Origin of the sequence: Pseudomonas sp. OV546 (assembly GCF_900116845.1) — a bacterium.
Classification (GTDB): Bacteria; Pseudomonadota; Gammaproteobacteria; order Pseudomonadales; family Pseudomonadaceae; genus Aquipseudomonas; species Aquipseudomonas petroselini.
Window position 1 is genome coordinate 1 of the sequence record NZ_FPCE01000024.1, and the last position, 57377, is coordinate 57377.

The following is a 57377-nucleotide window of genomic DNA, read 5'->3' on the forward strand; positions in this document are numbered from 1 at the left end:
AGAAGTCTCGAAACCATGCTCCACGCCGGGGATATCGAGCAGCAACGAAGACAGGTAGGTCATAAAGCAGGTCCTATCGATGGCAATCCCGGGTACTGGCATATCATCCGTAATAGGGATGGGTCAAGCTCGCAGGAGCCCTGCTGGACGTTTACGCTCACAGCCTAAGCTGCTTGATATGACCGTCCGCTCCTGGCCGTTAGCCGCCACTCTAGTGAGTCCCCTCAAACGAGGCTACGCACAGGGGGTAAGTTGTAGCAAGCGCCCCCCATGCACGCTTGGCAAAATGCTTAAGTCCTGCAAGCGGCGTCGCGGATAACCCCGGAAACGCGAGCCAGCGTCGTATTCAGGGTGGCGGGCCACCCTGGCCGTGCAGGGTCCTGCTTAAAATAGTGGCTGTATTCCTTCAAGAAAGACTGAAACACCGAGCCCTTGACGTGGCGGCTGAAGGCGGATTCATCTTTGTAGATTTCCACGAAGGTCACCTCCGTTTGCTGCGCCAATGGAATTGCTGGTAACGGTGGTTCGATAGGATTGTTGTCAGCGTCCAAGGGGGCGGGGGCTTGCAAGTGAACCATGTACATCCAGGTGTCGGGCTCTTTTTCCCTGACTCTCTCGGCCAAGCCGTCCAGCGCTTTTTTCAGGTCGAGTGGGCATCCATCCAGCAGTTCCCAGCGAGATATCAATGTGATCATCATTGCGTCCTTTTCAGTCATGCCAAAGGTTGAATCCATTCAAAGGAAGGTGCGCCATTTCTTCCCTGGGGATCGTTTGCGATAGGCGTTGCTACCATGGTCAGCGCGGTAGCAGTCATGTCGTGCATGCTGTTCAAAATGGCGGTGTACATTGCGCCCGCGGCGCCATTCAACGCTTCAGCAATTTGATAGAGCATGAGTGAGTAAAGGCGATTGAATTGCTCATTAAGTGCCGACATTGCTGGATCGAGCGCATAATCTGTTGACTTCGGATTGCTCAGGATCGGATAGACCTCGTTGTAGTCCACTTCGAAGGCTTGGCCGGTGGGTGCCTGATGAGGATTGTCGCCAGCCTGGTAGTGGCGACCGAACTGAATTTCCCGAAACCGGAAGAAGTGGGATACCTCATTTGGCTGGCTAAAATACTGTTGGTCATCGTCATATACGTTATGGCGGCTGCCTTCACCTTGAGTGACGATCACTTGAATGGCGCGCCGAGCCGATGCCAAGTCGGTGATGACGATGGGGCTTCCGCCTCCGCCCCAATAGTAGTCGAGTCCCAATTGGTGCTCGACGTTGCCACTGAACACAGCCGTCGGCCCATAGGTCTTGCACAGCGTCTCAAGCTTGTTGGAGAGCGCCTCGTAAAATTCACCGATCGTGTAGCCGGGCACATCGATCTGCTGGACGGCCGTGAGCTCGGGATGTTCGCCCCAGCCTTCAGGCAGCTCGATCTGGGTAAAGGTTTCGATGTTGGCCGGGCTGAAAGGGCCGAGGTTGGCCTCGAACTCCCTGTCCTTGAAACGCTTGCCGTTGAACGCCAGTGCCAATGGAAATGACGGGACATTGTCAGCCGTGAAACATGCTCTGCCACCGATAGCAGAGAGCAGATTGCCGGCCAGAGACAAATGCAGCATTTCCTCCATCATCACACCGCGCAGGATGTTAGCGGGCACTCGATTCTTCCCAGGCTTGATACTGATCAGGGGGGTCATATAAAGCGGGATGGTGGATAGTTCCAAGGTCATGGCGGTATGCAGCCACTTGCTCAGCTCTTGTTTTTCCTGTTCCAACGTACTCATGTGATGTGCCCTCGCATTGTCATGGGTGTGCCGGAGCTGCCAGGTGTTCGCCCAACCGTAGCGCCAGTGCCGTAAGCGTCAATGTCGGGTTGATTGCGCCAGTATTTGGGAAGGCTGCGTTGGAGCAGATATAAACGTTGTCGACACCGAAAACCTTGAGGTCTTTATCGATGACACCCTCTTGCTCTGTCCCTGCCATCCGGCAGGTGCAGGCGGAATGATCGGCTCGCCAGGAAATGGAGGGCGGCCCGGCGAGGGTTGCGCCCATCGACTCAAAGATGTTTCCCACATGGGCGCTTATTTGCTGCATCCGTGTGTTGAAGTCCGCGGACTGCGAGTAGTCCACGATGGTTTCCTGCAGGCCCATGCGGTTGCGGATATCCAGATTCGAGACTCTGTTGCTGTATTCACTCGGGATCTCGACCATGCCGTGAATCTGCACTTGGGTTGGACCTTGAACTGCTTTCTCAATGTCCTGGCGCAGCATGCCGTTCTGCATCATTTGGGTGACACTCGACGGCTTGTTGTTGACCAGCGTGGCGAACGAACTCGGCGGGTTTATCAGTATAAATTTACCCGCGGCCTGCTCCTGCGGGCTATCGAAATAACGGCTGCACAATGTTGGGAAGTCCATCTCGGGCTGCAACCGGTTGGGATTGTCTTTGAGAGTGCCGGTGAACACGAAGTAGGGGTGGGTCACGAAATATCGGCCTACCAGGTCATGATCGTTGCCGATACCCAGGGGCCAATATGTCGAGCATGAACGCAGCAGCAGCTTCGGCGACTCGATCGCGCCGCCGGCCACAATTACCGTGTTGGCTTCAACCGTAAGGAACTCGCCGCTCATTTTATTCAGGTAGATGACACCGCTGGCATGCTGTCGAGACGACATGGTGATTTGCTCCACCACGCAGTTGTCCATGATGCACAGGTTCGGAAAATTTCCCCATGCCGTCATGTCGCCCAAGAAGTTGGGCGCTGCGTAACGCGCACCGAAAGGACAATACTTGCAGGTGCCTGTGGTTTTGCAGGGCGCGTGGCGGGACGTGGTGTTGGTGATGCCATGGCGGGCAATCGGCACATTGGCGCTGCTCATTCCCAAGGCGGTCATGGCCTGGTAGACGGGCTGGTCCTCAAGCGTGTAAGGAAAGGCAGGGAACGGGTAGGGGGCCGAGCGGGGCGGGTCTTGGTCGGTTGAGTCTCCTGAAACGCCAATGTAGCACTCTGCCTGGTTGTAGAAGGGCTCAAGGTCGGTGTAGGTAATCGGCCAGTCGGCACCTTGGCCGGTGTTGCTCTTTAGTCGGAAATCTTCTGCTTTGAGCCGGAAGGACCAGCCTCCCCAATGGATGGTAGAACCTCCATAAGTCATGACCCTGGCTCCCGCCAGTGGGACGACGGTCGCGCCAACACTTAGGTTCTCGCCTGGAGCGTCACGCTGCGGGTAATCCAGGTCATTGTATTTGTAATAGGGCAGCTTCGTGTAAGAGCTGCCCGAAACCATGAAGTCATCCCACAGGGCCTGGTCTTGCATCTTCACCCGGGTGCCAGCTTCAAGGATTAGGATTTCCCGGTTGGGATCGGCTTCCAGCATTCGGTTGGCTATCGCTGCGGCCGCTACGCCAGAGCCTATGATCAAGACGTCGGTATTCATTGTGCGCCCTCCTGCCCGGTCCGGTAGGGGACAGGCTCACCCGGGATGAAGGCGCCGGCAATGTAGCCGGGGTAATTGATAGCCCCTGTGAATGCCTTGAATCCGCCCTGCGAGACTTGGAAAGCAATGAACTCGTTAGATACCTTCTGCCGTACCAGGCTCAACGGCGTCTGTGGCGGCGCTTGGTTGGCTGCTGTGTCGGTGAATAGCATCTTGTAAGCCGCCGCCTCGCCCAAACGTTCGACTAACTCATCCAGCGTCTGGTTGGCTTGAATATAAAAGCTTCTGTACTCGGGGTGCAGTCGCATACGGTTGTCCATGAATACGAACAGCCGTGATTTAAAGTTCTGCGGGTTATCCAGATTGTCCCAGAAATGGCAAATATGTTCGAAGAGGTCGAACATCGCCTCGTATACCTCTGGGGGTAGCGGCTCGGCGCTCAGGTTGGCCGGATGGTTGATCTGTTGCTGGTACATACGTCACTTCCTCCATGGAAAATCGTCGCATAGCCCGCAGCAAGCCATCAGTTGCCTCTCTAACGCCGACGGGCCCCAGTCAGATGGTCGCAGCTTGTCAGGCAGCAGGTTGTGTTACGGTCAGCGTGTAGTTGTAATTATTTTCGCCGACTTGCTGCGGGCTGCTGATTTGGCAAGCCAATCCAGATTCGCGACCTAACGTGATGTACGGCACCCACGAGCCCGGCTCAGAGCCGGAATTGATGACGCAGTTGACCTCGGGATTTTCAGTCAGGTAAAGCGTAAAAAACACGTTGCCGTCGTTGTCCCATAAGCCTGTGCTCACGGGCCCGGCAGTGGCGGGAGTGAATACGGTAATTTGCCCGCCGTAGCTGGCGCCACCGTCATCACTGGCAAAGGACACACCCAACGCAAGGCTGCTGGATAGAGTGAAATTACAGGTGAGGTTTGAGGTGCTGGTCATGATTCGCTCCTTGAATTCAATACGTGGCGTGACCCGATGAAACAGGTGGGTTGGTCCAGTATAGTGGCAATTCGCCAAGCGCCAGTCGAAGTCCAGAATTAATTGGATCCTGTTAAATTACTTGGCTCCGACCCTGTCCGGGTGACGGCGATATCAGTCCCCGCAGGCGGAGCACGCGCGCGCAACGCGCCCTCCGAACCGCAGTGTTCCATTTTGATCAAGTTACGTAGCAGCGTCGCTGAACGCTCTATCTGCTGGGCGTTGTGCTACTTATTACGTGGTCGAGAAGCTATACATGTCGTTCTGATGGATTGGGTTGCGGTGATCTGTAAAAATAATTCTGAGCGTGAATCAATCGAGCGCTCCTCACTCCGCAGACGCAATCTTAATAAGCTCATCAAACCGTAAACTTACCTATTTGCCGCTGTAGCACGGCTCCGAGTTCTGCCAAGTCATTACTTGAACTGGCAGTTCTCTCGCACGACAAAGCTGAATCATCCGCAATATTACGAACTGAAGTAACACTGCGGTTAATTTCTTCTGCCACGCAACTTTGTTCCTCACCGGCGGTTGCGATTTGCCTGACCATCTGCTGGATGTTGTCAATCATCCCCACGATGGTTTCAACCGAACTCCCGGTGTTTGAAACTTGTATGACGGTTTCATCAGTCAAACCGCGACAGACTTCCATCATCCCAGCAGCTTCTTCGGCTATTTTTTGCAGATTGGCGGTCAGAGCTCCAATTTCCAGGGTTGCGCCCTGAGTCCGTTTGGCAAGCGTTCTCACCTCATCTGCTACCACCGCAAACCCTCGACCCGCATCGCCCGCCCTCGCAGCTTCGATGGCCGCATTCAGCGCCAATAAGTTGGTTTGATCTGCGACTGAAGTTATAACTTGCAATACCCCACCTATATTTAGGCTCTCTATTTTGAGTTGTGCCATAGCGGCTGCAGATTTCGACACCTCAGAGGCCAGACGTTTGATTTGGGCTATTGCGTCTTTTGCCATGGTGCCGCCGGTCTGCGCGTGAAGGTTAGCGTTGAGTGCCGCATGGGCTGCTTCTTCGGAGTTGCGCGCAACTTCAAGGGTGGTTGCTACCATTTCGTGGATCGCGGTGGCGACTTGGTCGATTTCAATTCTCTGATTTCCTACGCCGATGCGGGTTTGCTCTGTCGCAGCGGAAAGGTCAACGGCGGCATCAGAAATAACGGCCGATGACGTATTAACTTGACTAATAAGCAGGCTCAGGCGTGACTGCATTTCACCTAAGGAGGACAGCACACTACCGGCCACTGACATTTTCGCTTCAAGAATCGGGCGCAAGTCACCACTGGCGACGCGCTGAGCGATGGTGGACAAGACAGTCGGCTCTGCACCAAGAGCACGTGATAAACCACGAACTATCAGAGTGGTCAGTACGACCCCTATGGTAATTGCCAGTGCACAGAAGAACATCAGGAAGTTACGGGTGTTTTTATATTCGTTTTGCGAGTCACTGATGCTAGCCTGCGCGAGGCTTGAGTTAAAGCTCTTGTAATTAATAACGCTGGTTACAAGTTTCTTTAAAAGTGGCAAGCATTCACTGTTCATCATATCAATAGCCGCTTTATCATTGCCACTCATGGCTAACCGCGTGATCTCTAAAGCGACAGGGCCATAAATTTTCTCAATTTTCTCGATCTCAGCCACTAAACTCCGAGCGTTGTTACCCTCGGCGGATGGAGGTAACACATTGACGCCCGCTACCAGTTCCGACAAAAGCTTTTTAACTTTTTGATGTTCGGTATTTATGGCATCCGCCTCAGCCTGTCGTTCCACTGCAGAGGTGATCAGTACAAGGTTGCGTGCTGAAATAGCACGTTGTTGCGCAGCGAGCAATAAATCGTTCATCAGCCCCATGCGCTTATCCAAACCATCAACATAATTTGAGAAGCGTAGATTTGATTCATTCAAACTAATGACAGAAAATGTAGAGATCATAAACGTAATCACTACCATTAAGCCAAAGCCCAACAGCAATCTTGTCCGCACCGACCATGAATTTAACATGCTGAGTCTCCAAGAGATTTTTAGTATTCTTATGGTGCAGCCAAGAATATGGCGCATTGGGACTATGGGCTGCTGGATGGCAATAGTTCAAGTGTTAAATGGCGTTGTGATACTAAAGTGCTAAATCGCAACTCTAGCAGCCCAATCGAATTGCCTGCACTGTCTGTGCATATCTATTTGAGTGGCTTTTTATTTCTGGCTGGATATTTACTTCAAAGTCATACGCAAAACAAGAAGTGCTCTATACTTAACTCACTTTAATTTTGTCGAGCCCTATAATGAGCTTTATGCTCAAGTTCATGACAGATCGCTTTTGGCCGAAAGCAGTCCATCAGAAAAACTCATATTGATCATCATCGGGCTTGCCCGCCGCTCCTATCACTACGGGCCTGAAACTATCGCGAAGTGCGCACCCGATATCCTCAGGGCCGCCATTCCAAAGGCTGAGTCGTTCTGGAACGCAGCGCGTTCGATCACCGACCTGCCTGGCGCTTTCGAGCTTGTCAGGCAGCATCTGTCGACAGGCGGGCTGGGTTTCTACAACTACACGCAGCATCCGCTTGCCTACGCCTTTGTATTGGCCATGAACGGCAAGCCCGACGCGGCTGAAGAGGAGCTCCGACGCTATCATGCGCGTCTTTCAGAGGCCGCCCAGAGGAAGCTTCGTAAGCTGTTCGTGGAGGCCGGCGGTTATCCTGGTCAGTGATGAGCACGGCCAGGTTCGAGGGTGTCGATGTAAAACAACCGGCCCCGCGCTAGTCGTCGATTAACGCTTCAGGGCCTCACACTGGTTACGTAAGTCGCTGTCTCGAATATTCCCGCAGCTTTGACCGTTGATCGTGGCATTGCAGTAAGCGCGTTGATTGTCGTCACTGATGTTGCCGCAACTTTGCCCGTTCATTTCAGCATTGCAGGTGGCCCGCAGGTTATCGTCGCGGATGTTGCCGCAGCTTTGTCCGTTGATTTTGGCATTGCAATAGGCGCGTTGATTGTCGTCACTAATGTTGCCGCAACTTTGCCCGTTCATTTCAGCATTGCAGGTGGCCCGCAGGTTATCGTCGCGAATGTTGCTGCAGCTTTGTCCGTTGATTTTGGCATTGCAATAGGCGCGTTGATTGTCGTCACTGATGTTGCCGCAACCGGCGTAGGCGTACCCACTCAACATCAATAGCAACGCAAATATGACTCTCATCGTTCTCTCCATAGCGGGCAGGAAATAGCTTGGCCGCTGACTGATCCAAAAAAGATCGTGATGCATCAGTGAGCCGGTCAGGTTTTCAACTGGTTGAATAGCTGTTGCAGAAACACATCACCTGCCGCTGATTCTGAAAGTAAATAGTGCCCAAACCAAATATCCCAGCCAGCGGCGAGGCTAAACTCAGCGCAATGGAAACTTGGGTGAATTGTCGTGTCAAGGCCGACGACGGGCGATCCCACCTGTCGGAACCCATGGTGTTTGACTAAGGTGTCGACCAGCGAAAGCCAATAAGCGTCAGGCAATTCGTTGAGGCCCAGGGTTAGATGACCATTGGCTGCGGTGTGAAGAGCTGGGTGCATGGCGGACCCTTCAATCTGCTGTCGATATTGATCACGCGTTCCCAAGCCTACTGCTGCACCGTCCAGACCGCCAATTCATACCCATCCAGGTCCGTAAAGTGAAACCGACTTCCACCCGGGAACGTAAACGTCTCGCGTGTGATAACGGCACCCAGGGCTTTGAGTCTCTGTTGCGTATCATCGAGATCATCCGCATACAAAATCACCAGCGGTCCCCCCGGTCTAACGGGCTCCCCGGTGGTGAAGCCTCCGCTCAGGCGGCCGTCGCTGAATTCGGTGTAACTGGGGCCATAGTCGACGAATGTCCAGCCGAATGCGCCGCCGTAGAAGGCTTTGCTACGGGCAATATCGCCCACGTTGAATTCGATGTTGTCGATTTGTCGGTCTTTGCCGCGAATACTCATGCCTGTCTCCTTGGCTGATGTTCGGAGTCGCGAGTGTAACGTAAGCAAACGCCGTCATGAACGTGAGCGTCCGGGTGCGCCCAAAATGCCTATGATGCAGTCGGAAACAGAATCAAGGGAGGAAATACAGTGGCGTTTGATGAGGTGCTTGACCGGCTGCGCAGTGGTTCATAGCCGGCCTTTCAGAAAGCGCTGATCATGATCCGGATGTGGCAACAGGCAGCTGTCGTACTTCCCAAAAAGTCGATAGCGATTGCGCGCCACGCGGTCGTAAGCCCAATCCCGCAGCCCGCGCGGGATAAAGCGCAACAGCAGCAATGCACGCCACGTGGCAGGCAGTTGCGCAATGATTTCGAACACCGCGTCTGAACGCACCCAATAGTGACGGTCGCGAATGACCGCCAGGGTGTCGAACTGATCCAGGGGCAAACCCGCCCAGGCCAGCAACGCCTGGCCCTCGGGAGATTGCACTGCCGCCAACCGTACGCGCCGCGGGTGGTCATGGCGAATCAGGAACCTTGCCCAACCGTTGCACAGCTTGCACACGCCGTCGAACAACACCACGGTCTCGCCGGGGTTGAGCAAAGGCGCCGGGGCAGGGCGGGTTTGGCAGACTGGCATCGGCGTGGGTCCAGACGGGTCGGATGGCTGTCGATCATACCTGTCTTGGGGAACTGCTGTGCGGCGGCACTGCTGGCATTTTCTGCGCCTGACCCACCGCTATCGCCGCCTCGCGCCTATAGGTATGAACCTAACGCGACAGCGACAGTGCCGCACCTTTCTCCTCCGTGCCTACGTCGTGCAGGGAAATCCTCGACGTTTCCGGCAACGCCAAACCACCCGCCAGTGCGAGCAACGCCACCGCTATCAGATAAAACGCCGGTGACAGGTTGCTGCCCGTGGTGCTGATCAGCCACGTCGCTATCAGCGGCGCGGTACCGCCGAAGATCGTGTACGCCATGTTGTAAGTGATTGCCGAGGCGGTGTACCGCGTGCGTGTCGGGAAGGTCTCCGACAGCAGCGCTGCCGTGACCACGCCACACAACACGGCGCCCACCGCCAGCAACATGACGCCGACAATGGACGCTGCAAACGAGCCGGAACTGGCCATCAAGAACGATGGGTACACCACCACCATCAACAACACGCACGCGGTCATCACCGTGACCCGACGCCCCACCCGGTCCGAATACAACCCCGCCAGCGGGCAAATCGCCGCAGCGAAGATCAGCGCGATCAGCGACACCAGCAACGCCATCGCCCGACTCAGCCCGCCTGCCACTTGCAGATAGGTCGCGAAGTAGGTGGTGAACATATAAAACGACAGCGCCGTCAGTGACACAAAAGCGCCCAGGCAGCAGATCGCCGCACCATGGTTGCGCAAGGTTTCCTTGAGTGGCGAGTGGGCGACCGCATGCTCCTGCTTCACAGCCTGGAAGGCCGGCGTCTCATCCAGCTTCCAGCGCAGATAAAGCCCTACCAGCCCGAGCGGTGCGGCGATCAGGAACGGCAGGCGCCAGCCCCAGTTGCCCATCGCCTCGGCCGATAACGATGCTTCAAGGGCGTACGCCACCACGGCGGCGGCGGCGAAGGCGGAAAATGTCGACAAGGGCACGAAGCTGCCGTACCAGGCGCGCTTGTCACTGGGTGCGTGTTCCATCAGGTACGCACAGGCCCCGGCATATTCGCCCCCGGCGGAGAAGCCTTGGGCGCAACGGATCAGCGACAACAGAATCGGCGCCGCGACACCGATGGCGGCGTAGGTGGGGAGCAGGCCGATCAAGGTGGTGGCGCCGGCCATCAGCAGGATCGTCATGGCCAGGGTACGTTTGCGCCCGATGCGGTCGCCGAGCATGCCGAAGAAAATCCCGCCCAAGGGCCGGAAGGCGAAGGCGACGGCGAACACCGCGAAGGTTTTGAGCAACGCCGCACTGGCGTCGCCGCTGGGGAAGAATTGTTGGGCGATAGTGGTGGCGAGGAAACCGTAGACGGCGAAGTCAAACCACTCGACGAAGTTACCGATGCCGGCGGCGATGATGACCTTGCGCAGGGTTTGGGGGCTTACCTGTTCGGTGGAGGGGCTCGTCATGGGGAAGGCCTCGGAAGGGGTCGGGGATGCTGGATTATCCGGGGAAGGCGGGTGGGCGGCCGGGCTCAAAAGAGTCGTCCGCATAGCCAGTAGCGACTGGGTGGGAGTGAAGGAGCAGGAATTGGGCCAGGTCAGGCGGGGATTTATCGCTAGCGGGCAGATTTGCGGTAAGTCAGCAGCACAATCCCGGTCACCACGATGACGCCGCCGAGCATCTGCCCGGCGTTGAGCATTTGATCGAGCACGATCCAGCCCATCAACAACGTCGCCAGCGGCTCAATGTTCATGACCGGCGCATTGCGCGGCATGTCCAGGCGTGGGACCGACATGAACAGCACGATAAAACCGGTGCCATACAGCACCACTAACGTCGCGAGCGCCAGCCAGCCGGTACTGCTTGCCGGTGGGTTCAGGCCGCCCGGAAGGGCACCGCTGAGGCCCGCGAGGTTGACGCTGCTGAACACGATGAAGATCGTCAGCAGGCTGCGCACTGAGCCGCGAACCTGGGACAACTTGTGATCGGTGATCCACAGCGCGCAGGCGAACACGAAGGCGGCGCAGAATGCCAGGCTGACGCCGATCAGCCATTGCGGGCCGATCTCGGCACTGCTTGAGAGGCGGCCGGGTACGTCCAGGACAAACACCAGGCCGATCAGAATCAAGCCCATCAGCAAGGCGGTGCGCGCCGTCGGGCGTGGGCCGCCGAATGCCCAGGTGAGCAGGGCGAGCAAGATCGGGAACACGTTGCCCACCAGCAACGCCAGCGCCACCGGCACGCGGGCGACGGCGGAGTAGAGGCACAGGCTTTGGGTGGCGATAAGCAGTCCCAGCAGCACTTGCCAGCACCATGCCCCGGCCGGCAGGCGCAGGTTTTGGCGTTGCCACAGCACCAGCACGGCCAGCACCAGCAAGGTGCCGCCCGAACGCATCAGAATAGCCAGCAACACACCGGCGCCATCATCGAAGGCTACGCGCGCCGCAATGTGGTTGCCGGCGAAGGCACAGCCCATGCACAGCAGAATCAACACGGCGATGGGGCGGGAGAAGGGGGCGGGTGTGGTTTGCGTGGTGGCAGCGGCAGTCATGATGAGGCTCGAGCATTGGGCACCATCGTCGAGGATGGCGATTTATTTTTAGGTTGTCGTACAACTTGAGAGTGGGATTTGTAGCGCGTTTGAGACGAAGGAGCAAGGGCATGCGTTTATATAACGGCTACCACTCTGAGTTTTTTCGGTTCGCCGAGCGTTTTCATTGAAGGATGATTTTCGGCCCATGGCGAGCATTCACCCTGCTTTCGTCGGTGGTTGTCGTATGTCTACGGGCCAGACCACCCACCCTCGGCGATTAATCAGTCCTAACCCCTCAGAACAAGCGACATGTCGGAATAGTGATCACACATGAAGTCGACGAATGCGCGAACCTTCGGCGCCGCAAGCCGCCTGGAGGTGTGTAAGACCCAAAGCGCCGGCTCTACACCCGATACCGTTCCCCACTGAACCAATTCACCGCGGGCAAGCTGATTCCAGGCGATGGACTGTGGGATGAGCGCCGCACCGCCACCGGCGACAGCGGCATCGCGGACCATCAACAGCGAAGAGAACTGCATGGTCGGCACCGGCTCCAAGACCAACTGCCCGCCGTCAAGACGCCAGTGGGTGGGCTGGAAAGTCGACGTCACGATCGCGGGCACGGATCGGATCGCGCCGGGCATCGGCTTGAGCAGTTCAGGCGCCGCCACCACGATCAGCCGGTCCTTGGCGAAGCACCGTCCGACCAGGCTGCTGTCCGGGCTGGGGTTGATTCGAATGGCGACATCAAATTGTTCCTCCACCAAGTCCACCCGTCGATCTTCCGACACCACCTCGATAAACACCTCCGGATAGGCCGCACAGAACTCGGCGCCGATACGCCCCATCGCCAGCTGCGAGAACAGAATCGGGGCCGCGACCCGTAGACGTCCGCGCGGTGTTGAAACGCCTTCGCGTGCGGCGGTCATGGCGTCGGTCACTTCACTCAGCGGGCCTTCAGTTCGAGACATCAGCGCCTCACCGGCTTCGGTGAGTTTCAGGCCACGTGCGCTGCGCTCGATCAGCCTCACGCCCAGTTGTTCTTCAAGGTCGCTGATTCGGCGCGACAAGGTGGCTTTGGAAATACCGCTCGCGCGGCTGGCCTTGCCCAGCCCCGAATGGGTGGCGACGAGGGTGAAATCAATCAGCGCGTTCAGGTTCATGGGTGTTCCATATGTGAAACGAGGTGTCTGGATTTTGTGGTCTTCGTTTTGGAAGTGCAACGAATTACTGTCTCGTCATCGGGACACGCCATGAGGCATTTCCAATGAGCAGTCTCCAACGGTGTTGGCGCAGGACGACGTCGTCGGCTTCTCCGATATCCCGATGCACTCGCACGCAATCGCACCGTTTCACGGACGGGCAAGGTTGTTGCGGATTTCACTCGCTGATCCACTCTAAACCCACTGCAGGAGTTACAAACATGAGCATTCTGGTTATTGGCGCCACGGGCACCCTTGGTTCACTGATCACTCAAGGTCTGGCTGGCGCGGGCGCCGAGGTCAAAGCCCTTGTGCGCCAAGCGGGCAAGCGGGAGTTTCCGGCCGGCGTCACTGACGTTGTCGCAGACCTCACTGACGTCGTGTCGATGCGCATTGCGCTCGCGTCGGTGCGTACCCTGTTCCTGCTCAATGCCGTGACGCCCGACGAGGTCACTCAAGCCCTGATCACGCTGAACCTGGCGCGTGAGGCGGGTATCGAACGCATCGTTTATTTGTCGGTGATTCATGCCGACACATTCACCAACGTCCCGCACTTCACCGGCAAGCATACGGTTGAGCGCATGATCGAGCGCTTTGACATGCCTGTAACGGTCTTGCGTCCGGCTTACTTCATGCAAAACGACCGCCTGGTGCAACAGGCTATTCAGGCCTACTCGGTATACCCGATGCCGATCGGCTCGGCGGGCGTGTCGATGATTGACGCGCGCGATATCGCTGATGTCGCGGTCGCAGAGCTGTTGCGGCGCGACACAGCGCCCTCGGCGCTGGCTCGTGTAACGCTGGAGTTGGTTGGGCCGCAGGCGCTCACCGGTGCCTCCGTGGCGAAGACCTGGAGTGCGGCGCTAGGCCGCGAGATCGCCTACGGCGGGGATGACTTGGCCGCGTTCGAAGCACAGCTGGCTTCTTACGGCCCCAGCTGGCTGGCGTATGACATGCGCCTGATGATGGCGGGTATCCAGACCTTTGGCATGCACGCCGTTGAAGGCACGGTCGAAATGCTTGAGGCCCTCATTGGGCACCCGTTGCGCACCTACGAAGACTTCGTGCGCGAGGTCGTTGCCGAGGGTTGAGCCGCGCTAAAAATCATGGATGAAACCGTCGCCCAAGCGCATCCAACCGCACCGCAATCGGCGGCAACCGCTCACTGCTTCTGGCCAGGGTTTCGACATCGTCGGCGGTGTTTTGCGCAATGCTTTGCACCGACTGCAGCCGGCCGACAATCTCCAGGTTTGCCGAGGTTTGCTCGCGTGTGGTGGTCACGATCCGGCCATTCAGGTCGTCGATGTGCGCGATGTCATTGCCCACCGCGCGCAACATTTCGACCGCTACCTGGCTGTCTTCCACGCACCGCTCCACGCCTTGGCGGCTGTCGTGCATGGCTTCGACGGCTTGGCGGCTGCCGTGCTGCAAACCCTCGATGATGGTTTTGATTTCCTGGGTGGACACCGCTGTGCGTTGCGCCAGGCTGCGGACTTCGTCGGCGACCACCGCAAAACCACGGCCTTGCTCGCCGGCACGGGCGGCCTCGATGGCAGCGTTGAGGGCGAGCAGGTTGGTTTGGTTGGCGATGCTGCTGATGACTTCGAGCACAGTGCCGATCTGCTCGGCCTGCACGGCCAGGCCTTGTACCGTCTCATGCGTGCCGTTGAGGCGTGAGGCCAACTGGGTGATTTCCTGCTGGGCACGGCCCACGCTTTCCTGGCCGCGCAGGATCTGTTGGCTGGCCTTGCCGGCGTGATCCACCGCTTGCTCCACGTGCACGGCGATGTGGCCCATGGCGTCTTCCATGCGCTGCATCGAGCCGGTCATCTGGGTGATTTCCGCCAATTGGTGCCGTGCGCCTTTTTCCAGGGTGCCGCTGGCGCTGGCCAGTTCCTGGCCGAGTTGGCCGAGGCCATGGGAGTCACGGGCGACGCCGTCGATCAGGCCGGTAAGCTGCTGCAGGAAGTGGTCGAAACGCTTGGCGAGGGAGACGTGCACCTTGCCCGCGTCACCTTCGGCGGTTTCGACCGTCAGCTGGGAAGTAACCGCCAGCATTTTTTCCAGCATCTCCTGGCTCTCGACCGCTTCAGCCTGGCTGTGCACGGCCAGGTAGAGAAGGGCGACGGTTTCCATCACGACATAGAACGCATGGACAAACACCATGGCCCAACCGCCGTGATGATCCATCACAAATACCGGGAAGCCTTGATGTTGCAGCGCATGGAACACCACGTGGTGCACGGCGATCGTGGCCGCTGCGACCAGGATCGGCAGCCAGTCGCGATAAAACGTCAGCACGGCCAACAGTGCGAAGATCCCGAAGTGCGCTTCGATCACGCCCTGCGCCTGGTTGATGTGCAGCGCCGCCATGACCATCAAGCCCGCGCCGAGGGCGCAACGCATCACACGGGTGCCACCGATGGCGCGGTAGAGCGCGGTCAGCACCACGCTGGTGCCGCCGCCGACGATGGCCGCTTGAATCAACGTGTCATGCCAGAACGCCAGGCCCAGTGAGAACAGGAACATCAGCCAGATCAGCGCCAGCATGATGCGGTCGGCCTTGCGGTAGTGCTCGAAAAAACGCGTGCGGATGGGCATTCACACTTACTCCATGTGGTCTGGCCGAAACAAAACGAGGGGCAGGGTGGCGCGAATTGGGTGTGCTTGGTTTTTATTGGATTGAGCGATGCAAAACGGTTATCGGCAACAGGAGCAGGGACTTGAGGAGGGAGTTGAGGAGCGGCTACCCGGGTGGGTAGCCGTTTATCGGGCTGTGATCAGAAGCTGTATTTGGCGGTCAGCATCATGTTGCGCGGGTTGCCGTATGCGTCACCGCCATAGCTCACGGAGTTGGCGATGGTCGAGTAGTAACGGCGATCAAAGATATTGTTGGCGTTGACCTGCAGGTCGAGGTGGTCGTTGACCCTGTAGCCGGCCATCAGGTCGGTGACGGCGTAGGCGCCTTGCTTGAGACGGTAGCTGCCGCCATTGGCCAACTCGAGGTCGTTGTACATCCGGCTTTGCCAAGAGAGGTTACCGCCTACGCGGAGTTTTTCCAGGGGACCCTGGAAGCGATAGCTGGTGGTCAGTTTGAACAGGTGCTCGGGGGTGTCGGTGTCGAACTGCTTGTTGACGTTCTGGGGGTTCGCTTCGTCCTTGATGGTGTGTGTACGGGCGTAGGTGTAGCCACCGCCGACCTGCCAATTCTCGGTGAGCGCGCCTTGCAGTTCGAAGTCGATACCCTGGCTGCGGATCTCGCCCGAGGCGTTACTGCAGGAGGCTTGTGGGCAGTTTGCAACGACTACCTCCACGGCACGGTTTTCCTGGTCGACGCGGAACAGCGCGACACTCGCATTCAGCGCGCCACCGAGGTATTCGCCCTTGATGCCAACCTCATAGTTCTTGCCGACGATCGGCTTGACCGGGGTACCGGACGTGTCCTTTGCACTCTGCGGCGTGAAGATGTCGCTGTAGCTGACATACACCGAGTGGTGGTCGTCCAGCTCGTAGATCAGGCCTGCGTAGCGGGTGAGGTTGCGGGTGACCTTATAGTCGCCATCGTTGCTGCCATGGGCGTCGTAGTCATACCAATCCAGACGTCCGCCGAGGATCAGCTTCAACGGGTCGGCCAGGCTCAGGCGTGTGGTCAGGTAGACCCCGTCCTGGGTGGTGACGTCGCGGTCGTTGGTGGTATGGACGAAGTCCGGTTTGCCGGCGGTGAGCGGCCAGTTGAGGTTGTACGGGCTGTAGTTGTGGGTGGTCATGTCGTAGATGCGCCGGCTGGCGCCCACCACCAGTTCGTGAGTACGTCCAAACGCTTGGAAGGGGCCGCTGGCAAAGGCGTCGACGCCGGCCTGGTTTTCGTCGTAGGACGCTTGGTAGACCGTGCGAGCCAGGGTGTTGCTGACCCAGCGTGACTGGTAGGAACCCGAGAACAACGCGTTCTGCTCAGCGTAGTTGGCGTTGACCTGCAGGCTCCAGTCGTTGGCCAGGCGTTGACGCAGTTCGGCGAATACCGTGTTGATTTCCTGGTCCTTGTTTTCCCAAGGGGTGCCGGGGTTGTAGGACCGCGAATAGTTCAGGTGATGGCCATCCTGGCCGACCATCGACGCGCCCCAGAAGTAATTGGTTTTGTCTTTCTGATTGGAGAAACCGAGGGTCAGGGTGGTGTCCTCGCTCAGGTCAGCTTCGGTGACGGCATAGAACAGGCCGTGATATTCCTCGGCGTTGTCGATGAAACTGTTGGCGTCCCGGTAAGAGGTGACGACGCGGCCGCGCCATGTGCTGCTGTCATTAAGCGGGCTGGAGGCGTCGAGCTCGCCACGGTAGTCGTCCCAGCTGCCGGCGGCGCCGGTCAGGGTGACTTTCTGCTCGTCCAGCGGGCGCTTGCGGACCAGGTTGATGGCGGCGGAAGGGTTACCCGCGCCGGTCACCAGGCCGGTGGCGCCGCGTACCACTTCGACGCGATCGAACATCGCCAGGTTCGGCTGGGCGCCCACCGAAACGCCGTTATAGCCGGTCGGGATGCCGTCGTACATCAGGTTGTCGATGTCAAAACCGCGTGCAGTGTAGGACTGCCGGCCAGGGCCGTTGGAGAAGTTCAGGAACAACCCCGGCGTGGCCTTGACCACGTCGTTGATGCTGGTCATCGCCTGGTCGTCCATACGCTGGCGCGTAATCACGGTGACGGCCTGCGGGGTTTCACGCATGGTTAATGGCAGTTTGGTCGCGGTTTTCATTGCGCCGGTGGTGTAGGACTGCGTGCCTTCGGTGGTTTGGCCCAGTTGCTCTTCGCCGGAGATTTGCGTTGCACCCAGTTCAAGGGTGGTGGCCGGCGCTTCGGTCTCGGCCGCGAAGGCCGCGTGTGAAGCAGCAAGACAGACTGCCAACGCCATCAAACTGGGTGAAAAACCTTTGCCGCCGTGTTGTTGCACAGACATGGAACTGACTCTCCCCGAATGCCGTCCCTGGCGAATAATAAAGATGTTGATAATTATTCGCATCAGTTTGTCAGATTGAGTCTGTAGGAAAAAGCCTTAGGGGAGAATTAGTTAACGAATTTTTCACATCTGGGTGGCGGCATTTAGCCACACCGCACCCCCTGTATGACCCTCATTCACGCTTTGAAATGGCCACGCGACTCGTCGCCTTGACCTCCCTCAGCGCCAGGCTCGACTGAATTGACGCAATCCCTAACTGGCGCCGCAACACGCTCTCGACAAACTCGCTGTAGCTGTCCAGATCCTCCGCCAGCACCTGCAACAGGTAATCGGCATCGCCGGTGATCTTATGGCACGACAACACCTGCGGCAGCTCCCTCATCACCGCCTCGAAGGCGTCGGGCGCATGGTCGGTATGGATCGCGAAACGCACATGCACGAAAGCCAGGATATCCAGCCCGAGCATCTTGCGATCCAGGTTGGCCTGGTAGTCCTTGATCACGCCTTCTTCTTCCAGGCGTTTGCGGCGGCGCCAGCAGGGTGTGAGGCTCAGGGATAGCCGCTCACTCAATTGCGCGTTGGAAATACTGGCGTCTGCTTGCAGCAGGGCGAGGATGGCGAGATCGGTGTCATCAAGAACGACCTGTTTGGTTTTATTTTTCATATAGGGCAATCACAAGGGTAAAAACACCCGATAAAACTACCAGTGGCAGAAGTAAAAGCAAAGAAAGCCCGGCGTCGCCAGAACAAAATAGACCCTGTCTTTTACTGGCGGATGCCCACACATGTTGACTGTATTTAGTGAAGACCACCGTTTGCACCATGGCACCGAACTGAAGGACGGCGTGCTCAAGCCCTCGTTCGAGCAACCAAGCCGTGCCGACACCGTGCGTGACCGCGTCAGGCAGGTTGGCCTCGGCGATATCATCACGCCACGCCGCTTTGACCGGGGCTGTTACGTCGCCGCCCACAGCGAACGCTACGTCACGTTCCTTGAAACCGCCTGGGATGAATGGACCGCCACCGGCCGCAGTCATGACGCATTGCCCCTGGTGTGGCCAGTACGCGACCTGGCCAACGAACGGGTGCCGGACTTCATTGACGGCAAGCTGGGGTTCTTCGCCATGGACGCCGGTTCCCCGATCACCAGCACCACCTGGGAGGCGGTCAAGACCAGCGCGGACATCGCCCTGACCGGCCTGGCGCTGCTTGATGAGGGCCACTACAGCGCCTTCGCCCTGTGTCGCCCACCGGGCCATCACGCGGCCCGCGAATACATGGGCGGTTACTGCTACCTCAACAACGCCGCCATTGCCGCGCAGCACGCCATCACCCAAGGCGCCAAGCGCGTGGCCGTGTTGGATGTGGATTTTCACCATGGCAACGGCACGCAGAATATTTTCTACGACCGTCCGGACGTGATGTTCATCTCCCTGCACGGCGAACCGGCAGTGTCCTACCCGTATTTTTCCGGTGCCCGTGATGAGCGCGGCGCAGGTGCGGGGGAGGGCTTCAACCTGAATTACCCGTTGCCGAAAAACACCACCTGGGCCCACTACCAAACCGCCCTGATCGACGCTTGCCAGCAACTGCGCCGTTTTGCGCCCGAAGTGCTGGTGATCTCCCTTGGCGTCGACACCTTCAAGGACGACCCCATCAGCCATTTCCTTCTCGACAGCCAGGACTTCCTCGGCATGGGCGAAATCATCGCCAGCGTCGGCGTGCCCACGCTGTTCGTGATGGAAGGCGGCTACATGGTCGATGAGATCGGCATCAATGCCGTCAACGTGCTGCACGGTTTCGAAAGCAAATCCCAATAACAACACCCTGTCGTCTTTTCTTCTGCCAAAACTCAAAAACATAACAAGAGGTTTTGTGATGAAAACATCCACGTCCGGGCTTTATGAAAAGCCTGCGTTGCAACGCACCCTGAACAACCGCCATATCCAGTTGATGGCCATGGGCGGTGCGATCGGCACCGGCCTGTTCATGGGCTCCGGCAAGATCATCGCGCTGTCCGGCACCTCGATCATCCTGATCTACATGATCATCGGGCTGTTCGTGTATTTCGTGATGCGCGCCATGGGCGAGCTGCTGCTCTCCAACCTCAACTTCAAGAGCTTCGCCGACTTTGCCGGTGCGTACCTGGGGCCGCGTGCGGCGTTCTTTCTGGGCTGGTCGTACTGGCTGAGCTGGAGCGTGGCCGTGGTGGGGGATGCGGTGGTCGTGGGCGGGTTCTTCCAGTACTGGTTTCCCCATGTGCCGGCCTGGATGCCCGCCGTGGGCATGCTGCTCACGCTGTTCGCGTTGAACGTATTGACGGTCAAGCTGTTTGGCGAAGTGGAGTTCTGGTTCGCGATCATCAAGATCATCGCCGTGGTGACCTTGATCGGCGTCAGTGTGGTGCTGATTGCCAGCTCGTTTGTCTCGCCCACCGGCGTTACCGCGTCGCTGACCCATTTGCTGGATAAACAGGCGGCGTTTCCCAATGGCCTGTTCGGCTTTTTTGCCGGGTTCCAGATGGCGATCTTTTCCTTCGCCGGCACCGAGCTGATCGGCACCGCCGCCGCCGAAACCCGTGCACCGGAGCGCACCTTACCGAAGGCGATCAACTCGATCCCGTTGCGTATCATCCTGTTCTACGTGCTGGCCCTGGCGTGCATCATCGCGGTGACTTCATGGCAGCAGGTCTCGCCAAGCAAGAGTCCGTTTGTGGAGTTGTTCCTGGTGGCAGGCTTCCCCGCCGCCGCGGGCATCGTCAATTTCGTGGTACTCACCTCGGCGGCATCCTCGGCCAACAGCGGGGTGTTTTCCGCCAGCCGCATGTTGTTCGGGTTGGCCGACCTGGGCGACGCACCGGGGATCTTCCGGCGCCTGTCGAGCAGCAGCGTGCCGTTTATCAGCCTGGCATTTACCACCTTGCTGATGCTCTTGGGGCTGGTGTTGCTGTTTGTGGTGCCGGAGGTGATGACCGCTTTCACCATCGTGTCGACGGTGTCGGCGATCCTGGTGATCTTTACCTGGTCGACCATCCTCGCGTCCTACATCGCCTACCGCAAAAAACGCCCGGACCTGCACGCCAAATCCCTCTACAAGATGCCCGGTGGTGTGCCGATGGCCTGGTTTTCCCTGGCGTTTCTGCTGTTTGTACTCGGCCTGCTGGCGTTGCGGCCGGACACACGCCTGGCGCTGTATGTAATGCCGGCCTGGTTCATCTGGCTGGGAATTGCCTACCAGCTCTCGCGCTATCGGGGCGCCCATTGGATGAAGGCTGCCGACTCGGTCACAGGTGACCCGCGCCAATGATCGCCTTGGCAAGCACCTCGGGCCTTTGCGCGTGGGCCGATACACTCCAGCGTGGGGCAGGGCGCTACTGCCAGGACTGAACGGTGTAGACGAGTGGGGAGCCTACGTAAGCACGATCTCATACGGCTCGCGCATTCTTTCCAGCAACACCTGAGCCAGCATCGGTGGCAGGCCGATCTCCGGATCACCGGCCAATTGGCTGGCGTAGGCATGGGCGGCATGGAGTTTGCGCGCCACGCTCCAGGTGTCCAGGCGCACCTTGCGCGCGCGCTGCCAGGGGATGATCGCCCCTTCGCGGGCAGGCCAGTGCCAGGCCCAGATCGGCAGTTCGTACAGCTGCGCGCCGACCAGGCTGCAGGCCTTGGCGCTGGCACGGCCGACGGCGTCGTGGTCCTCATTGCCGTCATTGCGCCAGGTGCTGAACACCACATCACCCGGTTGCAGGTAGCGCGCAATGAAAGGGCTCAGTTGCGGTTCGCGGGCGGCGAGGGCGTTATCGCAAAAGCCGCCGCGTATCCACTTCAGGCTGTGCAGCGGCATGCCCAGGCGGCGCAGGGCCTCGACACTTTCCTGGGGGCGGATCACGCTGAGGCGGCTGGCTGGCCACACGTTGGAACCTGGATGACTGGCGCTGCCGTCGGTGATGGAGATCAGTTGCAGCGGATGTTCCCGCATGCTGAGTAACTGCAGCAGGCCGCCGCAGGCCAATACTTCGTCGCCGGGATGAGGGGCGATAATCACCACGCGTGCGCCGCGCGGCACCAAAGCGGAAGGGGTAATGGGCGGGATTTGCGCCAGCTGTGGGGCGCTGTTCCAGATTTGAGCAGGGCCGCTACGGCCGTCGCTTAAGGAAGCAAGCTTCATGGGTGTCACATCCTTGTCGGTTGATGCTGGGTCGTGCCCCGTTGACGGGACGACGCTCTTTTATTCACCGCAGACTCCGCCGCGGTGATGGCATGGCACTCCACTCCAGGAATGCCAGCAAGGCGTCCTCAGCATAGACAAGGATTGCCGGGTTTCACATTTTGTAACGTCGTTTTTTTAAGTGGCGTGCATCAGGGTCTTCAAATAGTCGCCGAAACCGCCTTGTGCACGGGCGTCCAGGCGCGCACTGGTGATCACTTGCGGGGTGTGGCTCCACGCGATAGAGGCGCCGCACAACTCAAGGTTGCGCACCAATTGGACATCCTCATGGCACGGCAGGGGGTCGAAACCACCGGCGCGAATATAAGCGCCGGCGCTTACCCCCAGGTTGGCACCGTGGATGTGCCGGTGACCGTCCCGCGCCTCATAGCCTTGGTGATAGCGAATCTGCGCCGCCGGGTCGAAATCTTCACTCCAGGCATCCACCGTCACGGTGCCGCACACCGCGTCCACTCCCAGTGCCAGTTGGGCCACCAGCCAATCGGGCGCCACCCGGCTGTCGGCATCGGTGCAGGAGATCCAGCGCGCACCTTGATTGAGCAGATGACGTGCGCCCACACCCCGCACATGGCCCACATTGCGCGCCTGGGCTTCCAGGCACTGCACCGGGTAGGCCTGTGCAATCGCGGCACTGCCATCGCTGCAACTGTCGAGCACGACCAGGATAGTCACCGCTTCGCCCAACAGGCCAGGGTGGGCGGCGGCGATCAGTGCCGCTTTCAGGCAGTCGCCCAGCAACGCCTCTTCGTTATGTACCGGGATCAGAATGCCGATCATCGCAGGCCCTCAAGGGTAGCGACCGAGGTGCCATCGCAGCTCCACAGGTCGAGCAGAAAGTCATGTTCGTGATAGCTGGCCACCTGCGGCATCGCCAATCGTTGCTGCAGCAAGGCATGCACCTCTTCGGCGGTTTGCGGGCAGCCTGCGATAGGTGGACGCCAATGGCAGGCCAGTAACTGGCCGTCGGCGGTCAACGACGCGCGGGCGCGATCGATCAACCGGCAGAGGTCTTCGGCATCCAGGTAGTAGCACAACTCGCTCAGCACGATCAGCTCGAACCGGCCGGTGGGCCACTGCTCGGGCAAACGGCTCTGCTGCACCTCGGCATGGGGGAAGCCGAGCAAGCGACTGCGCGCAAGGGCCACGGCCGCCGAGGCAGTGTCGCAACACAACAGGCGATCACAGCGGGCGGCCAGCTCGAAACTCAGTTCGCCATTGGCGCAACCCGGTTCAAACACCGAGGCATAGCGAGGCCGCGTGAGCATGGCCAAGGTCATCGCGCGTTTGCGTCGTTCGTACCAGCGCTGGCGAAAGGCCCAGGGGTCGTCGTTTTCGGCGAACAGTTGGTCGAAGTAAGGCGTAGCCACACTCATACGAATACCACTTCAAAGGGTTGCAACAGGCGCTCCACCACATAGGGCGCGAGCACGGGCGCCAGGCCGATCTGCGGGTCGCCTTCCAGTTGGCTGGCGAACGCATGGATGGCGTGGCGCTTACGGGCCACGGCTTCGCAGGTCAGCGGGATCTTGCGCGCGCGGTGCCAGGGCACCAGGCTGTTTTCCGGGGTTGCCCAGTGCCAGGTCCACACCGGCAACTCATACAGGGTGGCGCCTACCGCCTGGGCAGCCTTGGCACTGGCACGGCCGACGGCCTCATGGTCGCAATGGCCGTCTTCGCGCCAGGTGGTGAACACCACATCGGTGGGCTTGAGGTAGCGCTGGATAAACGCGGCGAGTTCCGCTTCGCGAGCGGCCACCTGGCTGTCGGCAAACCCTGCGCGCAGCCATTTCAGGCTGTGCAGTGGCAAGCCGAGGCGATGCAGGGCCTGGGCAGACTCTTGAGGGCGCACCACGCTCAGGCGTTCCACCGACCAGCGGTGCGAACCGGGGTGACTGGCGCTGCCATCGGTCACCGAAATCAGCTGGATCGGCCGGCCCAGCGCCGCCAAACCCTGCATCAACCCGCCGCACCCCAGCACTTCATCATCCGGATGGGGCGCGATGATCACGGCACGATGCCCTTCGGGAACCAATTGTTCGACGCTGATGTGGGGCAGCTCGGCCATTTTCGCTGAGGCCTGCCAGTGATGCAGCGGCGTGCCCTGGCCCACAATCGGGTTGGGTTTCATAACTGCCACCTCCCTGTGGAGTCGCCTGCGACCAATGCTCCGAGGCCTGCCAAGTCGCGCTCGGCATGGCTCTGGCGCATGTACACCGGCAGGTCCGCCATCAATTGGGCAAAATGCGGGTCCTTGCAGAAAGGCCCCGCGCCGACCGCGCGGCCGACGTGGTGTGTCACTTGCTCAACAGTGTCTTCGATGCAGGCACGGGCCTGCTGGGCCAGTTCCCTGGCGTCGGCCTTGGGTGCGCGGTCGATCTGTTCGGCGCTGGCGCGCAGTACGCACGCAGCGCTGTTCAATACGCTGTCGACGGCGCCGAGGTGCGCGAGGGCGTGCGGCTCGGGACGCTTGCTGCAGTGTTCGCGCAAGACTTCCGCCAGCCGTTGCGCCGCGCCGTACCAACAGGCGGCGATACCGATGCCGCCTTGCCAGAAACCGGGGCGGGCGAGGTAGTCACCCGGACCACCAACGGCCAGCCCCCACGCCCCGTCAAACACAATCTCCACACTGCCGGTGGCGGCCATGCCCACCGCGTTCCAGCCCTCGTCAGTGACGGTGATGCCGGGTTGATCCATGTGCACCGCTACCAACTGCTGCCGATCTTCTTCATCCCAGGCGGTCATCAACCCATGGCTCACCACCGCCGCGCCGGAGCACCAGGCTTTACGCCCTTGCACCCTGAGGCGATGACCCTCTTGCAGCACACGCACCTTGGCCGTTGGCGGCTCGGCCGCCCACATGCCCCATGTGCTGCCCAAGGGCGGCAAGGGGCTGTTGAGCTCGGCAATAATCGCCAAGGCATCGGTGTGGCCTTCGAACAGCTTGCACAGGCGCAGGTCATGGCCTGCCACCTGCGCCAAGCGGCTGAACCGCGCCAGTGTCTGGCCGCTGCCCGGCAAGGGCAGTTGGTCCAGGCCTTCCTCCTGAAGCGCCTTCAGGGCCGCGCCCAGGGCTTGCGTGTCCGCATAGCCCCGGTAGCCCTGAAGGAATCCATGCAAAGCCATCTCACACCTCGTCGTCACGCTGCAGTTCGAACAGCAGCAGCGAGCGGCCGGTCACCGCGTACTCGTGATCAAAGTCAAAGCGTTCCTGGCCGCGCACGGCCGGCTCGTTGGTGTCGAGCATGCAGGTCCAGAATTCACCTTGGGGCACCGACGGCAGGCGGAAATTGACCATGTCGTGGTGCGCGTTGACCACCAGCAACAAGGTGGCATCGGCGCCAGGGCGGCGAATGCCGGTCTCTTGGGCGCGGCCATCCATCAGCATGCCCAGGCAGCGGCCGTTGCTGTCTTGCCACTGTTCGGTGGTCATCTCGTTGCCATCCGGCGCCAGCCAGGTGACGTCCTTCACGCCGATGTCTTCGTTGTAGTCGCCCACCAGGAAGCGCCCGCGACGCAGGATCGGGTAGGCCAGGCGCAGCTTGATCAGGCGCTTGACGAACTTGAGCAGCGCCTTGCCGTCTTCGTCCAGGTCCCAGTTGATCCAACCGATCTCGCTGTCCTGGCAGTAGGCGTTGTTATTGCCGTGCTGAGTACGCGCAAATTCGTCACCGGCCACCAGCATCGGCGTGCCTTGGGACAGCAGCAGCGTGGCGAAGAAGTTACGCATCTGACGCAGGCGCAGCGCGTTGATTTCCGGGTCGTCTGTCGGGCCTTCGACACCGTGGTTCCACGACAGGTTGTTGTTGCTACCGTCCTGGTTGTTCTCGTCGTTGGCTTCGTTGTGCTTGTCGTTGTACGACACGAGGTCGTGCAGGGTGAACCCGTCATGGGCGGTGATGAAGTTCACCGAGCTGTAAGGGCGGCGCCCACGGTGGTTGAACATCTCGCCGGAAGCGGTCATGCGGGCGGCAAAGTCGGCCAACTGGCTGTCGTCGCCTTTCCAGAATGCACGCACGGTGTCGCGGAAACGGTCGTTCCATTCCACCCAGCCCGGCGGGAAGTTGCCCACTTGGTATCCGCCGGGGCCGCAGTCCCAGGGCTCGGCAATCATCTTCAACTGGCGCAGTACCGGGTCCTGGCGGCAGGCCACGAGGAAACTGTGGCGCTCGTCAAACCCATCGCGGTAGCGGCCAAGGATGGTCGCCAGGTCGAAGCGGAAACCGTCGACGTGCATCTCGGTCGCCCAGTAACGCAGTGAGTCGGTGACCATTTGCAACACGCACGGGTGGCTCAGGTCCAGGGTGTTACCGGTACCGGAATCATTGATGTAGAAACGCTTGTCATCCGGCATCAGGCGGTAGTACGAAGCGTTGTCGATACCGCGCATCGACAGGGTCGGACCGCGCTCGTTGCCCTCGGCGGTGTGGTTGTAGACCACGTCCAGGATCACTTCGAGCTTGGCTTCGTGCAGGTGCGCGACCATCTCCTTGAACTCAGCAATCTTGCCGCTGGCCAGGTAGCGTGGGTCGGGGGCAAAAAACGCGATGCTGTTGTAACCCCAGTAGTTGGTCATGCCTTTTTCCAGCAGGTGCTGGTCGTTGACAAAGGCGTGCACCGGCAGCAGTTCTACCGACGAAATACCCAGCTGGCGGATGTGCTTGAGCACGTCATCTTCCATCAGCCCGGCGCAGGTGCCGCGCACGGACTCGCCGACGGAAGGGTGACGCATACTGATGCCGCGCAGGTGGGTTTCGTAGATGATCGTACGGTCCCACGGCACCCGTACCGGCTGATCGTTGCCCCAGGTGTGGGCCGGGTCGATCACCTTGCACTTAGGCACGAAGGGCGCGCTGTCGCGTTCGTCGAAGCTCAGGTCGTCATCCGGGTGGCCGATGGTGTAGCCGAACAGCGCCTCGGACCATTTGAGTTCGCCCACCAGCTGTTTGGCATAGGGGTCGATCAGCAATTTGTTGTGGTTGAAACGGTGGCCGTTGGCCGGGTCATACGCACCGTACACGCGGTAGCCGTAAATCAGCCCGGGGTGGGCGTCGGGCAGATAGCCGTGGAAGGTTTCGTCGGTGTATTCCGGTAGTTCGATGCGTTCCAGCTCGACTTCGCCGGAATCATCGAACAGGCACAACTCCACTTTGGTGGCGTTGGCCGAAAACAGTGCAAAGTTGACGCCCAGGCCATCCCAGGTCGCGCCAAGCGGGAAGGGCAAACCTTCACGGATCCGCGACGGCTCGTTGTCCGGCGTCGGTGGGGTTTTGTCGGGTTTGCTCATGGTGTTGCTCCTGCAAAGGTCTTTTTTCAGGCCGAGTGCGGCCGTGCTGACGAAATTTCAGCTGACAATATGGAAAATGAAATCACCCCTTGCCGACGGCACCGGCAAGAGGCTCGGGTTCAAGGCTTAGGCTTTTTCGGCGCTGGTGGTTTCTTCGCCGCCGGTGGTGCTGGCTTACTGGCGGCCGGTGCGGCCGGCTTGGCTTTTGGCGGGGGCTTGGGTGCGCTTGCCTTGGGCTTGGCTGTGGGCTTGGGCTTGCTCGGCGTCAGCGCTTCGGCTTCCGCCAGTTTGCGCGCCATCTCCCAGTGTCGCGCGTCCTCGCCGTGAGGTTTGCCCTCAGACTCCCAGATCTGATGTGCCAGTTCGCGTATGCGTTTGTCTTCAGTACTCATCACAATGCTCCTCGCAGAAAATTTCAGCTTTCTTGATCATCAGGATTGATAAAGACATTGACCGGGAAATCCCCCAGGGCAGTGCTGATCAACAGCTCCTTGTCTGGTGTGACTGCGCCTGTATGAAAAAGTCCCTTCCAGTTTTGAGTTGTCGCGGCGAACGGTAATTTCACCCGTGTATCGCCCCAAACCCGCGCATTGACCTGAGGGTGCACACCGTTTTCAAGCAGCGCGTGCGACCAGCGTGGCACCACCACCAGCACGTATTTGCCCTGATACTCGCGGGCGAAAGCGACCACCCGTTCGGCGTGCGTGCCGACCACTTCCAGCGGTGTATATGCGCCGCTGCGGAACAGTTCGGGATGGGCTTTACGCAAGCCCAGCACCTGAGCAATCAACGCCTGTTTGATGCGCCCGTCGCGCCAGTTGAACAACAGTTCACCGAGGTCCGGCGGAGTATCCAGCGCCTGTTGCCGTGCGTTGAAATCCACCGGGCGGCGGTTGTCCGGGTCCACGAGGCTGAAGTCCCAGAACTCATCGCCCTGGTACAGGTCCGGCACACCCGGTACGGTGATGCGAAGCAAGGATTGCGCCAGGCCATTGAGCGCACCGGCCGGGGCGATCACCTGGGCGGCGTTGCCAATGGCGGTGCGCAGTTCGCGCCCCTCATCAGTGAGCAGCAGCCGCGAGAGGAAGGCTTCGACGCCTTGCTCATACGCTTCGTTGGGCGCGCTCCAGCTGCTTTGCAACTTGGCTTCGCGCAGGGCTTTTTGCTGCCATTGCCACAGGCGTTGCTGGTAACCCTCGAAGTCGGCGTCCTGGTCCAGCGGCCAACTGCCCAGCAGTGCCTGATAGAGGATCAATTCATCGCCGGCCGACGGCGTATTCGCGTCAACCCGCAGCGGCGCGGCGAGGCTGCGCCAATGCTCGACCTGTTCGACGTACCACGGCGCGCACTCACTCAGCACGGCCAGGCGCGCGCGGGTATCTTCGCCGCGCTTGTGGTCGTGGGTGGCGGTGGCCAGCAGGTTGTCGGGGAAGGTCTGCAAACGGTGCTGGTTGACCGCATGGAAGTCGGCCAAGGGCGCACTGAACTGTTCGGTGCTGAAGCCCACGTCGTTGCGCGACAGCAGCACCGCCGAACGATAGAACGCGGTGTCTTCCACCGCTTTCGCGGCGGCGGGCGAGGTCAGTTGCTGGAAGCGCACGCAGGCATGCTTGAGGATCTTGCGCTCACGGCCCACCGGGCGATTGCGCCAGGGCTGGCCGCCGAGCCAATTTTCCAGGTGCTCAAGTACCGGCCAGTCGCCTTCACCCAAGGTCGTGCGCGCGCCGTCCATGGCCTGCTGGAACACCTTGTCGTCGGCGGCGCTACGGCCACGGGCGCTGATGTAGGTGCGGTACACCGGGAAGTGCACGATCAGTTCCTGCAAGGCCCGGCGGATGGCCCCGAGGGTCAGGTCGCGGGTCATCACGTCGTCGCGGGCCACTTGCAGCAGGGCCTGGGCCACGCTTTCAAAGTCACCGCCGAGGGAGCCATTGAGGATCTGCTGGCGTGCCAGCCGCGCTTCCTCGATAAACGCCGCAGGCCGTTCGCTGTGGCGTGTCCACAGCTCGGCCAACGGTTCGAAGCCGTCCGGCTGGTGTTGCAGCAGCGACAACTGGTTCATGAATTCGTAGCCGGTGGTGCCGTCCACTTGCCAGTCTTCACGCAGGGTTTCGCCCTCGCCGAGGATCTTCTCGACGAAGATCGGCAAGTGCCGCTCCGGCACCAGCGAATCCACGCGACGGCGCAGCTTGCGGCAATACCCGCGCGGGTCGGCCAGGCCGTCGATATGGTCGATGCGCAGGCCATCCACCAAGCCTTCGCTGATCAGTTCGAAGATCTTGCCATGGGTGGCTTCGAACACCGCGGTACGCTCCACGCGCAGGCCGCCGAGTTCGTTGACATCGAAGAAGCGCCGCCAGTTGATGTCATCCGCCGCCGTGCGCCAGCTGGCCAGGCGGTAGGCCTGTTGTTCCAGCAGTTGATGCAGGCGCTTGAAGCCTTCGGGCTGGCGCCCGTCGAAGGTGGTCAGCCGCTGCTCGATGGCCGGCAGCACCTCGGTGGCGCGTTCGGCCAGGGCCTGTTTGAGCCACGCCGCCTCGTGGTAGGCGTCTTCCTGATGGGCGAGGGCGGTGAAGCGCTCGGCCAGGGGCTTGAGCGGCGCCTCGGTGCCCAGGATCGCCGCGTAGTCTTTTGGACAGATCGGGAAGCGGTGTTCGTAGTGCTCAACGTAGAACGCGCCGTGGGGGGCGTCGAACTGCAACGTCAGGGTGCCGGCCTGCAGGGCTTCGCCGTAGTCGCTGCCGAGGAACGGCATCAGCAATTGGCCCTTGAGCAGGGGGTCGGGTGAGTGCCATTGAATATCGAAGAACTCGCTGTAGGGGCTCAGTCGCCCCCATTCCAGCAGGTCCAGCCACCAAGGGTTGTCGGCGCCGCCCACGGCCATGTGGTTGGAAACGATATCGAGGATCAGGCCCATCTTGTGTTCACGCAGCGCCGCGACCAGGCGGCGCAGGGCCGGTTCGCCGCCCAGCTCCGGGTTGACGCTGGTGGGGTCTACCACATCGTAGCCGTGCATGGACCCTGCACGGGCGCTGAGCAGAGGCGAGGCATACAGGTGACTGATGCCCAACTGGGCGAAATACGGCACCAGGGGCACCGCATCATCGAGGGTAAAACCTTTATGGAATTGCAGGCGCTGGGTCGCGCGCAGGGGCAGTGCGTTCATCGGTCACGCTCATAGGCTTGGTTGCGCGCGACGGCCAACAGCTCGAGGCGGCGGGCGGCACCGGCATTGTCGAGCAGGCTGGACGCCTCGCCCGGCAGGCGGCGACGCCAATTGGGATGGGTGTCGGTGGTGCCGGGCAGGTTGGCTTGTTCCTCCACCCCGAGGGCGTCCTCCAACGGCAACAGCACCAGGGGCGCGCGGGTGTGGCCGAGGTAGCGCGCACTGGCGTCGATCATATGGTCGGTTTCATTGCGGATTTCTTCGACGAAGTTCTGCGGGTCCTGGCTCAAGGCCTGGCGCAGTGCCTGGCGTTCGCGCAGGCGGTGTTCACTCCATTGCTCCACCGTGGGCGCGTCGATCAGGCCAAGCCGGATGTTCCAGTCGATATCGCGGCTGTGCCACCAACCGTTCAGGGTCGGCAAATCATGGGTGCTGGTGGTGGCCAGGGCGTTGTCCGGCCAGTCGAGGATCGGCGTGAACCGGCCCTCGTGGTTTTGCTCGAACAGCAACACACGCATGCCCAGGACCGAGCGCGCGATGAGTTTTTCACGCAGGCCATCCGGCACCGTGCCCAAGTCTTCACCGAGCACAATGGCCTGGTGACGGTGGGACTCCAGCGCCAACAGCCGCAACAGGTCATCCACCGGGTAATACAGGTAGGCGCCTTCGCGCGGCGAGGCGTCCATGGGGATCACCCACAGGCGTTGCAGGCCCATCACATGGTCGATGCGCAAGCCGCCGGCATGGGCAAAGTTGGCGCGCAGCATTTCGATAAAGGCGCGAAAACCATTGCGCTTGAGACCTTCGGGCGAGAAGGCGGAAATCCCCCAGCCCTGGCCGGCACGGTTGAGAATGTCGGGCGGCGCACCGACGGTCAGGTCTGCCAGCAATTCATCCTGGCGGCTCCAGGCCTGGCTGCCACCGCCGTCGGCGCCCACCGCGAGGTCGGCGATCAAGCCGACGCCCATGCCGCTGCCGCGCGCAGCTTGTTGCGCGCGCTCAAGGCAACGGGCGATCAGCCATTGGCTGAACGCGAAGTAGCCGATCTCATCGCGATTGTCTTCGGCGAACTGCGCCAGTGCCGGGCTCTGCGGGCTGCGCCAGTCTTCGGGCCAGTGGCGCCAGTCGAGTGCTTCACCCGCCGCTGCGCGGGCCGCTTGCACGGCTTCGAAGCGGCAATGGTTTTCCAGCGCCTCGCCACCGGCCTGGCGGAAACTGAGGAAGTCGGCGTGTTGTGGGTGGTGGCCATGACGGAAGTCTTCATAAAGTGCACGCAACAGGCGTTGCTTGGCCTTGGCGGCGGCGGGCCAGTCGATCAGGGTGTGTTGCTCCAGCGCGTGCAGTTCATCCGCCAGGCCGAGGGACTCGATCGCATTGCGCACTTCGCGCTCACCCAGGATGCAGCCCGGGGAGGCGTACAAACTGTTGAGGAACAACCGGCTCGACGGCGAATACGGGCTGTAGCGCCCGGTGTCGGCGCTGAACATGGCATGCATCGGGCTGATGGCCAGGGCATCGGCGCCGCGCTCGGCCGCCGAGCGGGCCAGGTGCTCCAAGGCCAGGGTATCGCCAAAACCGCCGTCGCCCAGGCGGCGCAGGCCATACAGTTGCGCGCTGAGGCCCCAGGCGCGGGCCGGTTGGGTATCGACCGCTTCGGCGACGCTGTAGCAATGCGTGGGGGCGACGGCCAAGGTGAAGACCTGATCGGCGATATGCACTTGGTGATAACCCAGGGCAATGACGCCTGGCAGGACGGCGTCGCCATCGAGCCGCAGTTCCAGGGTGTCGCCGTCTTCCAGGCTGACCCGGCACAGGGTGTCCGGTTCGAAGTAGCGCGCCAGGTCGAGGCCGTCACCACTGTCGATGGTCAGTAAGGGCGGCAGGTGTTTGTCTTGTTGTACCCGCTCCAGTTCAAGCAGGCTGGCGTCGATCTCTGCGTCACTGTCGGCCGGGTGGCCCAGGCCTTTGAGAACGGCGCGCAGGGCGTCGGGTGTTACACGTTGCGGGCGGCCGTTTGCGTCGATCCAATCGACGGCCAGGCCCGCTCGGCTGGCGAGGATTTCCAGGTTCGCTTCACTCAAGGGTGCTCTCCAACAGGGGATAGGGTGACGCGTGCGCTGTACGGCGGCAGGGTTGCGCCGGCGTTGGCAGGCGTTTGAAAAAGGACCGGCTCCGTGGCTGGGTGATCCAGCGGCACGGCGCTCAAGTTGAGGTCGATCCGCAACACACTGCCGTTACCCAGGCGCCAACGGGCGCTGACGGCGTGATCGGCCAGGACCTGAGCGCCCAGCGCGACACTGCCGGGCAGGTGCGGCACGAGATGCCGGTGGCGCAGGCTCAGCAGTTGGCGATAGAGCTGGGTGTGTTCGTTCTCGTCGAAGCTGGGCGTGGTTTGCAAAAAGGTCGGCAGGGCATTGGGATCGGGAATGCGTTCGCGCCGCTCCGGGTCCTGGAACGCGGCGAAATCCTTGAATTCATTGCGTCGACCTTCACGCACCGCCTCGGCCAGCTCGCCATGGTGATCGGTGAAAAACAGGAAAGGCTCGCTGGCGTTGGCCTCATCACCCATGAACATCAGCGGGATCATCGGCGACAGCAGCAGCAGCGCGGTCGCCGCCTTCAAGGCCTGCGGCGAGCAGAGCTGATGCAGGCGCTCGCCCAGGGCACGGTTGCCGATCTGGTCATGGTTTTGCAGGAACGCCACGAACGCGCTCGGTGGCAGGTGCCCACTGGGTTCGCCACGCACATGGCCATGCCGGGTTGTATGGCCTTGGTAGATAAAGCCTTCGCCCAGGCAGCGGGCCAATTTAGCGGTCGGGTCTTGGGCGAAGTCGCTGTAATACGCATCGGTTTCGCCGGTCAACAGCACGTGCAACACATTATGGAAATCATCATTCCACTGCGCGTTGAAATCGTGCTGCAGGAGCCCGGCCTGGTTGAGCTCGTTTTCGAGCATCAGCCAGACATGGCGGCCCGTGTCCACCTGCTCGCGCACGCGGTGGGCCAGCTCCTTGAGAAACTCCGGGTTATCGATGGCGTGTACCGCGTCCAGGCGCAGGCCGTCGAAGCGGTATTCGAGCAACCACATCAATGCGTTATCGAGGAAGAAGTCCCGCACTTCACGCCGGTTGAAATCGATGCCGGCGCCCCATGGCGTGTGCACGTCTTCCTGGAAGAACCCCTTGGCGTATTGGCCCAGGTAATTGCCGTCGGGCCCGAAGTGGTTGTAGACCACGTCGAGAATCACCGCCAAGCCATGTTCGTGGGCGCTGTCGATCAGGTGCTTGAGCTGTTCAGGGGTGCCGTAGGAGGCTTGGGGTGCATAGGGCAGGACCCCGTCGTAGCCCCAGTTGCGATCGCCGGGGAATTGCGCCAACGGCATCAATTCAATCGCGGTAACGCCCAATTCGGCCAGGCGTGGCAGGTGTTTCTCAATGCCGGCATAACCCCCCATGGCACCGACGTGCAGTTCATAGATGACTGCCTCGTGCCAGGGGCGGCCTTGCCAATTGCTGTGACGCCATTGATAGGCGAGGGAGTCGACCACTACGCTCCAACCGTGCACATCCGAGGCCTGGGCCCTGGAGGCGGGATCGGGTACGTCCATTTCCCCATCGATATTGAAGCGGTAGCGCGTGCCCGCCGGGCACGCTATTTCGGTTTCAAACCAGCCTTCTGCCTGGGGCAGCATGGCGACGGACTTGCCGTTTTCCAATTCAACGCTGACATAAAACGCGTCTGGCGCCCACAAGGCGAAACGCGTGTGTTGCGCGTCCAGCATGATTGCGCCGTGGGGCCAGGTTTCCAGAGTCCGTAACGGCATCTATAAAAACCTCCCTTTGATTATTTAGCGGATTTCCCCAGTGCTTTAGCCACCAGTTGCTCATACAGTTCGGCGTAGGGTTCCACGGCCTGGCTCCAGTTGAACGGTTGGGTCATCGCCCGGCAGCGCATGGCGTTGAGCAAGCCAGGGAAGGCAAACACCTTGAACGCGCGGCTCAAGGCTTCTTTGTAGCTGTCGACCGTGGATTCATTGAACAGGAAGCCGGTGACACCGTTTTCAATGGTGTCAGCCAAGCCACCGGTGTTACGTGCGACGGGCAGCGAACCGAAGCGCTGGGCGTACATCTGGCTCAGGCCGCAGGGCTCGTAACGCGACGGCATCAGCAGGAAATCGCTGCCGGCGAACATGCGCCGGGCGTCGGTCTCGTTGAAGCCGATGCGCACGCCGATCTGGCCTGGGAAGCGCAGCGCCAGTTCACGCATGGCGTTTTCTTCTTCAGGCTCACCCCGGCCGATAATCGCGATCTGGCCGCCTTGTTCGACGATAAAGCTGGCAACGGCTTCGGTAAGGTCCAGGCCTTTCTGGAAGACCAGGCGCGAGACCACGGCGAACAGCGGACCCGTCGAGTCGTGGAGGCCGAACAGGTTGCGCACCTGCGCGGCGTTCACCGCCTTGCCTTCCCAATCGCCAATATTGAAGTTGTGCGTCAGGTGGGGGTCGGTGGAGGTTTCCCAGCTGTCTTCGATGCCGTTGGGAATGCCGCTGAGCAAGCCTTGCTGGGTCTTGCTGGCCAAAAAGCCATCCAGGCCGCAGCCGAATTCAGGCGTAGTGATTTCCTGGGCGTAGGTGGCGCTCACGGTGGTGATATGGCTGGAATACGCCATGCCGGCCTTGAGGAACGACATCTTGCCGTAGAACTCCATGCCTTCCTGTTGCAAGGCGTGGGGTGGAATGCCGAGCTCCGGCGTGGAAGCCAGGCTGACGACGCCCTGATACGCCAGGTTATGGATGGTGAACAGGGTCGGGGTGCGTGACCCACGCCAGTGCATATAGGCCGGTGCCAGGCCAGCGGGCCAGTCGTGGGCGTGCACCAGGTCCGGGCACCAGTGGATCTGCGCCAGGTTGGCGGCCATGTCGGCGGCGGCCAGGCCCAGGCGGGCGAAACGAATATGGTTGTCCGGCCAGTCGCGGCCGTTGTTGGCGCCGTAGGGTGTACCTTCACGCTCGTAGAGCTCGGGGCAGATCAGTACATAGATGACCAGGCCGTCCTTGAGGTCCATCCGCCCGATCTTGCACGGCGGCAGCGCAGCGTGGCCGCCCAGCTCACCGATGATATGGATCGGGTTGTCGCTCTCCATTACCTGCGGATAACCAGGGATCAGCACCCGCACATCGTGCAGGTGGGCCATGGCGCGGGGCAGGGCAGCGGACACATCGCCCAGGCCGCCGGTTTTCACCAGATCGGCGAATTCAGAGGTGACAAACAGCACTTTCTTGCGATTGGGATTGTGACTCGGGACCGGCCGCACCGTGTTGAGGTCAACCAAAGAGGTCGACCCGCCAACTGGCTGACTAACACGCTCTCCCTGAATACTTGCAGCGGCACTGATCATAGTTCTCTCCACGTGTTGGTCGGCTAATGGCCCGCTGCCACTAGCTCCGATGACCGCATCCTGCGGCCAGGCGCAAGCGCATAACGCCCTTTGAATAGTTGGGGCAAGGCGTATGCCAGTTGCACGGTTAGCTCAAAAAGAATGGATAGACGGCATCTGGTATGAACCGCATGTGCGCGCCTTACCCTAAACCTGACCTATGGCAGAGTTGTAAAGTTTCGATTTTTTCGCGGGGCTTTTGTTTTGAAACGGACCCATCGGTCATCAGTCTAGGACATATCCTAGAGCCTGTAGGGTTTTCGAGAAGATTTTGTAGGACAAAATACTTTTAACGTTATGCCCTTGTAGTGGGCAAGGTGTTGTAGTGAGCGGGCTTGTCCCGCGTCGGAGTGCGAAGCGCTCCTCATAAGGCGTACTCGGTGCAATGAGTGCCACCGAGGCGTTTGGTTTTGGGGCCGCTTCGCGCCCCAGCGTGGGGCAAGCCCACTCACTACATTGGTGCGTTAGCCGAGGGTGCGAATGGGCGCGCCGTTCGCCCAGGCTTGAATGTCTTCGATCATTTGCGAGTAGAACTGCCGGTAATTCTGCTCGCTCACGTAGCCCACGTGCGGGGTGGCCAGTACCGTTGGCAAGCGGCGGAAGGGATGATCCGCGGGCAGCGGCTCTTGGGCATACACGTCCAGCGCCGCACCGGCCAGGCGGCCGCTTTCGAGGGCCTGCACCAGCGCCTGCTCATCCACTATCGGCCCCCGCGCGGTGTTGACCAGGCGCGCGCTGGGCTTCATCCAGCCCAGCGCTTGCGCGTCCACCAAGCCACGGGTGCGGTCACTGAGCACCAGGTGCACGGTGAGAATGTCCGCCTGTTCGAACAAGGCTTGCTTGCTGACCCACGTCACGCCTGACTCGGCGGCCCGTTCCGGGGTGAGGTTTTCACTCCAGGCAATGACACGCATGCCGAACACCTGGGCAAACTGCGCGACTTTCTGGCCGATACTGCCCAGCCCGAGAATCCCCAGGGTCTTGCCATACAGATCGCCGCCCAGGCCGGTCTGCCAGTGGCCGGCGCGCAGCGAATGGGCTTCAGCCGCCAGGTCACGCGTGGAAGCCATGATCAACGCCCAGGTCAATTCCGGCGCCGCGTGTTTATAGCTGTCGGTGCCACAGACCTGGATACCCAAGGCCTTGGCCGCGGGAATGTCGATCGCGGCGTTGCGCATGCCGCCGGTCACCAGCAATTTAAGCGCGGGCAGGCCTTGCAGCAGGGCTTTGTCGAAGGTAGAGCGCTCACGCATCACACAAATGACCTCGAAGCCCTGCAAGCGCTCGATCATGGTGGCGGTATCCGCCGGGTAATCGTGCAGGAAATGCACCTGGCCCACGGCCGCAAGGACCGACCAATCCACCACGCCACTGGCCACATTCTGCCAATCATCAATGACTGCGATCTGTACCGACATTCACGAGTGCCTCGAAAAAGGTTGGACTAAAGGGCGTTAAGGCCCTGCAACAGTGCCTTGTGAAACTGGGCGGGTTCTTCCATTTGCGGCGCGTGCCCAAGGCCCGGGAATTCCACCAGGGTTGCATGGGGGATCAGCTTGGCCACCTGCTTGCCCAGCACGGCATAATCGCCAAGCGTGGCCTTGACCGCCGGCGGCGCGATGTCTTTGCCGATGGCAGTGTTGTCCGATGTGCCGATCAGCAGCAGCGTGGGCATCTGCAGGTCCTTGAACTCGTAGTACACCGGCTGGGTGAAGATCATGTCGTAAATCAACGCCGAGTTCCATGCCACCTGCGTATGCCCGGGGCCGTTGCTCAGGCCGGCGTACATGTCCACCCACCGCTCATACTCCGGCTTCCAGCGCCCGACATAATAGGTATTGAGTTGGTAGTTGCGAATGCCTTCGGCGCTGACCTTCAGCTCCCGCTCATACCACTGGTCAACGCTGAGCGAGGGCACGCCCAACGCTTTCCAGTCTTCCAGGCCGATCGGGTTGACCATCGCCAGCTGTTCGGTTTGCTCGGGGTACATGAGGGCGTAGCGCGTGGCGAGCATGCCGCCGGTGGAATGGCCGAGGAGGGTGGCCTTTTGAATGCCGAGCTTTTCCAGCAGTTGGTGGGTGTTAAGCGCCAGTTGCTGGAAGCTGTACTGGTAATGATCGGGCTTGCTGGAACTGCAGAATCCGATCTGGTCCGGCGCGATCACCCGGTAGCCGGCGTCGCTCAAGGCCTTGATCGAACCTTCCCAGGTGGCGCCGCAGAAGTTCTTGCCGTGCATCAGCACCACGCTGCGACCGTTGGCCTGACCTTTGGCGGGGACGTCCATATAGCCCATTTGCAAGGACTTGCCCTGGGATTGAAACGCGAAATGCTTGAGCGGATAGGGGTATTCGAAGCCTTGCAGTTCGGGACCGTAGGTCGCGGCGAACGCCGGGGCGGCAGTGGCTGTGAGCAGGCCGGCGATACAAAAAGCGCGGATCAGAGGCATTGGCTGGGCTCCGAGAAGGGTATTCGGATGCTGTTGCGAGACGATTAAGTGGAGATTAACACCCACTGCAAGGTGATCGCCGCGAGCACGCCATAACGCAGGCCTTTGGCCAGGGTCACCAGTAGCAGGAATCGCCACAGTGGCTCGCGCATCACCCCGGCCACCAGTGTCAGCGGGTCGCCAATGATCGGCAGCCAACTGAGCAGCAACGTCCAATGCCCCCAGCGCTCGTAATGGTTGCGGGCTTTTTCCAGTTGCTTGTCGTTGATGGGAAACCAGCGCCGTTGCTTGAAGTGCTCCACCCAGCGGCCCAGCCACCAGTTCACCACTGAGCCCAGCACATTGCCCAACGTGGCAATGCCCAGCAACAGCCACAGGCTGTAATGGCCGCTGAGGAGCAGGCCGACCAATACGGCTTCCGATTGCAGGGGTAATAATGTCGCGGCGCCAAACGCCGCGAAAAACAACCCCAGGTAGCCCGCGATCATTGTGCCGGGTATTGCGCCACCACCACATCTTTGCCTTCACGGGTCAGGCCGATGACTTGATAGGCCTCGCTGCGGCCTTCCACCTCCATGCCGGGCGAGCCCATGGGCATGCCCGGCGCGGCGACGCCCAGCAGGTCGTTGCGTTTGCGCAAGGCCAGCACCTGTTCGGCAGGCACATGGCCTTCGACGAATTTGCCGTCGATCACGGCGGTATGACAGGAGCCCAGGCGCGGCGCCACGCCCAGGCGTTGTTTGACCGCACTCATGTCGGTTTCGACGTGGTCATTGACCTTGAAACCGTTGCTTTCCAAGTGGCTGATCCATTTTTTGCAGCAACCGCAGTTGGCGTCGCGGTGCACGTCAATGGGGATCAGGTCGGCAGCCTGGGCCAGGGTGGCGGTGAAGAGGGTTGAAAGCAGGGCCAATCGCAATCGGGTTTTCATGGTGGGGCTCGTCGGTCGGTGAACGTCGTCAGGATGTAGGCGATCATGACGACGTCAGCGCAGGCAAGCCAGTCTCCACCGAGGGGGGGTGTGGCGGTAATGTTTCCAAATTATACGAGAGGTGGGTTTTCCAGGCGATGCTTGAGCTGGCCGAGGGCGACCGCCGACAGTTCAATCATGCGTTCATGCAAGGTGGCCAATTGCAATTCGGTTTCATAGGTCAATACACGTTTGAACAGCGTGCCGCCTTGATGGGGCAACAGGAAGTAGTGAATCGAGCCGTCGACGGCCAGGGAAGTGAACACGGTCTTGAATTCGCCGGGGCGCCGCGCGATCTGCACGCGGTAACTCATGGGCACACGCACACCCAGCAAATCGATGAACTCGGTGAAACGTGCGCCGGGCGGGAGTGAACCGGTGGTGCCCGTATCGGCGCTGAGGGAGGTGGGGTGCCATTCGTGCCAGCGATCCGGTTGGGTCACGTAGTCATAAACGGCGTCGATGGGGGCCTGGATAAAGCGTTCCTGACTGATCCGCTCCAAGCGGACCGACTGCTCGGCTGCGCGCATGGCACACCTCCTGTGTGGCAGTAGTAATCACCTTGAACTGTCAGAATAGTCCCACTCCCGCACATTGCACGGGAGTGTTTCAGCCGTTTATCACTGCACCTTGAATCGACCCATCAACGCAATTACCCGACCATTCGCGTCCAGCAGGCTTTGAGTATTGGTTTCAGTGGCATGGCCGCTCTGCACCAACTCTTCGACCATTTGTCGGATCTGCACCATGCTGCGGTTGATCTCCTCGGTCACCGCGCTTTGCTGCTCGGCGGCCGTGGCGATCTGGGTGCTGAGGTTATTGATGTGGCTGACCGAGCCGGCCATTTCATCCAACCCGGTGTTCACCCGCGCCGTGGCATCCGCGGCCGACTGGCAGCTGGCCTGGGTGTTTTCCATCGCGGCGACCGAGGAACTCACGCCTGCCGTCAGGCGGGTGAGCATTTCGTTGATCTGCGACGTGCTGGCCTGCGTGCGTGCGGCCAGCGCGCGGACTTCATCGGCCACCACCGCAAAACCACGGCCTTGCTCACCGGCACGCGCCGCTTCAATCGCGGCGTTGAGGGCGAGCAGGTTGGTCTGGCCGGCGATTGCGCCGATCACGCCGAGGGTTTCGGTGATGCGCGCGGCATCCTGGCGCATGTTTTCCACGCTGTGGGTCGCACTGGACACTTCGCCAATCAACGCGCTGACACTGTTGGAGGCTTCACCGACGACCACGCGGGAACGGTCGGCGTGTTCGTTGGCGCGCTGGGTGAACGCTGCGGTTTCGGCGGCGTTTTGCGCAACGGTGTCGGCGGTGGAGCTCATTTCGGTGATGGCGGTGACGGTCTGGTCGGTTTCCGAGGCATGCCGTACCAGGATCTGGTTGGTGTGCGCCGACGTCCGCTGTAGTTGCTCAAGGCTTGACGACATGGCGCCGGTGGCTTGGGTGACTTCGCCGATCATGTTCTGCAGGTAGACAATAAAGCGGTTCACCGAGTGGCCGATGGCGCCCAATTCGTCTTCGGCACGGATGGTGATGCGGCGGGTCAGGTCGGCATCGCCGGCGGACAGTGCGTCGATATTTGTTTTCAACGACTTCATGCGCTGCACCAGTTGGCGGATCGCATACGCGGCGAGCAGCACCAGCAGCAGGACCATAGGGATTTGCAGCAAGGCCAAGGTGCCCAGTACGTCATCACGCTGGGCGGTAATCAGTGAGGTGGGCAGGGCGGTGGCGAGGAACCATGGCGTGCCACCGATAGGGCGCATGTAAAAAGTGCTGGCCACGCCCTGGTTGTCGAACTCGTTGCGTTGCAGCGCCTGGTCGCGGTGGGCCAGGGCTTTGCTGACCTGGGCCGCAAACGCCGAAGTGCCGGTGAGTTCGCTGATGTTCTTCAGCACCACCGGACCGCTGATGCGGGTGCTGTTGCTGATGATCTTGCCGTCACCTTCGACGATCAGCATTTGCCCGCCGATGTCTTTCTCTTTACTGGCCACCAGGTCATTGAAGAAGCCCAGGGTCACGTCGATGGTCGCGACACCATAAGGCACGCCGTCGCGCTGGATGGCCATGGCGCAGTTGGTGCGCGGCTCCTGGCTGGCGTCGTCCTTGTAGGCGGCCGCCCAGGCACATTGACCGCGCGGCGAGGCCAAGCCGCCTTTGTACCAGCTCTGGTCGTAATAGTTGGGCGCGGGGTCGCTGTTCCAGAACGTATTCACCGCCAGCTTGCCCGAGGCATCTCGGTGCCAGAACGTGCTGTGTTTGTTACGCCCCGGTGTGCGCTGGTTGGGCAACGGCCAGATCCCGCCCCCGAAGACTTTCAGCTCGCCATACTGGTCGACCAGGCCCGGAAGGACCTTGTCGATGGCATCGCTGTCGAGCAGTGGGATGGTCTGGGTGATGGTGCGTTGTTGGGACTGAACCTTGTTCAGTTCACCCTGAATCTGCTCGGCGACCTCGGCGATGCGGTTGAGCACCACCTGTTCTTCTGTCTGTCGCAGCGTGGGCGCGACCAACTGGCCGATGCCCACCACGGTCAACACAAATAACACCAGGACGAACAGCACCAGGAACAGGGTATAGCGGGCTTGGATAGAGCGCAGTGGGGGCATGAGGTCGTCCTTACGAAGCGTTTATTGTCGACGCGGCTTTGTTAGAGCTTCGTAGGGCTATCGGCTTGGGAGGGCGAAGCTTTAGGTACGGTCGTGCAAGAAAAAAGATCGCCGGGTGAGGGTAATGCCAGTCAGTTAAGAAGCAGCAAGAGCGAAAAGTCACCCGTGGCGAGGGCGCTTGCTCCCGCTGGACTGCGTAGCAGTCCCAGTCTTTTGAAACGAAGAGCTGGGGCCGCTTCGCGACCCAGCGGGAGCAAGCTCCCTCGCCACAGGTACGGTGCTCACCCTTAACTGACTGGCATTAGCCGGGTGAGGGCGCTCTTTTTATTCAGATATCCAGCATGGCCATTACTGCCTCGGGGTAACGCAAGCCGGCGGTTGCCTCGATGGGGAAGATCGCCTCCAGTGCCGCGAGCTCTGCCTGGCTGAGGCTGATCGACACCGCCGCCGCGTTTTCTTCCAGATACCTGCGCTGCTTGGTGCCGGGTATCGGAATGATGAAGTCACCCTGCGCCAACACCCAGGCCAGCGCGAGTTGTCCGGCGCTCACGCCTTTGTCGGCTGCCAGCGTTTGTACCTGCTTCACCAGTTCGAGGTTTTTGCCAAAGTTCTCACCCTGGAAGCGCGGGCTGAACCGACGGTAGTCATCGGCACCGAAGTCATCCGGGCTTTTCAGCGCACCGGTTAGAAAACCACGGCCCAGCGGGCTGTAGGGCACGAACGCGATGCCCAGGCGCCGGCAGGCGGCGAGACAGCCGTTGTGTTCCTGGTCGCGGCTCCACAGCGAGTACTCGCTTTGCAACGCGCTGATCGGGTGCACCTTATGCGCGCGTTCAAGTGTCGCGGCAGAGGCTTCGCTCAAGCCCAGGTAGCGCACTTTGCCCTGCTGGACCAACTCGGCCATGGCACCGACGGTTTCTTCGATGGCGACGTCCGGGTCGATGCGGTGCTGGTAATACAGATCGAGGGTCTCCACGCCCAAGCGTCGCAGCGTGCCGTTGATAGCCTCGCGGATGTAGTCGGGGCGGCCGTTCACGCCACGCTGCGCCGGGTGTGCCGGATCGCGCACAATCCCGAACTTGCTGGCCAGGAACACCTGGTCACGTTTGCCGGCGATGGCTTGGCCAATCAGTTGTTCATTGGTGTGCGGGCCGTAGATGTCGGCGGTGTCGAGAAAATTGATGCCCAACTCCAGGGCACGGTGCAGGGTCGCGGTGGCTTCGCGGGTGTCGCTGCCGGGTGTGTAGAAATCGCTCATGCCCATGCAGCCGAGGCCGATGGCGGAGACGAGCGGGCCGTTTGTTCCGAGTTGACGTGTGTGCATGGTTTCAGCGCCTTGGGTGGGAAGGTCTGCATTGTCACGCTCGACAAAATCGGAATAAACCGGCTAAAAGCACTATCACTATTCGCATTATCTGAATAATCAGTTCGAGGAGCTGCCTTTGGACCGTTTCAACGCAATGCGCGTGTTCACACGCATCGTCGAACTGCGTGGCTTCGCCAAGGCCGCCGACAGCCTGCAACTGCCGCGCGCGTCGGTGACCGTGCTGATCAAGCAGCTGGAAGCGCACTTGGGCGTGCAATTGTTGCAACGCACCACGCGGCAAGTCAGCCCGACGCTGGACGGTGCGGCGTATTACCAACGTTGCGTGCAACTGCTGACCGACCTGGAAGAAACCGAGGCGGTCTTTTCCACCCGGCGACAGAACCCACGCGGCACGTTGAGCGTGGACATGCCCTCGGGAATCGGAAGGTTGATCGTGATCCCTGCGTTGCCCGCGTTCACCGCGCGCTACCCGCAGATCGAACTGGAGGTCGGCCTTAACGACCGCCCGGTGAACCTGATCCGTGAGGGTGTGGATTGCGTGCTGCGTGGCGGCCTTGCGCTGGACGAGTCGCTGGTGGCGCGGCCGTTGGCGATGATGGATCAACTGACCCTGGCGAGTCCGGAGTATCTGGCGCGCAGGGGAGTGCCCGCGTCGCTTGATGACCTGGTCAACCATCAGATGGTCGAATACGTCTCCAGCGCCAGTGGCAAACGGTTTGGCCTGGAGTTCCAGGTCGACGGCCACTTGCACACGGTGAACCTGTCGAAGGGCTTGGCGGTGAACAGTTCCGACGGCTATTTCGCAGCGTGTGAGGCCGGGTTCGGCTTGATCCAGGCGCCGCATTATCACGCGATGCGTCAATTGGCCGAGGGATCGTTGGTGGAAGTATTGCCCCAGGTGAAGGTGCCAACCATGGCACTGTCGGCGCTGTACCCGCCGCATCGCCAATTATCCCAGCGGGTGCGGGTATTTGTGGATTGGCTGGTAGCGCTTTGCGCCCAGCCCGGTACCGGGTTACGGCGTGAGGTGGATGCGGGCTGATTGGTCGAGCCAAAGTTTTTCATCGCCTGTAACATAAGCGCCTGCCTGACGTGCTGGCGCTTATCTGCCGCGCAGGTCCGGCGATTCACACCGGCTCTATTCTTCAAGTTCAGGAACCCGTCATGACACAAAAGCAGCGTTTGAAGTACTCGATTCTGATTGCCCTGGCCGTACTGGCGACGATGTTTGGCCTGTCCTATTTGCAGAACACCGGGGTTATCAGCGAGAAGACATTCCAGACCATCGCCATTGCCGTCGCAGTGGTCGTGGTGGTGATCAACGGCATCATGCGCCGCAAGGTCAAGCTCTAAGCGAAAGGGCGCCCATCAGGCGCGACCTTCGAGCACCTTGGCAGCCTCTTCATGGAGGCTGTAGCTTTTATCCGCATTGAGGGTGATCACGCCCTCGCTGCACAGGCGCTTGAGCACCTCGCGCACGCTGAGAAACGACAGCGGGATACCCAGCTCCAATAAATGGCTGTGTACGCCGCGCACACCCAGGGTGCGCTGGTTGTCGGCGGCGGTGAGCAGGGCGTCGATGACCTTCAGCCGGATCAGGCTGGTGCGCAAGCCAAAACACTTGAGCAAATGGCGGATACGCTGGTTGCCTTGCTGTTCGGGCACTTTGCCGAATGCCTGTGTACCGCTGCCGAAACTGGCCTCGGCAGCCGATGAATGTCCATCCGTGGGCACTTGCGGGTTGTACATGCAAAAACTCCTTTTCAGAGCCTGATCAGGAAAAAATGAGCGCTCTTAGTTAATAAGACGAACGAGCGAGCGAAATCATGAAGTGAAGGATGTAGAAATTTCGTCGGTATCCGTTTTGTCACATCCGCGCGGCCCCAACTAACTCTCCCTCCACGCTAAATTATTCCCGCTGGTTTGCGTTCTTACGGTGGGGTTATTGCCCCTTGTGAGGCGGTTAAATCTGACGGTGGAGTCTGCGTGATTATTTCCAATGGGTTGTCCAGGGTGTGTGTGGCCGGGGTATTGCTGGGGTTGAGCCTGGCTGCCACGGCGCGGGAGCAGGTGACGCAAGCGTCGGCGGATATCCGTCGTACCAGTTACGGCGTGCCGCATATCCGCGCCAATGATGAGCGTGGCTTGGGCTTCGGCATTGGCTACGCCTACGCCCAGGACAACCTGTGCCTGCTGGCCAATGAAGTCGTCACGGTGAATGGCCAGCGTGCCCGGTTCTTCGGCCCCGAACAGGCGACCCTGGAAGAGCGCAACAACCTGGCCAGCGATGTGTTCTTCAACTGGCTCAACCCGCCGGAGGCGGTCGCCGCGTTCTGGAAAGCGCAGAGCCCGCAGATCCAGCAGCGTATCGAAGGCTATGTGGCCGGCTACAACCGTTACCTGAAAGAGCAGGGCGCTCCGGCACAGTGCCAGGAGGCCTGGGTGCGGCCATTGGTGGCTGAGGACTTGGTCAAATTGACCCGTAGGTTGCTGGTAGAGGGTGGCGTCGGGCAATTCGCCGAAGCCCTGGTCGGCGCGACGCCACCTCAAGCGACAGCCTCTGTGACGAGCAACGCCAAGGCCTTTGAGCTCGCGGCCGCCAACCAGCAGCGCTTCGCCTTCGATCGCGGCAGCAACGCGGTGGCGGTGGGGCGTGACCGCTCGTTCAACGGGCGCGGCATGCTATTGGCGAACCCGCATTTCCCGTGGGTAGGCGGCATGCGTTTTTATCAGATGCACCTGACCATCCCCGGTCAGCTGGATGTGATGGGCGCTGCGTTGCCGGGCCTGCCGGTAATCAATATCGGCTTTAACCAGCATGTGGCGTGGACCCATACGGTGGATACGTCCAAGCACTTCACGCTGTACCGCCTGACCCTGGATCCCAAGGACCCCACGCGCTATATGCTTGATGGCAAGTCGGTGCCGCTGGATAAAACCACGGTGAACGTGCAGGTCAAGCAAGCGGATGGCAGCCTCAAGGACCAGTCGCACACCGTCTACAGCTCGCCATTCGGCCCGGTGGTGCAATGGCCGGGCAAGCTCGACTGGGACAGCCACTACGCCTTCAGCCTGCGCGACGCCAACCTGGGCAATGACCGCGTGCTGCAACAGTGGTACGCGATGAACCGCGCCACCAGCCTCAATGAACTGAAAACCTCGGTGCACACCCTGCAAGGCATCCCATGGGTCAACACCCTGGCCGCGGATGACCAGGGCCAGAGCCTGTACATGAACCAGTCGGTGGTGCCCAACGTCAGCGCGGCCAAACTGGCGCAGTGCAGCGACCCGCGTGCCGGCCTGCAACTGATCCTGCTCGACGGTGCACACAGCGCCTGCGCCTGGGACATCGACCCGCGCGCGGCCCAGCCTGGGATCTTCGCGGCCGACCAACTGCCGCAACTGCAACGCACCGACTACGTCCAGCATTCCAACGACTCGGCGTGGCTGGCCAACCCGAAGGCGCCGCTCACCGGCTTCTCCCCGGTAATCAGCCAGGACCACATCGGCCTTGGCCCGCGCGCGCGTTTCGCCCTGCAGCGCCTGCAATCCCTGCAAAAACCGATCAGCGTCACCGACCTGAAAAACATGGTGATGGACAACGAGGTGTACCTGGCCGGCCAAGTCATGCCCGACCTGCTCGATTTCTGCGCCAAGCACCTCGGCGCCGACGCCACCGCCCTGCAACCCCTGTGCTCCAGCCTGAAAAACTGGGACCAACGCGCCAACCTCGACAGCGGCATAGGCCTCGTGCACTTCATCAACCTGGTGCAACAGCTGCAGCAAATCCCCGACGCCTGGCGCGTCGCCTTCGACCCGGCCCAGCCGCTCACCACCCCACGCGGCCTGGCGATCGACCGCGCACCCGTGGCGAAAGCGCTGCGCGAAGCCATGCTGGCCTCTACTGCCGACGTCGAAAAACTGGGCCTGACTGCCGACAGCACATGGGGCGATATCCAAGTCTCCGGCCAAACCCCAATCCACGGTGGCCCGCAGGAACTGGGAATCTACAACGCCATGCAAACCGTGCCCCGCGCCGACGGCAAGCGCGAAGTGGTCAGCGGCAGCAGCTACCTGCAAATCGTCACCTTCGACGACCAGGGCCCGCATGCCCAAGGCGTACTTGCGTTCTCCGAGTCCACGAACCCAGCCTCCGCGCATTCCAACGACCAGACCCAAGCGTTCTCCCAGAAAAAACTCAGCCCGCTGCCGTTCACCGAAGCCCAAATCAAGGCCGACCCGCAGTACCAGCAACTGCGCATCAAGGAGTAGGGCAGACGCGCAACCCCTTGATGGCATTACGAAATATTTTTGAAATCAAGGGGTTGCACGCGTTGGTAAATACGTACATAATGGCGCCCATCGAACGCAACGAAGCATTAAAAACTTCAATGTATTCAATGAGTTAGAGTAGAGGCAGGGTTATACAGCCCACTCAAGTTTTTATACGGTGAGTGCCACCAGTTGTGGCATTGATCGTTTGAGGCCGAGTAGCAAAATGGTTATGCAGCGGATTGCAAATCCGCCTACGCCGGTTCGATTCCGACCTCGGCCTCCACTCTTAAAACCCCGTAGATCAATGATCTACGGGGTTTTTTTATTGCGTGTGATTTGAGAAGTGTTCCGCAACTATTGGGATGTGTTCCGCAACCCTACGCGTTTTTGATCGCAATGAGGGGGGGAGAACAGTGCCGGGTGAGGGGAGGTTGGCCTGTTACTTCGTGGGGTTAACGATCTCACCGACACGCCGATAGACCTTCTTTGTCATCTCCTCAGTGGAGTGGCCGAGCAGCCGACTTGCATGCGCAAGTTCTATCTCGCTGGCGGCTTTGGGCCGGATGTCTTTGAACTGAAACTGGCGAATTAGTACAGCCAGGGCGGGATCGCCGTCGGCACCGGCCTTGATGGCTGCTTTCTCCCGGGCTTCATCCCAGCGGTTGCGTAGCATCTGCTGGCTCATCCGAAGGCCGGACGCGTTCGTAATAAGCGTTGAGGTCTTAATCCCGTTTAGCGATCTGCGCTCGAGCAGGTTGTCTAGGAATAGACTAAGCGCTGATTGTTCGCCGGCATCGTCCAGGCGAATACGCAGAAGTTTGCCGCCCTTGCCCTGGCGACCCCCTACAAAGCCGTTGGCCAGATCGGTAGTTGCCACCTTCAGCACATCGGCAGGGCGCTGGCCGGTCAGGTAGGCAAGGTCCATGGCATCTTTTAGTTCCTGCACGGCTTCTGCATACACTGCATTCCACACGGTTTCGCCGGCTTAGTAGTCCCGCGGTTTTTCCTTGTTCCGGCGCACGCCGAAGCAAGGGTTGGCATTGTTAGTCAGTCCCCACTCGCGTGCGATTGTGAACATGTGTGACAGTAGTGCGATCTCTCGATTGGCCCTAATCTTAGCGGTTCTGGCATCTCTATACTGCGCAACCACTTGGGGGGTGATTGAGTCGAGAGGCGCGTTTTCAAATGCCTTCCGCAGCTGTTTCAGTTCCTTGCGGTTGTCGGACTGTGTCCGTATGGATTTGGTCGGGATTATCTTTTTTTCGTACCTATCGAACAGCGCACCCAATAAATGATTGGGCTTAGGTGGTTCGCGGCGTTCCAGCCGAGCCCACTCGACCTTCGCCGTGTCTAGATCATTGCCCAGCGGTATTTCTTTTCGATTTCCGTCGGCGTCCCTGCCGTTGTAGTAGTACGAGGACCAGATGGCGCCGCTTTTGCGCTTGCGGGTGCGCCGTATCATTCGAGGCGGAAGGTCGCGATTGGCTATGCTTTTCTGGCGCATCAGTTAGCTCACGTTCGCTAGGTCGAGCGACCAGGTTTCAGTCACGGCATTGACCGCAGAAGGTCTGACACCAGCGAGTTTTAGTCGGGCATAAACCTTGCCTACGACTGGGCGGCGAGCGCCTGTTAGAACAAACTCCCATTGGTTTTTGGCTAACCATTGGATTTGCTTTGATGGGATCAGGTAGCCGGTGATCGTGGCCAATTCTTCTTCTGTAAGTGTTTCGGCTCTGAGTTCCATCATGCGATCTCCCTGAACTTCACCGGCTCCCAGGTTGATTCACAGAGCCCATAAGCACTGGCGCAGGCCGTCTTATCTGCGCCTGTTGTCAGTAGGTCGTACTGAATTCCGCCTCGGGCGGTTCTGGACCATTCGACTGCCTGCCGGATGCTCGCGATCTCCATCACCTCTAGGGCGGTCATATCGGTTATTGAGCCTTTCGGGTGCTTGGCATTGGAGCCAGCGAAGAATGTGGCGGCTCCGCGCTTGCTGGCCTGCTGAACGATTCGTTCCCAGCGATCGATGCGGTCAATAACCTCAGGGAATCGAAACGCGATTTCGCGCAGTTCATCCTTACGACAGTTGATGCAGGGCATGCAGCCCACGCGGCCCATGCCTTGGGAGTACAGCGGGTTCGGCTTGATGCCCATATATCGGTGTGCTTCGAAAACGGCTGGAATATCCCACTTCAAGATCGGTCGGTAGTTGAACAGGCCGCCACCAACTTCATCGCACTCGGTCAGGTAGCGCCTGTTTAAAGACTCATCGGCACGCACACCCTGCCAGCTTATTATCATCTCGCCTTGACCCATGAGGGGCATCACGACTTGCTCCAGCATTGGGTCGCGCTTCAGTTCCATGGTGCAGAACTGGGCGTTGCGGCTGGGGAACCTGCCTTTCCAAGTACATAGATCAAGAAACGGGTTACCGGTTGGCCGCAGGACGTCGAGCGCTGCCAGTACCACCGGTTCGGCAACCCCTTGAGCTCGCCACTTGGTTTCAATGAATCGCCGTTTACCTGCTATGCGCTGGGTGAAGTCAGCCCGCACGCGCGTAATTTTCGTATGCGTGACTTGCTCCAGGTAGTCGAGGTGCTCGTAAGTCTGTTCGTGCTCGTTCCCAGTGTCGGCAAAGACTGCCGGCAGGTTGGGAACTTCTAAGGCAAGGGCGACTAAGAGTGTGGCTGTGCTGTCCTTACCTCCACTGACGCTGACGATATTGTGGAGAGTCATGCGTGCCCCCGGTATGATTCGTGACCGTGCACGGCTAAATGGCCAAAGGCTAGTAAAATAAGGACGATGCAATGCTGCCTGAAACAATAACGTTTAATCCAAAAGAAAAAATGAAGGAATTTTTCCTGTCCCCTTTTGGAGTCGCAGTTTTTTTTGTAACTATTTGGCTGTGTTTCGCCTACTTGACTAAAGACAACGCCCCTGCTTGGGTGCAAGCAGTCGGTTCTGTTGGGGCTATTTGGGCTACCGCTACTGTTGCGGGTAGGCAGCAGCGAGATCAGGAGAAACGTAGGCTTGAAAAAGATCGTGTTGTCATCGCCGCTGTTGCTGAAATCGCGCGTGCATCGAGTATGGGGGTAAATCAGCTTTTTGATTTGGCTTCTAACGATCAAGTCAAAGACAAAATGCATGATTTTGTGAGTTGGATTGAGTTCGTTGAAAGGCAACACCAAACGATTAAAGGTATTGAGCTTATCAGCCTGCCTCAAGAAGAGATGATCCAACCATTTCTTCAGTTGACAAACAACATTCAGAGCGCAGCAGAGAGCGCCCGTAAGTACATCGCTGGTGCGAAGGGTGACGAGCTTCGTGCGATAGGTACCCGCATGCAGTTGAATAAAAGCATTCTTGAAGCGTTGGCTAAGACATTCAAGGAATTCTAATTTCGAATTAAACCCCATAACAGGCTGCGCGAGCGGGCGTAGCAACGTGGTCAGCGTTGCATCACTGAGCGCTGCTCCGCGCAGCTTTTCGTGGGGTAAAAGTGCCTCGGCAGTTGCGCTGGAAGGAGCAATTATGCCTACTGCTGCGCAGCAGAGACTGTTTGTTTCCAGCGTTTCGACGCTCACTGGAGTGCGGAGCAAAGCGGGCAGGGTGCTGATGTTGTCCTGTTGGTTCTTCATGCCGCCTTCCTCTGGTATTCGATAGCGAGTTGGTCCATCAGACGCTGGTGGTAGGTGAGTCGGGCTTCTGCGGCAGGCCATGGACGAATGGTTTCAGCCATGGGCTCGATGCCGATTACATTACCGCGCTGATCAATGACCGCCTGTTATTGCTGAAAACCACTGACAAGCCCGGCATGGAGTCGGACGACTTCGAGCTGCGCATTGATGACCGCGACAGCGCCGTGGCGCTGCCCAAGCGCGGCGCCGGCGTTGAGATCTACCTGGGACTATGCCGAAGCGTCCATGGTGCGCCTGGGCCGTTATATGGTGGATGAGGTCGAGATATCTGGCCCGCCTAACACCATCGTCGTGCGCGGCAAGGCCGGCGACATGCGCGGTACCGGAAAGACGGTGCGCAGCGGTAGCTGGGAAGATGTGCCACTGTCCAAGATTGTGGCCGACGTGGCTGCCCGCAACGGCTGGGCGCCGGTGTGCAACGTCTCCACGAACGTGCCCCGGGCAGACCAGCTCAGCGAGTCTGATTTCAACTTCATCACCCGCATTGCCAAGCAGCACGACTGCACGGCCAAGGTGGCCGATGGGAAGTTGATTGTCATGACCCGCGACGGCGGCACCAGTGCGAGCGGCAAGGCCTTGGGCGCCGTCACCATCACGCCCGCCGATGTCAGTCGGTGGCAGTTCCGCTTAGGCGATCGCAACACGCACAAGGCGGTAGCCACCAAGCATCAGGACAAGAAAAGCGGTGAGCTGAAGCTGATCAGCCTGGACAACACGGATGCGCCCGACGGGCTGCCGGCGGTGCACACAGACCGTCATATCTACCCCAACAAAACCGCAGCGGAACAGGCGGCCAAAGCCCGGCTGACTGCCTTCAATCGGTCCTCGGCGGGGGTGCGCCTCGAGATGCCTGGTCGTACCGACCTATTTGCCGAGCGGTCGGTAAACGCCACGGGCTTCAAAACCGGCATTGATGGGGAGTACCTGGTCGACTCGGTGGAACAGGTATTCACTCAGGACGGTTGGTCCACCACTGTTGAGTGCAATGGCGGAAAGAAAGGTAAGGCCAAGGCCAAAAGCAAGAAGACGAAGAAAGCCAAGGAGGTCAAGGTTCTAGAGCTTTGACGTCGAGACGTTCGTCGTAACGTGTTGGCTAATCACTGGCTCCTATATGAGAGTGGTTTTTATTTGCCAGCTTGAATCAAAGAAGTGAGTTGGCAACGGTGTGGCTTAACTATGGTGCTTCCGGTAAGATTCGCGGCTTTGGAATTTTGCCTTCAGGGAAGATTGGTTTGTCTACTAAAAATGAAATACTCCCGCTCACCGGGCTTAGGTTTGTAGCGGCATTGTATGTATTCCTTTTTCATTTCGAGCTTAGTTGGCCGTTTTCTCCGGATGGGGTAGTTGGGCATGTAATAGCTCAAGGCGCTGTGGGCATGTCAGTTTTCTTCGTGCTGTCGGGGTTTCTTCTCGCTTATCAGTACTCCGGGAGATACGAAGATAAAAAAAGCTATTTTGTTCGGCGATTGGCTCGGATCTATCCTATCTATGTGTTGGCGGCGCTGAGTACTTTGCCTTGGATGTTCGGTAGTCAGGTAGGCGCAGTTAAGTTACCTGCATGGGATACAGCTGTTCTTGTTGTAACAAACATCTTCGTGCTTCAAGCTTGGGTGCCAAGCTACTTCAAGTTTTGGAATAACGGTGGAAGTTGGTCTATCTCGGTTGAGATTTTTTGCTATGCGATGCTTCCATTTATTGCACCCTGGATGGCGAGGTTGTCGAATAAGAAGCTAGCAGCGTTCGCTGTGCTGGTGTACCTCTGTTCGGTGGCTCCCGGACAGCTGGGGCGAGTGTGGCCTGACCTTTCGATGGCTTTCTTCTATGCGTTGCCAGCGTTTCGGCTACCTGAGTTTCTTTTAGGTGTCTGCGGGTTTTTGGCTGTTCAGAAAGGGTTCCGGCTACCTTATCCCAATTTAGCGATTGTTAGTGTGTTGCTAGCATTCGTGGTGCTAATAAACTTAAGAAGATTTGGGTTGCCTTACATTGGCTATAATTGGTTTGTGCTGCCAGTGGTTGTTCTACTGGTTGTAGGGCTGTGCCAGTCCGATGGGCGTATATCAAGGTTGCTTTCAAATGAGTGGTTTGTATGGCTTGGGAAAATAAGCTACTGCTTTTATTCTTTTCAGGCGCTCGTGTTGCTGTTGTTGGTGACGTTTCGCAGTGACTTGATTGAGGCTTTTCCTTTGCTTGAAGTTAATTGGCTGCTTTGCGTTTCTGCATTTTTTGTTCTCGTGGTTTTGTCGGCACTTGGTCATCACGTTATTGAAGAGCCTTGCCGAAGAAAGATACAGCAGTGGGCAGACGCCCGAGGTAATAAGGGGGCAGCTAAAAAACGTCTTATGCTGTTTGATATTTGAATAGATTTTTTACTATTGAAAATGCCCGCCATTGAGCGGGCATTTTATTGCCTGGAGAAAAGCAATGGCACGTCTTTCCGAATCGCTAGCTGGCGGCCGTAACGCGCTGGCGTTCCTCGACATGATCGCTTGGGGCGAGGGCACTAGTACCTCTCCAGCCACAGTTTTGGATGGTTACGATGTGATCGTAACCGGCATCGGCCGAAAGCCCGAGGTGTTTAAGGATTTCACTGATCACCCCTTTGCTAAAGGTCGCGCGTCGAAGGTCATAAATAGCAAAGGACTCACATCCAACGCGTCCGGCCGGTATCAGCAGATGCTGAAGGACTGGCCTCACTATAAGGCGCTCCTGAAACTGCCAGATTTCAGTCCTATCAGCCAGGATCTGGTGGCTTTGCAGCACATTCGCGAATGCCGGGCCTTGCCCGATGTTCTCGCAGGCCGGATCGAAACAGCTATTTCTAAGTGCCGGAACATCTGGGCCAGCCTACCGGGGGCCGGGTATGGTCAGCGCGAACACCGTCTGGGGGATCTGCTAGCGCAGTACCGCCTGGCGGGGGGAGTTCTGTCGTGACGCCCGGGTCGATCTGGGCTGCGACTCTGCTGGCCTTGGCCATCACTGCCGCTGGAACCTGGCAGGTTCAGGATTGGCGCTATAGCGGAAAGCTGGCCAGTCAGGCGTTGTTGCACCAGGACGACCTGACAACTATCGGCAATGCCGCTGCTGCCCATGCCCGCGCCGAGCAGGACAAGCGCCTAGCCACAGAGCAAAAGCTCGCCGCCCAGGACCAACAACATACCAAGGAGTTATCCGATGCCCAACATAACCAGGCTCTCCTGCGCGATCGCCTTGCCACTTCTGATCTGCGGCTGTCAGTCCTTCTCAACGCAACGGATTCAGTCGGTGGCTACGAGGTGCCTGCCGCCCCCGGCGCCGTCCGCATGGTTCATGCAGCGCGTCGAGCCCAACTTGACCCTGCGCATGCTCAACGAATTATCGCCATCACCGACGCCGGCGACCAAGGACTGATCGCCTTGCGAGCATGCCAAGCCTATGTCCAAGCCATCGTGCCATGACTGCTCTCTGACTCGTTTCAAACAACACTGCAAAGGAATGCATATGAATAGCCCCATCGTCCCTTGGATGGGCGGCAAACGCCGCCTGGCCGACCGTCTTATTCCGCTTTTCCCACCCCATGAGTGCTACGTCGAAGTCTTCGCCGGCGGCACCGCGCTTTACTTTATGCGTCCCCAGGCCGCGCCGGTTGAAGTCCTCAACGACATCAACGGCGACCTGGTGACGCTGTACCGCGTGGTGCAGAACCACCTGGAAGAATTCGTGCGTCAGTTCAAATGGGCGCTCAGCTCCCGCCAGCTCTTCGAGTGGCAGAAGATGACCCGTCCTGAAACCCTCACTGACATCCAACGCGCCGCCCGTTTTTTCTACCTGCAGCACCATGCATTTGCGGGCAAGGTGACGGGGCAGACGTTTGGCACCGCAACAACCGGACCTGCGATCAACCTGCTGCGGATTGAGGAAAACCTATCTGCAGCGTGGCAGCGCTTGTCCGGCACCTACGTTGAAAACCTAGGCTGGCTTGAGTGTGCCGAGCGCTATGACCGTCCCCATACCTTCCACTACATGGATCCGCCTTACTGGCAGACGGCCGGTTATGGTGTGGATTTTCCCTTTGAGAATTACGAGCGCATGGCCGACTTTATGCGTCGCTGCAAAGGGAGGGTCATGGTCAGCATCAACGATCACCCGGACATTCGGCAGGTGTTTGATGGCTTTCATTTTGAGACAGTCGACATTCGCTATACCACATCCAATCAGCGGCACGGGAGGGGGGAGGTCAGCGGTGAATTGGTGATCATGAGCTGGGAGCCAGCTGCGTTAGGTGGCCTGTTTTGATCGGTGTCAAACCTCCTTGAACGGAACCGGCGGCAGTAAATTAGCTCCTTGGTTCTTTACGTTCCCTACAGCTTTGCCAACGGCGTACCACTCAAAGTCATCCACAGGCTGACAACACTCCTTGGCTATCTCCTCGGCTCGGGCTGGGGGGAGGTTGGGGTCAATCCATTCCCTGGCGAGCTGAGGTGTCAGCACCAAGGGCTTGCGGTCGTGGATGTCCACCATGCCCTGATCACTGGCGGCGGTGATTATCACGAATCCATCGCCGTAGTGCGGATCCAGGCCAGGATGAATTTGAGCAAGCGCGCCAAAAAACATGGGCTTCTGACTCTTCAGGCGAATGAAGTAGGGTTGCTTTCTTTTGGGATCGTCAGGGTCTTTGACCCACTCATACCACCCTTCACTCGGTACCAAGGCTCGCCCATTCGGCCAAAGTTGTTTAAAGAACTTTCCCGTGACCGTCTCTACGCGTGCGTTGATCGGGTCGGGGCGTTTACCCTTCGCCCAGAACGGCGCCCATCCCCATTTCACTGCATCGATATGCAGCCCATCTTCAGATGCGTGTAGCACCTGCACCCGCGTTGACGGTGCGACGTTGTAGCGATCAATACCCTGAGCGTCATAGCCGCTGAACAGCTCTATCTGCGGGCTGAGCTCTTTAATGAAGATCGCCATCCCTTCGTATTGCACGAATCGCCCACACATACGCACCTCTCCGCTTGTCGAAATCCCCTACAGAAAAATTGACCGCAAGCGTCCTACAAAATTAACTGTATATTAATACAGTAAATGTAAAAGGCCGCATCATGAGCTTCACCATTCTAGGTCCCATCGCTGAGGTCGGCGCGAAGTTGCCGTTGTGCTCGTTCCAGGTTCCGGCCGGCTTTCCCTCGCCGGCAGCGGATCACATCGAGCAGCACATCTCATTGGATGAGGTCCTGAATATCCGCGCACCCCATGTGTACCTGGTCGCAATTACCGGTGAGAGCATGCAGGGCGTCGGGATCTTCGAGGGGGATCTGGCCGTGGTGGATCGTGCTATTGAGCCGATCCACGGGCATGTGGTGGTGGCACTACTGAACAATGAGCCCGTCTGCAAGCGTTTGTGTAAGCGTGGCCAGGAGGTGGTCCTGCTTTCCGAAAACCCCAAATACCCGGCTCGGTACGTTCTTGAAGGGGATGAGCTGTCAATCTGGGGTGTGATCACCAGCACAGTGCGCAGCCATGTCTAAGCAGCGACCGACCTTTGCGCTGGTTGACTGCAATAGCTTCTATGCCAGTTGCGAGCGGGTATTCCGGCCGGACTTGGCGAAGGTGCCCATCGTGGTGCTGAGCAATAACGACGGCTGTGTCATAGCACGCAGTTACGACGCGAAGCCTTTCATTAAGATGGGCGAGCCCTATTTCCAGATCAAGCACAAGCTCAAGCAGCACGGCATTGTGCCGTTCTCCTCGAACTATGCGCTGTACGGCGACATGAGCGAGCGCGTAATGAGCCTGATCGAGGCGATGGTGCCGGCAGTCGAGGTGTATAGCATCGACGAGGCGTTCGCCGACCTGACGGGTATCGGTGAGCTGGATGCCTTAGGTCGGCAGATTCGTGCCCAGGTGCTTCGATGCACTGGTATCCCTGTTGGTGTTGGTATCGCTCACACAAAGACTCTGGCGAAGCTGGCAAACCACACCGCGAAGCGCTTGCAGTCCCAAACCGGTGGCGTGGTCAACATCACCGATCCGGTTAAGCGTGACTGGGTGCTGCGGAATACGGACGTGGCGGAGGTGTGGGGCGTTGGCCGCAAGATGAAACTCCACCTTGATGCCATGGGTATCAAGTCGGCTATGGACCTGGCTAAGGCCGATCCGTGGACGCTCCGTAAGAAGTTCAGCATTGTGATCGAGAAGACGGCAAGGGAATTGGGCGGCACGCCTTGCCTAGAGCTGGATGAGCCAGATCCGCCAAAGCAGGAGATCTGCTGCAG

The 57377-nt window shown here is 59.6% G+C and carries 51 protein-coding genes, 1 tRNA gene and 4 pseudogenes (1 of these 56 running past the window's edge); 16 read left to right on the forward strand and 40 right to left on the reverse strand.

All coding sequences use genetic code 11. The features are described 5' to 3' along the window. Positions 1-290: 290 nt before the first annotated feature. The 6 genes from BM403_RS30355 to BM403_RS30380 all read right to left on the reverse strand — a co-directional run bounded on the left by BM403_RS30355 (position 291) and on the right by BM403_RS30380 (position 6417). Positions 291-716: a putative quinol monooxygenase gene (locus BM403_RS30355; protein ID WP_093546799.1), complete on the reverse strand. Its 426-nt coding sequence runs from the start codon at positions 714-716 to the stop codon at positions 291-293. After that, complete coding sequence (locus tag BM403_RS30360) at positions 713-1777, reverse strand: ferritin-like domain-containing protein (RefSeq protein WP_046036166.1); 1065 nt, start codon at positions 1775-1777, stop codon at positions 713-715. Before BM403_RS30360 ends, BM403_RS30355 begins: the two co-directional genes overlap by 4 nt. A gap of 19 nt (positions 1778-1796) precedes the next feature. Then, positions 1797-3428 carry a GMC oxidoreductase gene (locus BM403_RS30365; RefSeq protein WP_093546802.1) on the reverse strand — a complete coding sequence of 544 codons (1632 nt, stop codon included), beginning with the start codon at positions 3426-3428 and terminating at the stop codon, positions 1797-1799. Continuing rightward, entirely contained in the window at positions 3425-3904 is a 480-nt protein-coding gene (locus tag BM403_RS30370; protein WP_093546805.1) for a hypothetical protein, read from the reverse strand. Before BM403_RS30370 ends, BM403_RS30365 begins: the two co-directional genes overlap by 4 nt. A 97-nt stretch (positions 3905-4001) precedes the next feature. Next, positions 4002-4367: a hypothetical protein gene (locus tag BM403_RS30375; protein WP_093546808.1), complete on the reverse strand. Its 366-nt coding sequence runs from the start codon at positions 4365-4367 to the stop codon at positions 4002-4004. Between the two features lie 397 nt (positions 4368-4764). Further along, complete coding sequence (locus BM403_RS30380) at positions 4765-6417, reverse strand: methyl-accepting chemotaxis protein (protein WP_175538122.1); 1653 nt, start codon at positions 6415-6417, stop codon at positions 4765-4767. A 181-nt stretch (positions 6418-6598) separates the two neighbouring features. Here BM403_RS30380 and BM403_RS32345 point away from each other — a divergent pair, with 181 nt between their 5' ends. After that, on the forward strand, positions 6599-7123 hold the full coding sequence (locus tag BM403_RS32345; protein WP_256577268.1) for a hypothetical protein: 525 nt from the start codon (positions 6599-6601) through the stop codon (positions 7121-7123). 60 nt (positions 7124-7183) lie between these two features. Here BM403_RS32345 and BM403_RS30390 read toward each other — a convergent pair whose 3' ends face one another. From BM403_RS30390 to BM403_RS30420, 7 genes are all read right to left on the reverse strand, one after another. Further along, positions 7184-7609: a hypothetical protein gene (locus BM403_RS30390; RefSeq protein ID WP_093546813.1), complete on the reverse strand. Its 426-nt coding sequence runs from the start codon at positions 7607-7609 to the stop codon at positions 7184-7186. A gap of 77 nt (positions 7610-7686) precedes the next feature. Beyond that, complete coding sequence (locus BM403_RS30395; protein WP_043205424.1) at positions 7687-7974, reverse strand: hypothetical protein; 288 nt, start codon at positions 7972-7974, stop codon at positions 7687-7689. Positions 7975-8021: 47 nt separating this feature from the next. After that, positions 8022-8378 carry a VOC family protein gene (locus BM403_RS30400; RefSeq protein ID WP_046036163.1) on the reverse strand — a complete coding sequence of 119 codons (357 nt, stop codon included), beginning with the start codon at positions 8376-8378 and terminating at the stop codon, positions 8022-8024. A gap of 168 nt (positions 8379-8546) precedes the next feature. Beyond that, the gene (locus BM403_RS30405) at positions 8547-8999 is read right to left on the reverse strand and encodes a thiol-disulfide oxidoreductase DCC family protein (protein WP_093546816.1); all 453 of its coding nucleotides are present in this window, start codon (positions 8997-8999) and stop codon (positions 8547-8549) included. A 130-nt stretch (positions 9000-9129) separates the two neighbouring features. Next, entirely contained in the window at positions 9130-10467 is a 1338-nt protein-coding gene (locus BM403_RS30410) for an MFS transporter (RefSeq protein WP_093546821.1), read from the reverse strand. Positions 10468-10616: 149 nt separating this feature from the next. After that, entirely contained in the window at positions 10617-11552 is a 936-nt protein-coding gene (locus BM403_RS30415; RefSeq protein ID WP_093546824.1) for an EamA family transporter, read from the reverse strand. 269 nt (positions 11553-11821) lie between these two features. Next, a complete protein-coding gene (locus BM403_RS30420; protein ID WP_046036161.1) occupies positions 11822-12697 on the reverse strand; it encodes a LysR family transcriptional regulator in 876 nt (291 codons plus the stop codon). 260 nt (positions 12698-12957) lie between these two features. On the opposite strand from BM403_RS30420, the gene BM403_RS30425 reads away from it, so the two are divergent. Beyond that, positions 12958-13827, forward strand: coding sequence for an NmrA family NAD(P)-binding protein (locus BM403_RS30425; protein ID WP_093546827.1), 870 nt, complete (start codon positions 12958-12960; stop codon positions 13825-13827). A 13-nt stretch (positions 13828-13840) separates the two neighbouring features. On the opposite strand, the gene BM403_RS32390 is transcribed toward BM403_RS30425, so the two are convergent. The 3 genes from BM403_RS32390 to BM403_RS30440 form a co-directional block, all read right to left on the reverse strand. Further along, on the reverse strand, positions 13841-15337 hold the full coding sequence (locus BM403_RS32390) for a methyl-accepting chemotaxis protein (protein ID WP_046036159.1): 1497 nt from the start codon (positions 15335-15337) through the stop codon (positions 13841-13843). Positions 15338-15516: 179 nt separating this feature from the next. Then, on the reverse strand, positions 15517-17679 hold the full coding sequence (locus BM403_RS30435) for a TonB-dependent siderophore receptor (protein WP_046036158.1): 2163 nt from the start codon (positions 17677-17679) through the stop codon (positions 15517-15519). Between the two features lie 172 nt (positions 17680-17851). After that, positions 17852-18343 (reverse strand): Lrp/AsnC family transcriptional regulator, encoded by a 492-nt coding sequence (locus tag BM403_RS30440; protein WP_012724534.1) that lies wholly within the window; start codon positions 18341-18343, stop codon positions 17852-17854. A gap of 121 nt (positions 18344-18464) precedes the next feature. Between BM403_RS30440 and BM403_RS30445 the strand changes: the two genes are divergently transcribed. After that, entirely contained in the window at positions 18465-19499 is a 1035-nt protein-coding gene (locus BM403_RS30445) for a histone deacetylase family protein (RefSeq protein WP_093546830.1), read from the forward strand. Positions 19500-19557: 58 nt separating this feature from the next. Next, complete coding sequence (locus tag BM403_RS30450) at positions 19558-20985, forward strand: amino acid permease (protein WP_046036156.1); 1428 nt, start codon at positions 19558-19560, stop codon at positions 20983-20985. A 102-nt stretch (positions 20986-21087) separates the two neighbouring features. On the opposite strand, the gene BM403_RS30455 is transcribed toward BM403_RS30450, so the two are convergent. The 19 genes and pseudogenes from BM403_RS30455 to BM403_RS30540 form a co-directional block, all read right to left on the reverse strand. Beyond that, positions 21088-21849 carry a PIG-L deacetylase family protein gene (locus tag BM403_RS30455; protein ID WP_046036155.1) on the reverse strand — a complete coding sequence of 254 codons (762 nt, stop codon included), beginning with the start codon at positions 21847-21849 and terminating at the stop codon, positions 21088-21090. A gap of 177 nt (positions 21850-22026) precedes the next feature. Beyond that, positions 22027-22686 carry a glycosyltransferase family 2 protein gene (locus BM403_RS30460; RefSeq protein WP_012724530.1) on the reverse strand — a complete coding sequence of 220 codons (660 nt, stop codon included), beginning with the start codon at positions 22684-22686 and terminating at the stop codon, positions 22027-22029. Further along, entirely contained in the window at positions 22683-23282 is a 600-nt protein-coding gene (locus BM403_RS30465; RefSeq protein WP_012724529.1) for an SAM-dependent methyltransferase, read from the reverse strand. Before BM403_RS30465 ends, BM403_RS30460 begins: the two co-directional genes overlap by 4 nt. Next, a complete protein-coding gene (locus BM403_RS30470; RefSeq protein WP_093546833.1) occupies positions 23279-24037 on the reverse strand; it encodes a PIG-L deacetylase family protein in 759 nt (252 codons plus the stop codon). Before BM403_RS30470 ends, BM403_RS30465 begins: the two co-directional genes overlap by 4 nt. Further along, entirely contained in the window at positions 24034-25032 is a 999-nt protein-coding gene (locus BM403_RS30475; RefSeq protein ID WP_093546836.1) for an acyl-CoA dehydrogenase family protein, read from the reverse strand. The genes BM403_RS30470 and BM403_RS30475 overlap by 4 nt, the downstream gene beginning before the upstream one ends. A 1-nt stretch (position 25033) precedes the next feature. Next, the gene (gene glgX / locus BM403_RS30480; RefSeq protein ID WP_012724526.1) at positions 25034-27193 is read right to left on the reverse strand and encodes a glycogen debranching protein GlgX; all 2160 of its coding nucleotides are present in this window, start codon (positions 27191-27193) and stop codon (positions 25034-25036) included. Positions 27194-27312: 119 nt separating this feature from the next. Continuing rightward, the gene (locus BM403_RS30485; RefSeq protein ID WP_093546838.1) at positions 27313-27585 is read right to left on the reverse strand and encodes a DUF2934 domain-containing protein; all 273 of its coding nucleotides are present in this window, start codon (positions 27583-27585) and stop codon (positions 27313-27315) included. 23 nt (positions 27586-27608) lie between these two features. Beyond that, on the reverse strand, positions 27609-30359 hold the full coding sequence (locus BM403_RS30490; RefSeq protein WP_012724525.1) for a malto-oligosyltrehalose synthase: 2751 nt from the start codon (positions 30357-30359) through the stop codon (positions 27609-27611). Then, positions 30356-32440, reverse strand: a complete 2085-nt coding sequence (gene malQ, locus BM403_RS30495; protein WP_093546841.1) for a 4-alpha-glucanotransferase — start codon at positions 32438-32440, stop codon at positions 30356-30358. The genes BM403_RS30490 and malQ overlap by 4 nt, the downstream gene beginning before the upstream one ends. Next, the gene (gene treZ, locus BM403_RS30500) at positions 32437-34182 is read right to left on the reverse strand and encodes a malto-oligosyltrehalose trehalohydrolase (RefSeq protein ID WP_093546844.1); all 1746 of its coding nucleotides are present in this window, start codon (positions 34180-34182) and stop codon (positions 32437-32439) included. Before treZ ends, malQ begins: the two co-directional genes overlap by 4 nt. A gap of 20 nt (positions 34183-34202) precedes the next feature. Then, positions 34203-35756 (reverse strand): glycogen synthase GlgA, encoded by a 1554-nt coding sequence (gene glgA, locus BM403_RS30505; RefSeq protein WP_080567197.1) that lies wholly within the window; start codon positions 35754-35756, stop codon positions 34203-34205. Positions 35757-36259: 503 nt separating this feature from the next. Next, a complete protein-coding gene (locus tag BM403_RS30510; protein WP_093546847.1) occupies positions 36260-37213 on the reverse strand; it encodes a D-2-hydroxyacid dehydrogenase family protein in 954 nt (317 codons plus the stop codon). A gap of 26 nt (positions 37214-37239) precedes the next feature. Then, positions 37240-38241, reverse strand: a complete 1002-nt coding sequence (locus tag BM403_RS30515; protein WP_093546849.1) for an alpha/beta fold hydrolase — start codon at positions 38239-38241, stop codon at positions 37240-37242. A 44-nt stretch (positions 38242-38285) separates the two neighbouring features. Then, positions 38286-38729, reverse strand: a complete 444-nt coding sequence (locus BM403_RS30520; RefSeq protein ID WP_093546852.1) for a YqaA family protein — start codon at positions 38727-38729, stop codon at positions 38286-38288. Then, complete coding sequence (locus BM403_RS30525) at positions 38726-39172, reverse strand: DUF411 domain-containing protein (protein ID WP_012724518.1); 447 nt, start codon at positions 39170-39172, stop codon at positions 38726-38728. Before BM403_RS30525 ends, BM403_RS30520 begins: the two co-directional genes overlap by 4 nt. A gap of 110 nt (positions 39173-39282) precedes the next feature. Beyond that, positions 39283-39741 (reverse strand): SRPBCC family protein, encoded by a 459-nt coding sequence (locus BM403_RS30530; protein WP_012724517.1) that lies wholly within the window; start codon positions 39739-39741, stop codon positions 39283-39285. Positions 39742-39831: 90 nt separating this feature from the next. Beyond that, a complete protein-coding gene (locus tag BM403_RS32735) occupies positions 39832-40677 on the reverse strand; it encodes a methyl-accepting chemotaxis protein (RefSeq protein WP_371914036.1) in 846 nt (281 codons plus the stop codon). 15 nt (positions 40678-40692) lie between these two features. After that, positions 40693-41826: pseudogene (locus BM403_RS32740) on the reverse strand (cache and HAMP domain-containing protein); the annotation flags it as partial. Between the two features lie 328 nt (positions 41827-42154). Next, positions 42155-43150 (reverse strand): aldo/keto reductase, encoded by a 996-nt coding sequence (locus tag BM403_RS30540; RefSeq protein WP_012724515.1) that lies wholly within the window; start codon positions 43148-43150, stop codon positions 42155-42157. A 118-nt stretch (positions 43151-43268) separates the two neighbouring features. On the opposite strand from BM403_RS30540, the gene BM403_RS30545 reads away from it, so the two are divergent. Together BM403_RS30545 and BM403_RS30550 are read left to right on the forward strand one after the other, a co-directional pair. Then, positions 43269-44195 carry a LysR family transcriptional regulator gene (locus tag BM403_RS30545; protein WP_093546855.1) on the forward strand — a complete coding sequence of 309 codons (927 nt, stop codon included), beginning with the start codon at positions 43269-43271 and terminating at the stop codon, positions 44193-44195. A gap of 122 nt (positions 44196-44317) precedes the next feature. Beyond that, positions 44318-44506 (forward strand): hypothetical protein, encoded by a 189-nt coding sequence (locus tag BM403_RS30550; protein WP_010210250.1) that lies wholly within the window; start codon positions 44318-44320, stop codon positions 44504-44506. Positions 44507-44521: 15 nt separating this feature from the next. Here the strand turns inward: BM403_RS30550 and BM403_RS30555 are convergent, their stop codons facing one another. Next, positions 44522-44902 (reverse strand): hypothetical protein, encoded by a 381-nt coding sequence (locus tag BM403_RS30555; protein WP_012724513.1) that lies wholly within the window; start codon positions 44900-44902, stop codon positions 44522-44524. Positions 44903-45139: 237 nt separating this feature from the next. Here BM403_RS30555 and BM403_RS30560 point away from each other — a divergent pair, with 237 nt between their 5' ends. Both BM403_RS30560 and BM403_RS30565 read left to right on the forward strand, forming a co-directional pair. Then, positions 45140-47425, forward strand: a complete 2286-nt coding sequence (locus BM403_RS30560) for a bifunctional acylase PvdQ (RefSeq protein WP_093546858.1) — start codon at positions 45140-45142, stop codon at positions 47423-47425. A 212-nt stretch (positions 47426-47637) separates the two neighbouring features. Continuing rightward, positions 47638-47711: transfer RNA gene (locus tag BM403_RS30565), tRNA-Cys, on the forward strand. A 156-nt stretch (positions 47712-47867) separates the two neighbouring features. Here the strand turns inward: BM403_RS30565 and BM403_RS30570 are convergent. The 3 genes and pseudogenes from BM403_RS30570 to BM403_RS30580 form a co-directional block, all read right to left on the reverse strand. Further along, positions 47868-48932, reverse strand: a pseudogene (locus BM403_RS30570) (tyrosine-type recombinase/integrase). Positions 48933-48935: 3 nt separating this feature from the next. After that, on the reverse strand, positions 48936-49172 hold the full coding sequence (locus BM403_RS30575; protein ID WP_093546881.1) for a DUF4224 domain-containing protein: 237 nt from the start codon (positions 49170-49172) through the stop codon (positions 48936-48938). After that, positions 49172-50164 carry a phosphoadenosine phosphosulfate reductase domain-containing protein gene (locus tag BM403_RS30580; RefSeq protein ID WP_093546860.1) on the reverse strand — a complete coding sequence of 331 codons (993 nt, stop codon included), beginning with the start codon at positions 50162-50164 and terminating at the stop codon, positions 49172-49174. Before BM403_RS30580 ends, BM403_RS30575 begins: the two co-directional genes overlap by 1 nt. A 71-nt stretch (positions 50165-50235) precedes the next feature. Between BM403_RS30580 and BM403_RS31980 the strand changes: the two genes are divergently transcribed. From BM403_RS31980 to BM403_RS30615, 6 genes and pseudogenes are all read left to right on the forward strand, one after another. Then, positions 50236-50826: a hypothetical protein gene (locus BM403_RS31980; protein ID WP_175538123.1), complete on the forward strand. Its 591-nt coding sequence runs from the start codon at positions 50236-50238 to the stop codon at positions 50824-50826. 359 nt (positions 50827-51185) lie between these two features. Next, a pseudogene (locus tag BM403_RS30595) lies at positions 51186-52191 on the forward strand (phage late control D family protein). 98 nt (positions 52192-52289) lie between these two features. Next, positions 52290-53483 carry an acyltransferase family protein gene (locus BM403_RS30600; protein ID WP_256577269.1) on the forward strand — a complete coding sequence of 398 codons (1194 nt, stop codon included), beginning with the start codon at positions 52290-52292 and terminating at the stop codon, positions 53481-53483. A 64-nt stretch (positions 53484-53547) separates the two neighbouring features. Next, positions 53548-54057 (forward strand): glycoside hydrolase family 24 protein, encoded by a 510-nt coding sequence (locus BM403_RS30605; protein ID WP_093546866.1) that lies wholly within the window; start codon positions 53548-53550, stop codon positions 54055-54057. Beyond that, positions 54054-54560, forward strand: a complete 507-nt coding sequence (locus BM403_RS30610) for a lysis system i-spanin subunit Rz (protein WP_093546869.1) — start codon at positions 54054-54056, stop codon at positions 54558-54560. The genes BM403_RS30605 and BM403_RS30610 overlap by 4 nt, the downstream gene beginning before the upstream one ends. Before the next feature lie 43 nt (positions 54561-54603). Continuing rightward, a complete protein-coding gene (locus BM403_RS30615; protein ID WP_093546872.1) occupies positions 54604-55398 on the forward strand; it encodes a DNA adenine methylase in 795 nt (264 codons plus the stop codon). Positions 55399-55404: 6 nt separating this feature from the next. On the opposite strand, the gene BM403_RS30620 is transcribed toward BM403_RS30615, so the two are convergent. Then, entirely contained in the window at positions 55405-56103 is a 699-nt protein-coding gene (locus tag BM403_RS30620; RefSeq protein WP_093546875.1) for an SOS response-associated peptidase family protein, read from the reverse strand. 101 nt (positions 56104-56204) lie between these two features. On the opposite strand from BM403_RS30620, the gene BM403_RS30625 reads away from it, so the two are divergent. Both BM403_RS30625 and BM403_RS30630 read left to right on the forward strand, forming a co-directional pair. Beyond that, positions 56205-56630 (forward strand): LexA family protein, encoded by a 426-nt coding sequence (locus BM403_RS30625; protein ID WP_093546878.1) that lies wholly within the window; start codon positions 56205-56207, stop codon positions 56628-56630. Beyond that, positions 56623-57377, forward strand: a pseudogene (locus BM403_RS30630) (Y-family DNA polymerase); its annotated part runs 187 nt beyond the window's last position; the annotation flags it as partial. The gene BM403_RS30625 and the pseudogene BM403_RS30630, both read left to right, overlap by 8 nt.

Coding starts and splice junctions, on each gene's coding strand:
- BM403_RS30355 (WP_093546799.1), bottom strand. CDS start 716: ATGACTGAAAAGGACGCAATGATGATCACATTGATATCTCGCTGGGAA.
- BM403_RS30360 (WP_046036166.1), bottom strand. CDS start 1,777: ATGAGTACGTTGGAACAGGAAAAACAAGAGCTGAGCAAGTGGCTGCAT.
- BM403_RS30365 (WP_093546802.1), bottom strand. CDS start 3,428: ATGAATACCGACGTCTTGATCATAGGCTCTGGCGTAGCGGCCGCAGCG.
- BM403_RS30370 (WP_093546805.1), bottom strand. CDS start 3,904: ATGTACCAGCAACAGATCAACCATCCGGCCAACCTGAGCGCCGAGCCG.
- BM403_RS30375 (WP_093546808.1), bottom strand. CDS start 4,367: ATGACCAGCACCTCAAACCTCACCTGTAATTTCACTCTATCCAGCAGC.
- BM403_RS30380 (WP_175538122.1), bottom strand. CDS start 6,417: ATGTTAAATTCATGGTCGGTGCGGACAAGATTGCTGTTGGGCTTTGGC.
- BM403_RS30390 (WP_093546813.1), bottom strand. CDS start 7,609: ATGAGAGTCATATTTGCGTTGCTATTGATGTTGAGTGGGTACGCCTAC.
- BM403_RS30395 (WP_043205424.1), bottom strand. CDS start 7,974: ATGCACCCAGCTCTTCACACCGCAGCCAATGGTCATCTAACCCTGGGC.
- BM403_RS30400 (WP_046036163.1), bottom strand. CDS start 8,378: ATGAGTATTCGCGGCAAAGACCGACAAATCGACAACATCGAATTCAAC.
- BM403_RS30405 (WP_093546816.1), bottom strand. CDS start 8,999: ATGCCAGTCTGCCAAACCCGCCCTGCCCCGGCGCCTTTGCTCAACCCC.
- BM403_RS30410 (WP_093546821.1), bottom strand. CDS start 10,467: ATGACGAGCCCCTCCACCGAACAGGTAAGCCCCCAAACCCTGCGCAAG.
- BM403_RS30415 (WP_093546824.1), bottom strand. CDS start 11,552: ATGACTGCCGCTGCCACCACGCAAACCACACCCGCCCCCTTCTCCCGC.
- BM403_RS30420 (WP_046036161.1), bottom strand. CDS start 12,697: ATGAACCTGAACGCGCTGATTGATTTCACCCTCGTCGCCACCCATTCG.
- BM403_RS30425 (WP_093546827.1), top strand. CDS start 12,958: ATGAGCATTCTGGTTATTGGCGCCACGGGCACCCTTGGTTCACTGATC.
- BM403_RS32390 (WP_046036159.1), bottom strand. CDS start 15,337: ATGCCCATCCGCACGCGTTTTTTCGAGCACTACCGCAAGGCCGACCGC.
- BM403_RS30435 (WP_046036158.1), bottom strand. CDS start 17,679: ATGTCTGTGCAACAACACGGCGGCAAAGGTTTTTCACCCAGTTTGATG.
- BM403_RS30440 (WP_012724534.1), bottom strand. CDS start 18,343: ATGAAAAATAAAACCAAACAGGTCGTTCTTGATGACACCGATCTCGCC.
- BM403_RS30445 (WP_093546830.1), top strand. CDS start 18,465: ATGTTGACTGTATTTAGTGAAGACCACCGTTTGCACCATGGCACCGAA.
- BM403_RS30450 (WP_046036156.1), top strand. CDS start 19,558: ATGAAAACATCCACGTCCGGGCTTTATGAAAAGCCTGCGTTGCAACGC.
- BM403_RS30455 (WP_046036155.1), bottom strand. CDS start 21,849: ATGAAGCTTGCTTCCTTAAGCGACGGCCGTAGCGGCCCTGCTCAAATC.
- BM403_RS30460 (WP_012724530.1), bottom strand. CDS start 22,686: ATGATCGGCATTCTGATCCCGGTACATAACGAAGAGGCGTTGCTGGGC.
- BM403_RS30465 (WP_012724529.1), bottom strand. CDS start 23,282: ATGAGTGTGGCTACGCCTTACTTCGACCAACTGTTCGCCGAAAACGAC.
- BM403_RS30470 (WP_093546833.1), bottom strand. CDS start 24,037: ATGAAACCCAACCCGATTGTGGGCCAGGGCACGCCGCTGCATCACTGG.
- BM403_RS30475 (WP_093546836.1), bottom strand. CDS start 25,032: ATGGCTTTGCATGGATTCCTTCAGGGCTACCGGGGCTATGCGGACACG.
- glgX (WP_012724526.1), bottom strand. CDS start 27,193: ATGAGCAAACCCGACAAAACCCCACCGACGCCGGACAACGAGCCGTCG.
- BM403_RS30485 (WP_093546838.1), bottom strand. CDS start 27,585: ATGAGTACTGAAGACAAACGCATACGCGAACTGGCACATCAGATCTGG.
- BM403_RS30490 (WP_012724525.1), bottom strand. CDS start 30,359: ATGAACGCACTGCCCCTGCGCGCGACCCAGCGCCTGCAATTCCATAAA.
- treZ (WP_093546844.1), bottom strand. CDS start 34,182: ATGCCGTTACGGACTCTGGAAACCTGGCCCCACGGCGCAATCATGCTG.
- glgA (WP_080567197.1), bottom strand. CDS start 35,756: ATGATCAGTGCCGCTGCAAGTATTCAGGGAGAGCGTGTTAGTCAGCCA.
- BM403_RS30510 (WP_093546847.1), bottom strand. CDS start 37,213: ATGTCGGTACAGATCGCAGTCATTGATGATTGGCAGAATGTGGCCAGT.
- BM403_RS30515 (WP_093546849.1), bottom strand. CDS start 38,241: ATGCCTCTGATCCGCGCTTTTTGTATCGCCGGCCTGCTCACAGCCACT.
- BM403_RS30520 (WP_093546852.1), bottom strand. CDS start 38,729: ATGATCGCGGGCTACCTGGGGTTGTTTTTCGCGGCGTTTGGCGCCGCG.
- BM403_RS30525 (WP_012724518.1), bottom strand. CDS start 39,172: ATGAAAACCCGATTGCGATTGGCCCTGCTTTCAACCCTCTTCACCGCC.
- BM403_RS30530 (WP_012724517.1), bottom strand. CDS start 39,741: ATGCGCGCAGCCGAGCAGTCGGTCCGCTTGGAGCGGATCAGTCAGGAA.
- BM403_RS32735 (WP_371914036.1), bottom strand. CDS start 40,677: ATGATCGGCGAAGTCACCCAAGCCACCGGCGCCATGTCGTCAAGCCTT.
- BM403_RS30540 (WP_012724515.1), bottom strand. CDS start 43,150: ATGCACACACGTCAACTCGGAACAAACGGCCCGCTCGTCTCCGCCATC.
- BM403_RS30550 (WP_010210250.1), top strand. CDS start 44,318: ATGACACAAAAGCAGCGTTTGAAGTACTCGATTCTGATTGCCCTGGCC.
- BM403_RS30555 (WP_012724513.1), bottom strand. CDS start 44,902: ATGTACAACCCGCAAGTGCCCACGGATGGACATTCATCGGCTGCCGAG.
- BM403_RS30575 (WP_093546881.1), bottom strand. CDS start 49,172: ATGGAACTCAGAGCCGAAACACTTACAGAAGAAGAATTGGCCACGATC.
- BM403_RS30580 (WP_093546860.1), bottom strand. CDS start 50,164: ATGACTCTCCACAATATCGTCAGCGTCAGTGGAGGTAAGGACAGCACA.
- BM403_RS31980 (WP_175538123.1), top strand. CDS start 50,236: ATGCTGCCTGAAACAATAACGTTTAATCCAAAAGAAAAAATGAAGGAA.
- BM403_RS30605 (WP_093546866.1), top strand. CDS start 53,548: ATGGCACGTCTTTCCGAATCGCTAGCTGGCGGCCGTAACGCGCTGGCG.
- BM403_RS30615 (WP_093546872.1), top strand. CDS start 54,604: ATGAATAGCCCCATCGTCCCTTGGATGGGCGGCAAACGCCGCCTGGCC.
- BM403_RS30620 (WP_093546875.1), bottom strand. CDS start 56,103: ATGTGTGGGCGATTCGTGCAATACGAAGGGATGGCGATCTTCATTAAA.
- BM403_RS30625 (WP_093546878.1), top strand. CDS start 56,205: ATGAGCTTCACCATTCTAGGTCCCATCGCTGAGGTCGGCGCGAAGTTG.